At 71.8% G+C, this 57671-nt stretch carries 49 protein-coding genes (2 of these 49 running past the window's edge); 31 read left to right on the top strand and 18 right to left on the bottom strand.

What is annotated here, in order from left to right:
• A protein-coding gene (locus tag AB0H93_RS19590) for an amidase (RefSeq protein ID WP_358574272.1) crosses the window boundary here: on the top strand, window positions 1-465 show its 3' portion. Its footprint begins 921 nt before the window's first position; the window shows 465 of its 1386 coding nt (coding positions 922-1386); its start codon lies off the left edge, out of view; its stop codon occupies window positions 463-465.
• A gap of 24 nt (window positions 466-489) precedes the next feature.
• Complete coding sequence (locus AB0H93_RS19585; protein ID WP_358574271.1) at window positions 490-1176, top strand: GntR family transcriptional regulator; 687 nt, start codon at window positions 490-492, stop codon at window positions 1174-1176.
• 89 nt (window positions 1177-1265) lie between these two features.
• Here AB0H93_RS19585 and AB0H93_RS19580 read toward each other — a convergent pair whose 3' ends face one another.
• Window positions 1266-2270, bottom strand: a complete 1005-nt coding sequence (locus AB0H93_RS19580) for an RICIN domain-containing protein (protein WP_358574269.1) — start codon at window positions 2268-2270, stop codon at window positions 1266-1268.
• A gap of 124 nt (window positions 2271-2394) precedes the next feature.
• Here AB0H93_RS19580 and AB0H93_RS19575 point away from each other — a divergent pair, with 124 nt between their 5' ends.
• Window positions 2395-3216, top strand: a complete 822-nt coding sequence (locus AB0H93_RS19575; RefSeq protein WP_358574268.1) for a hypothetical protein — start codon at window positions 2395-2397, stop codon at window positions 3214-3216.
• Entirely contained in the window at window positions 3206-5026 is a 1821-nt protein-coding gene (locus AB0H93_RS19570) for a hypothetical protein (protein WP_358574266.1), read from the top strand. The genes AB0H93_RS19575 and AB0H93_RS19570 overlap by 11 nt, the downstream gene beginning before the upstream one ends.
• 127 nt (window positions 5027-5153) lie before the next feature.
• Here the strand turns inward: AB0H93_RS19570 and AB0H93_RS19565 are convergent, their stop codons facing one another.
• Window positions 5154-5858, bottom strand: a complete 705-nt coding sequence (locus AB0H93_RS19565; protein ID WP_358574264.1) for a TetR family transcriptional regulator — start codon at window positions 5856-5858, stop codon at window positions 5154-5156.
• A 175-nt stretch (window positions 5859-6033) separates the two neighbouring features.
• On the opposite strand from AB0H93_RS19565, the gene AB0H93_RS19560 reads away from it, so the two are divergent.
• Together AB0H93_RS19560 and AB0H93_RS19555 are read left to right on the top strand one after the other, a co-directional pair.
• A complete protein-coding gene (locus AB0H93_RS19560) occupies window positions 6034-8736 on the top strand; it encodes an MMPL family transporter (RefSeq protein WP_358574262.1) in 2703 nt (900 codons plus the stop codon).
• Window positions 8737-8754: 18 nt separating this feature from the next.
• Complete coding sequence (locus AB0H93_RS19555) at window positions 8755-10710, top strand: YhgE/Pip domain-containing protein (protein WP_358574261.1); 1956 nt, start codon at window positions 8755-8757, stop codon at window positions 10708-10710.
• A 168-nt stretch (window positions 10711-10878) separates the two neighbouring features.
• Here the strand turns inward: AB0H93_RS19555 and AB0H93_RS19550 are convergent, their stop codons facing one another.
• Both AB0H93_RS19550 and AB0H93_RS19545 read right to left on the bottom strand, forming a co-directional pair.
• Complete coding sequence (locus tag AB0H93_RS19550; RefSeq protein WP_358574259.1) at window positions 10879-11418, bottom strand: universal stress protein; 540 nt, start codon at window positions 11416-11418, stop codon at window positions 10879-10881.
• Window positions 11419-11523: 105 nt separating this feature from the next.
• Complete coding sequence (locus tag AB0H93_RS19545) at window positions 11524-12987, bottom strand: phosphatase PAP2 family protein (protein WP_358574257.1); 1464 nt, start codon at window positions 12985-12987, stop codon at window positions 11524-11526.
• A gap of 66 nt (window positions 12988-13053) precedes the next feature.
• On the opposite strand from AB0H93_RS19545, the gene AB0H93_RS19540 reads away from it, so the two are divergent.
• On the top strand, window positions 13054-16164 hold the full coding sequence (locus tag AB0H93_RS19540; RefSeq protein ID WP_358574255.1) for a BTAD domain-containing putative transcriptional regulator: 3111 nt from the start codon (window positions 13054-13056) through the stop codon (window positions 16162-16164).
• On the opposite strand, the gene AB0H93_RS19535 is transcribed toward AB0H93_RS19540, so the two are convergent.
• Window positions 16106-17266, bottom strand: a complete 1161-nt coding sequence (locus tag AB0H93_RS19535; protein WP_358574253.1) for an FAD-dependent monooxygenase — start codon at window positions 17264-17266, stop codon at window positions 16106-16108. The genes AB0H93_RS19540 and AB0H93_RS19535 overlap by 59 nt on opposite strands.
• Before the next feature lie 110 nt (window positions 17267-17376).
• Between AB0H93_RS19535 and AB0H93_RS19530 the strand changes: the two genes are divergently transcribed.
• Both AB0H93_RS19530 and AB0H93_RS19525 read left to right on the top strand, forming a co-directional pair.
• On the top strand, window positions 17377-17814 hold the full coding sequence (locus AB0H93_RS19530) for a MaoC/PaaZ C-terminal domain-containing protein (protein WP_358574252.1): 438 nt from the start codon (window positions 17377-17379) through the stop codon (window positions 17812-17814).
• A gap of 42 nt (window positions 17815-17856) precedes the next feature.
• Window positions 17857-18651 (top strand): MBL fold metallo-hydrolase, encoded by a 795-nt coding sequence (locus AB0H93_RS19525; protein WP_358574251.1) that lies wholly within the window; start codon window positions 17857-17859, stop codon window positions 18649-18651.
• A gap of 2 nt (window positions 18652-18653) precedes the next feature.
• On the opposite strand, the gene AB0H93_RS19520 is transcribed toward AB0H93_RS19525, so the two are convergent.
• Window positions 18654-19064 carry an archease gene (locus AB0H93_RS19520; RefSeq protein WP_358574250.1) on the bottom strand — a complete coding sequence of 137 codons (411 nt, stop codon included), beginning with the start codon at window positions 19062-19064 and terminating at the stop codon, window positions 18654-18656.
• Window positions 19061-20473 carry an RtcB family protein gene (locus AB0H93_RS19515; RefSeq protein WP_358574248.1) on the bottom strand — a complete coding sequence of 471 codons (1413 nt, stop codon included), beginning with the start codon at window positions 20471-20473 and terminating at the stop codon, window positions 19061-19063. The genes AB0H93_RS19520 and AB0H93_RS19515 overlap by 4 nt, the downstream gene beginning before the upstream one ends.
• A 77-nt stretch (window positions 20474-20550) precedes the next feature.
• Between AB0H93_RS19515 and AB0H93_RS19510 the strand changes: the two genes are divergently transcribed.
• From AB0H93_RS19510 to AB0H93_RS19495, 4 genes are all read left to right on the top strand, one after another.
• A complete protein-coding gene (locus AB0H93_RS19510) occupies window positions 20551-21204 on the top strand; it encodes a helix-turn-helix domain-containing protein (protein WP_358574247.1) in 654 nt (217 codons plus the stop codon).
• Window positions 21205-21322: 118 nt separating this feature from the next.
• Complete coding sequence (locus AB0H93_RS19505) at window positions 21323-22546, top strand: CaiB/BaiF CoA-transferase family protein (protein ID WP_358574246.1); 1224 nt, start codon at window positions 21323-21325, stop codon at window positions 22544-22546.
• A gap of 2 nt (window positions 22547-22548) precedes the next feature.
• Window positions 22549-23403 (top strand): hydroxymethylglutaryl-CoA lyase, encoded by an 855-nt coding sequence (locus AB0H93_RS19500; RefSeq protein WP_358574245.1) that lies wholly within the window; start codon window positions 22549-22551, stop codon window positions 23401-23403.
• An 80-nt stretch (window positions 23404-23483) separates the two neighbouring features.
• The gene (locus tag AB0H93_RS19495; RefSeq protein WP_358574243.1) at window positions 23484-24752 is read left to right on the top strand and encodes an SLC13 family permease; all 1269 of its coding nucleotides are present in this window, start codon (window positions 23484-23486) and stop codon (window positions 24750-24752) included.
• A 38-nt stretch (window positions 24753-24790) separates the two neighbouring features.
• Here the strand turns inward: AB0H93_RS19495 and dctA are convergent, their stop codons facing one another.
• On the bottom strand, window positions 24791-26128 hold the full coding sequence (gene dctA / locus AB0H93_RS19490; protein ID WP_358574241.1) for a C4-dicarboxylate transporter DctA: 1338 nt from the start codon (window positions 26126-26128) through the stop codon (window positions 24791-24793).
• Between the two features lie 313 nt (window positions 26129-26441).
• Here dctA and AB0H93_RS19485 point away from each other — a divergent pair, with 313 nt between their 5' ends.
• Window positions 26442-26930 (top strand): GtrA family protein, encoded by a 489-nt coding sequence (locus AB0H93_RS19485; protein WP_358574240.1) that lies wholly within the window; start codon window positions 26442-26444, stop codon window positions 26928-26930.
• Here the strand turns inward: AB0H93_RS19485 and AB0H93_RS19480 are convergent.
• Window positions 26909-27835 (bottom strand): TauD/TfdA family dioxygenase, encoded by a 927-nt coding sequence (locus AB0H93_RS19480; RefSeq protein WP_358574239.1) that lies wholly within the window; start codon window positions 27833-27835, stop codon window positions 26909-26911. The two genes, AB0H93_RS19485 and AB0H93_RS19480, sit on opposite strands and share 22 nt — an antisense overlap.
• Window positions 27836-28249: 414 nt before the next feature.
• Here AB0H93_RS19480 and AB0H93_RS19475 point away from each other — a divergent pair, with 414 nt between their 5' ends.
• The 6 genes from AB0H93_RS19475 to AB0H93_RS19450 are packed head-to-tail and all read left to right on the top strand — an operon-like array spanning window position 28250 to window position 36744.
• Window positions 28250-29452 carry an ROK family transcriptional regulator gene (locus AB0H93_RS19475; protein ID WP_358574238.1) on the top strand — a complete coding sequence of 401 codons (1203 nt, stop codon included), beginning with the start codon at window positions 28250-28252 and terminating at the stop codon, window positions 29450-29452.
• A complete protein-coding gene (locus AB0H93_RS19470) occupies window positions 29449-31014 on the top strand; it encodes an ABC transporter substrate-binding protein (protein WP_358574237.1) in 1566 nt (521 codons plus the stop codon). Before AB0H93_RS19475 ends, AB0H93_RS19470 begins: the two co-directional genes overlap by 4 nt.
• A 19-nt stretch (window positions 31015-31033) precedes the next feature.
• Complete coding sequence (locus AB0H93_RS19465; RefSeq protein ID WP_358574236.1) at window positions 31034-31993, top strand: ABC transporter permease; 960 nt, start codon at window positions 31034-31036, stop codon at window positions 31991-31993.
• Window positions 31990-32865, top strand: a complete 876-nt coding sequence (locus AB0H93_RS19460) for an ABC transporter permease (RefSeq protein ID WP_358574235.1) — start codon at window positions 31990-31992, stop codon at window positions 32863-32865. The genes AB0H93_RS19465 and AB0H93_RS19460 overlap by 4 nt, the downstream gene beginning before the upstream one ends.
• Complete coding sequence (locus AB0H93_RS19455) at window positions 32862-35165, top strand: arylsulfatase (protein ID WP_358574233.1); 2304 nt, start codon at window positions 32862-32864, stop codon at window positions 35163-35165. The genes AB0H93_RS19460 and AB0H93_RS19455 overlap by 4 nt, the downstream gene beginning before the upstream one ends.
• 10 nt (window positions 35166-35175) lie before the next feature.
• Window positions 35176-36744 carry an ABC transporter ATP-binding protein gene (locus AB0H93_RS19450; protein WP_358574232.1) on the top strand — a complete coding sequence of 523 codons (1569 nt, stop codon included), beginning with the start codon at window positions 35176-35178 and terminating at the stop codon, window positions 36742-36744.
• Window positions 36745-36772: 28 nt separating this feature from the next.
• On the opposite strand, the gene AB0H93_RS19445 is transcribed toward AB0H93_RS19450, so the two are convergent.
• From AB0H93_RS19445 to AB0H93_RS19430, 4 genes are all read right to left on the bottom strand, one after another.
• Window positions 36773-37579 carry an IclR family transcriptional regulator gene (locus AB0H93_RS19445; protein WP_358574230.1) on the bottom strand — a complete coding sequence of 269 codons (807 nt, stop codon included), beginning with the start codon at window positions 37577-37579 and terminating at the stop codon, window positions 36773-36775.
• Between the two features lie 64 nt (window positions 37580-37643).
• Complete coding sequence (locus AB0H93_RS19440) at window positions 37644-38927, bottom strand: MFS transporter (protein ID WP_358574228.1); 1284 nt, start codon at window positions 38925-38927, stop codon at window positions 37644-37646.
• 40 nt (window positions 38928-38967) lie between these two features.
• Window positions 38968-39735, bottom strand: coding sequence for an SDR family NAD(P)-dependent oxidoreductase (locus tag AB0H93_RS19435; RefSeq protein WP_358574227.1), 768 nt, complete (start codon window positions 39733-39735; stop codon window positions 38968-38970).
• A gap of 29 nt (window positions 39736-39764) precedes the next feature.
• On the bottom strand, window positions 39765-40598 hold the full coding sequence (locus AB0H93_RS19430; protein WP_358574226.1) for a sugar phosphate isomerase/epimerase family protein: 834 nt from the start codon (window positions 40596-40598) through the stop codon (window positions 39765-39767).
• Between the two features lie 136 nt (window positions 40599-40734).
• On the opposite strand from AB0H93_RS19430, the gene AB0H93_RS19425 reads away from it, so the two are divergent.
• On the top strand, window positions 40735-41607 hold the full coding sequence (locus AB0H93_RS19425) for a LysR family transcriptional regulator (protein ID WP_358574225.1): 873 nt from the start codon (window positions 40735-40737) through the stop codon (window positions 41605-41607).
• Here the strand turns inward: AB0H93_RS19425 and AB0H93_RS19420 are convergent, their stop codons facing one another.
• Complete coding sequence (locus AB0H93_RS19420; RefSeq protein ID WP_358574224.1) at window positions 41608-42483, bottom strand: nuclease; 876 nt, start codon at window positions 42481-42483, stop codon at window positions 41608-41610.
• A gap of 220 nt (window positions 42484-42703) precedes the next feature.
• On the opposite strand from AB0H93_RS19420, the gene AB0H93_RS19415 reads away from it, so the two are divergent.
• A complete protein-coding gene (locus AB0H93_RS19415; RefSeq protein ID WP_358574222.1) occupies window positions 42704-45880 on the top strand; it encodes an arabinosyltransferase domain-containing protein in 3177 nt (1058 codons plus the stop codon).
• Window positions 45881-46067: 187 nt separating this feature from the next.
• Complete coding sequence (locus AB0H93_RS19410; RefSeq protein WP_358574221.1) at window positions 46068-46988, top strand: AEC family transporter; 921 nt, start codon at window positions 46068-46070, stop codon at window positions 46986-46988.
• A 53-nt stretch (window positions 46989-47041) separates the two neighbouring features.
• Here AB0H93_RS19410 and AB0H93_RS19405 read toward each other — a convergent pair whose 3' ends face one another.
• Window positions 47042-47557: a lytic polysaccharide monooxygenase auxiliary activity family 9 protein gene (locus tag AB0H93_RS19405; RefSeq protein WP_358574220.1), complete on the bottom strand. Its 516-nt coding sequence runs from the start codon at window positions 47555-47557 to the stop codon at window positions 47042-47044.
• A gap of 328 nt (window positions 47558-47885) precedes the next feature.
• Between AB0H93_RS19405 and AB0H93_RS19400 the strand changes: the two genes are divergently transcribed.
• From AB0H93_RS19400 to AB0H93_RS19390, 3 genes are all read left to right on the top strand, one after another.
• Window positions 47886-48185, top strand: coding sequence for a hypothetical protein (locus tag AB0H93_RS19400; protein ID WP_358574219.1), 300 nt, complete (start codon window positions 47886-47888; stop codon window positions 48183-48185).
• Window positions 48182-49027: a PhzF family phenazine biosynthesis protein gene (locus tag AB0H93_RS19395; protein ID WP_358574218.1), complete on the top strand. Its 846-nt coding sequence runs from the start codon at window positions 48182-48184 to the stop codon at window positions 49025-49027. Before AB0H93_RS19400 ends, AB0H93_RS19395 begins: the two co-directional genes overlap by 4 nt.
• 111 nt (window positions 49028-49138) lie before the next feature.
• A complete protein-coding gene (locus AB0H93_RS19390) occupies window positions 49139-49570 on the top strand; it encodes a protein phosphatase (RefSeq protein ID WP_358574217.1) in 432 nt (143 codons plus the stop codon).
• Window positions 49571-49574: 4 nt separating this feature from the next.
• Here the strand turns inward: AB0H93_RS19390 and AB0H93_RS19385 are convergent, their stop codons facing one another.
• Together AB0H93_RS19385 and AB0H93_RS19380 are read right to left on the bottom strand one after the other, a co-directional pair.
• Window positions 49575-49850 (bottom strand): hypothetical protein, encoded by a 276-nt coding sequence (locus AB0H93_RS19385; protein WP_358574216.1) that lies wholly within the window; start codon window positions 49848-49850, stop codon window positions 49575-49577.
• Window positions 49851-49966: 116 nt separating this feature from the next.
• Complete coding sequence (locus AB0H93_RS19380; RefSeq protein ID WP_358574214.1) at window positions 49967-50812, bottom strand: hypothetical protein; 846 nt, start codon at window positions 50810-50812, stop codon at window positions 49967-49969.
• 263 nt (window positions 50813-51075) lie between these two features.
• Between AB0H93_RS19380 and AB0H93_RS19375 the strand changes: the two genes are divergently transcribed.
• From AB0H93_RS19375 to AB0H93_RS19365, 3 genes are all read left to right on the top strand, one after another.
• On the top strand, window positions 51076-52275 hold the full coding sequence (locus AB0H93_RS19375; protein ID WP_358574213.1) for an MmgE/PrpD family protein: 1200 nt from the start codon (window positions 51076-51078) through the stop codon (window positions 52273-52275).
• Between the two features lie 37 nt (window positions 52276-52312).
• On the top strand, window positions 52313-53470 hold the full coding sequence (locus AB0H93_RS19370) for an acyl-CoA dehydrogenase family protein (RefSeq protein WP_358574356.1): 1158 nt from the start codon (window positions 52313-52315) through the stop codon (window positions 53468-53470).
• A 103-nt stretch (window positions 53471-53573) separates the two neighbouring features.
• Window positions 53574-54323 (top strand): GntR family transcriptional regulator, encoded by a 750-nt coding sequence (locus AB0H93_RS19365; protein WP_358574212.1) that lies wholly within the window; start codon window positions 53574-53576, stop codon window positions 54321-54323.
• A gap of 38 nt (window positions 54324-54361) precedes the next feature.
• On the opposite strand, the gene AB0H93_RS19360 is transcribed toward AB0H93_RS19365, so the two are convergent.
• Window positions 54362-55324: a LysR substrate-binding domain-containing protein gene (locus AB0H93_RS19360; RefSeq protein ID WP_358574211.1), complete on the bottom strand. Its 963-nt coding sequence runs from the start codon at window positions 55322-55324 to the stop codon at window positions 54362-54364.
• 142 nt (window positions 55325-55466) lie between these two features.
• Here AB0H93_RS19360 and AB0H93_RS19355 point away from each other — a divergent pair, with 142 nt between their 5' ends.
• Both AB0H93_RS19355 and AB0H93_RS19350 read left to right on the top strand, forming a co-directional pair.
• Window positions 55467-56585 carry a PrpF domain-containing protein gene (locus tag AB0H93_RS19355; RefSeq protein WP_358574210.1) on the top strand — a complete coding sequence of 373 codons (1119 nt, stop codon included), beginning with the start codon at window positions 55467-55469 and terminating at the stop codon, window positions 56583-56585.
• A 33-nt stretch (window positions 56586-56618) separates the two neighbouring features.
• Window positions 56619-57671, top strand: partial view of an SLC13 family permease gene (locus AB0H93_RS19350; protein WP_358574209.1) — the 5' portion only. The gene runs 204 nt beyond the window's last position; only the first 1053 of its 1257 coding nucleotides appear in the window; its start codon is at window positions 56619-56621; the stop codon falls past the right edge of the window.

The raw sequence follows: 57671 nt of genomic DNA, 5'->3' as shown, positions 1-57671 counted from the left end.
GCGCGACTCCACCGGGAGTGGATGGACGCGTGCCCGCAGCGGTACCACCCGGCGAGCCTGCGCGCCCTGCAGGCCGGGTCGCGGGTCGCGGACGCGGACCTGCAGTGGGCCCGCGACCAGCGGCGCCGGGTGCGGATCGCGATCGACGACGCGATGGACGAGCACGACCTGGATGCGCTGTGCACTCCCACGCTCGCACTCGCGCCGGTCCCGATGGCGGAGATGGATCCGGAGCGGCTGCTGCCGGAGTACTGCCGGCTCACCCTGCCGTTCAACCTCAGCGGGCATCCCGCGGCGAGCGTCAACTGCGGCACGAGCCCGCTCGGGCTGCCGGTGGGGCTGCAGATCGTGGGGCGCCGGTACTGCGAGCCGACCGTCCTGCGGCTGGCGGCGATGACCGAGCTCCCGGCCATGCGGCCGCAGCCGTTGCCCGGGGTGGCCGAGGACCAGGCCGCTATTGTCTGAACCGGACGGAGAGGAGCCGGCAGAGTGGCCAAGCCGCGGACACCCCGAGTGATCGGCGCGCAGGACTACCCGCTGCGCGAGCAGGTTCGCGACGAGCTGCGCGCGCGCATCGCGGACGGGCGGATCAGCCCGGGCGACCGCATGGTCGAGCAGGCGCTGGCCGACGAGTTCGGGGTGTCCCGGATCCCGGTCCGCGAGGCGCTGCGCATGCTCGAGACCGAAGGCCTGGTCCACAACGTGCCGCGGCGGGGCGTCATCGTCTCCGAGCTCACCCGGCTCGACATCGAGCACCTCTTCGACATCCGGGAGGCGTTGGAGGTCCTGGTGTTCCGGCTGGCGGCCGAACGCGCGACCCCGCGCGACGTGCGGCGCCTGGAGAAGCTGCTGGAGCGTGCCAAGGCCGCGATGGCGAAGGAGCGCCACAGCGACGTCACGCAGATCAACGCGGATTTCCACGACGCCGTCACGGACCTGGCCGGAAACCCGTTCCTGCACGGCATGCTCGAACCGCTCACCGGCCGCCTGCGGGTGCTGATCGGCCGGAGCCACGAGTACGAACGCCAGGCCGCGGAGCACGCGGGCCTCGTCGAGGCCCTGGCCGATCGCGATCCCGACCGGGCGGCGGCGCTGGCGCTGGCGCACATCCGGACCAGCCGGGCCCACGCCCTGACGCAGTACGACGCCACGCACGCGCAGGATGGCTCGGCCTAGCTCCCGGCCGGGCTCGCCCGCGATGCATCCGCTGCGGCATGGCGCTCAAGAGGTGATCGACCTCGCGCTGCAATTCGGCGCGCAGCCGGTCACTCCACGAGGAAGACCTGCGCGCGACTGCCGTCGCAGCGGTCCTGGATGAGCTGCACGCCCGGCTCGATGCGGTGCTGGAAGACGCCGATGCACCACTTGGACCCCGGCACCGAGTGCATCCGGTAGCCGTTGGCCGGAGTACCGACCGGTTCGAAGGTGAACCGCTGGTCCGGGCGGCCGTCCTCGCATTCGTCCCCCGAGAGCAGCACCTCGGCGTGCTCGCCGCCGTAATCGGTGGTCACGCAACCAAGCCCGTTCTCCGAGGAGTTCAGCAGCAGGCGAAAACTCCCGTCCGGGGCCGCCTCCACACCGATCGGGGGGCCGGCCGACGCGCAGTCGTGCTGGCCGAGCACGTCTCGACCGGAAGCGGTGAACTTCTCCGGTCCTTCGCCCAGGCACAGCCCGGAGTGCGCGAGGCGGATCCGCTGGACCGAGGCGAGCGGGCCGGCCGCCTTCTCGTCGAGCGGCAGCGGTGGCGTGATGGGCGGTGCCTGCCGTTGCGCAGGTGGTGCAGGCGTTTCCGGCTGTCCGAAGGCCAGGCTCAACGCGATGATCGCGGCCGCCGCGCCGACGGCCGCGACCGCGACGACCGCCGCCCGTCGCCAGGTGGCTCGACTGGTCGGGGCCGGCACGAACTCGGCTTCGACCGCCGGTTCCACCTCGTCCCCGCCTGCTGATCCGGGTGGGCCCTCGGCCCTGGCTGCCAGCTCGTTGCGGGCCGCGACCCAGGTCTCGACGGTCGGCTCGTCGCCGCCGCAGGCTCGGACGAACGCGGCGACGAGATCGGCGCGAGGCAGTTTGTCGCGGGACAGCGCCGCGTTGATGGTCGAACTTGGCAGCACGTCACCGGCCCGCTCCGCGCGGCGTTCCAGCGCGCGGAAGCTGAGGTCGGCCCGCACGCGCATTTGCCGCAATGCGGCGACGAAAGCGGCGGTGTCGTCGATGTTCTTCGGATCGGGCCGGTCCTGAGATATCGGAGCTTCCTCCCCAGCGGAACTCATGCGTCCACCTTATTGCGTCCCGGGCGGTGTCCGGGACTGTTCCGGACAGCCCAGAACCTTGTTCCCCCAGGTGGCAGCGGATTGCCTCGGTGGTGCATCCACAGCGATCGACAGGGAGTTCGCAATGCCGATTCGACGAATGAGCCGCCGCCGGCGGCGGAGCCGGGGAACGTTGGTCTGCGCGGGGTTCGCCGGGGGAGTGACGATGGGGGCGCTCGCGGTCGGGCTGGTGACCGTCGGGTACGGGAGCCGGATGGTCGCGAGCGAGGTGCCGGAGCCGGCGGCCGCGGTGCTCCCCGCGGATCTCGGCCGTCTCATCGACGAGTACCTCGAGCGGAAGGGATACGTCCCGGAGGCGGATCTGCTGCTGCCGGAGCTCACCGAGGTTCCCGCCCCGCCGGAACCGGCCGAGCCGGCGAACGTCCCGCTCTCGCAAGCGGTGCCGGTCCCGCTCCGCTCCCGGGCGGAGCAGATCGAGGTCGCCGACATCCCCGCGCAGGTGGACGTCGCGATCGGGGACGCCGTGCCGGAGGTGGTCGGTGCGATCGAGGAAACCGCGCCGGAGGCGGTCGACGAGGTGGCCGCCGAGCTCATCGACGCAGCAGAACCACCCCCGGTCGTTCTCCTGGGATCTCCGGCAGAGGAGGGCCAGGAGGCGGAGGAACTCATGACGGCTCCGCAACCGGTGTCCGTCGAGCCGGAATCCGTTCCGGTGGAGGAAGAACCCGTGACCGCGTTGGTCGTGTCGGAGCCGCGGCACGAGTCGCGGGAATGCGCTGCGGCGGATTGCGGAGGTGCGGAGGACCGGCCGGCGGAGGTGTGGGGCGAGCCGTCGGGCGAGATCGCCGAACCGGAGGCCTTGATCGAGTCGAGCGCGGCGGAGTACGAGCCCGCGCCGATGCGAGTGGAGCCCTACGCGGTGGCGGGGGTGGCCGGTGAGTACTGATCAGGACAAGCTGGAGGAGGCGCGTCGACGGTTGCGCAAGCTGGGTGTCCAGGTGCTGGTGGGCGCGACGATGGCGACCGGCGTGGCGCTGGTCGGGCCGGCGGCGGTCGCTTCGGCGGAACCGCCGCCGGCGAGCGCGACGCCGAATCCCGGCCAGGGGCAGCCGGGCGGTGCCCGGAAGGTGATCCAGAAGATCAAGGGCGTCATCTACGAAATCCGCTTCCCCGACACGCTGGATCCCAGCGACCCGCGCTTCCGCGAGAAGGTCATTGCCAGCGTCGTGGTGCGGCGCCTGGAAAAGGGGCTGAGCACGGGAAAGACCTCGGTGTCCATCGCCGACGCGCCGGATCTGGCCGACGACGTCGCGGAGGCCATCAGGCGGACGGGCCAGACCACCGAAAGGCTCAAGAAACGGCTCAACGGAGCCGAGGAACGCATCACGAAGCGCAAGGACCAGTTGGCCAACGCCAAGACGCCGAGGGCCAGGGCGACGGCCGCACGGAAGCTGGAGCAGGCGCGCAACAGTTACAACAGCGTCTTCAGCGAGTACATGAAGGCGAAGAAGGCGGCGGAGCCCTTCGACTGGGACAAGGAGGTCAACCGCCTCACCAACCGGCTCAAGGATTTCGAACGGGCGGCCAAGAGCCCCCGGCTGACCGCGCACGGCCGTCAGCAGGCCAAGAAGCAGGTTGACGAGGCGCGTGCGGAATTGGAGCAGGCGCAGGAAGACCGTGATCGGGTCCGCTCCGCCGGCCGGGACGACGACGAAGGCGGGGACACCACAGGAACCGGTGCCAAGCCGAAGAAACCCGACAACGGTGGCACCGACGGCACCACCGCCAAGCAGCCGAGCACCGGCAAGGTGCGGACGCAGGGCCGCCTGGGCAGGCTCGGCACCATCCGGATGCCGCGTGGCTACCGGGGCGGAGGCACCGGCCTGAGCCAGGTCTACGGCGAGCTGCTCGGGCAGGCGTACGCCGACCACGTGGCCGCGGAGCACCAGGAAACGCTGCGGAAGGCGATGCGGGATCCCGCGCTGCGCAAGCGCATCATCGATGACTACAACGACATCAAGGACAACAACCACCTGGAGACCTTCGGCCGCGCTTTCGACACGTCCAAGGGGTTCACCCAGGGCACCACCCGGGACATCGGCCCGAAGCTGGTCGAGTACCAGAAACAGCTCGATACGACGAGGAAGAACGCGGACGAGTCCAACGCCGACCCGCTCTACCGGCAGGCGAGGCACGAGTGCGGCGGTTACGACACGTGCGTGACAGAGCGGACGAAGAGGCTGCGGGACCGCAACGCACGCGAGGTGGCTGATTCGACGAAGAAGGCGCGCACGTCGAATGCGGATCCGAGCTATCAGCAGGCGCGGCGGGAGTGCGGCGGTTACGACACCTGCGTGACGGAGCGGACGAAGCGGCTGCGGAAGGAGGAAGAACGGAAGGCGCGGGTCGTCGCACCTGTCACGAAGAAGGCGCGCACGTCGAATGCCGATCCGAGCTACCAGCAGGCGCGGAGGGAGTGCGGTGGCTACGACACGTGCGTGACCGACCGGACGAAGAGGCTGCGCCAGCAGGAGAGGAGCAACGACCGGGCTGTCGCGGATGCCACGAAGCAGGCCCGCCGCTCGGCCAACGACCCTCTCTACCAGCAGGCGCAGCGGGAGTGCGGCGGCTACGACACCTGCGTCCAGAGTCGGGTGAAGAAATTGCGGTCCGAGAAGACTGCCCGCACCGACACCAAGACGCCGAAGACCAAGGCGCAGAGCAAGAAGTCGAGCCGGGTGAAGGTCGCCAGCTGATCCGTGCTCCGAGGGCCTCTGCTGGCCGGAGTCGCACCGCACGCGGGATCGCCCCTCGACGTCGAGGGGCGATCTTTCGCCGTGCCCGCGTGTCTCTCCACTGAGGACGGTCAGGCTCGGTGGCGGGTCACTGCTCCGCGGGTTCGCGGACCTCGGCGAGGGTGTGCACCAGGCGTGGCAGGGTGAGCATGATGTAGTCGCGGACCGTTCGCACCGGGTCGTCGTCGCCGGAGAGGATCGCGTCCTGCATCGCCGATTCGAACTGGGCGAGCAGCAGCCTCGTCAGGTGCATCGAGTCGATCGCGAAGCGCAGTCCCACCGATTCCAGCGCGGCGTCGATCATGTCGGACAGCTGCTGCTGGAACGCGCGCGTGGACTCCAGGAAGCGCGGCGCGATCTGCGGTTCGCGCATCGCGAGCAGCCGGAACTCGCTGTTGAGCAGGCACCACTGCCGCTCCTCCGGCAGGAACGCCAGCAGGTCCGCGAGCGCCTCCTCGATCAGCTCCGGGCCGGGCTTGCCCTCGGTTCGGCCGAGCGGGGCGACCGCGTCGTCGAACCTCTCCCGCAGCGCCTCCAGCCGCAGGCGGTTCTCCCGCTCGGCCAGCGCCACGAACAGCTCTTCCTTGCTGGCGAAGTTGGAGTGGAAGGCGCCGCGCGTGAACCCGGCCGCGTCCGCGATGGCCTCGATGGAGATGCCGTTGATGCCGTGCTCGCAGAACTGCTCGTACGCGGCGTCCATCAGTCGTTCCCGGGTCTTGGCCCGCCGGGCCGTCTCCCGAGTGCCGGGCCCGGTTGCGCCGCCCGCCGTCGCGGCCGGCCTGGTCTTGCTCACGCGAACTTTCCCTCCCCGCAAATGGTTCCGTGATCTTTCGCACGCGCCCGGAACCTACCCCATCGTAGTCGATACGGACTGGTATCGGATACCGTGACGTATCCGATACGGCGCGGTATCGGTTCTCGTCCGGTGACATCGACATCGTCCGGCCAGACCGGCGACAGGAGTCTGCGTGTCCTCCTTCCTCTACTCCGTCGGCCGCAGAGCGTTCGCGGCCCGCAAGGCAGTGCTGGCGCTGTGGCTGCTGGTCCTAGCCGTCGCAGGTGGTGCGGCGGGCCTGTTGAACAAGGGCCTGGACAACTCCATCAGCATTCCCGGCACCGAGTCGCAGGAGGCGCTCGACCGGCTGTCGGTGACCTTCCCGCAGACCAGCGGCGCCTCCGCGCAGATCGTGGTGGTGGCACCGGGCGGCATGCGGGATCCGGCCGTGCAGCGCGAGGTGGAGCGGGCGGTCGACGAGCTGAACGACGTGCCGCAGCGGTCCCAGGTCGTCTCGCCCTACCAGACGGAGTTCGGCGGGGCGATCAGCGAGAACGGCCAGGCCGGGCTGATCATGGTCCAGCTCGACGGCGAGATCTTCGCGATCGGCGAGCCAGCCAAGGACCGCATCGTCCAGATCACCCACGAGTTGCAGGAGCGCCTGCCTGCGGGATCGCAGGCCTCCTACGGCGGCCAGCTGTTCTCGCAGAAGCTCCCCGGCGTGACCGTCACCGAGGCGCTCGGCCTGGTGATCGCGATCGTGGTCCTGATGATCACCCTGGGTTCGTTCCTCGCGGCCGGGATGCCGCTGATCAACGCGCTGGTGGGCGTCGGCATCTCCATGACGCTGATCTTCATCGCGACCGCGTTCGGGCCGATCACCGCGACCACGCCGCTGCTCTCGCTGATGCTGGGCCTCGCGGTCGGCATCGACTACGCCTTGTTCATCGTGTCGCGCCACCAGCAGGAACTCGCCGGGGGCGCGTCGGCGCAGGAGGCCGCCGCGCGCGCCAACGCGACCGCGGGCTCGGCGGTGATCTTCGCCGGGCTGACGGTGATGATCGCGCTGGTCGGGCTCGGCGTCGCGGGCATCCCGTTCCTGACCACGATGGGCGTCGCGGCGGCCGTCGGCGTCGGCGTCGCGGTGCTCGTCTCGGTCACCCTGATGCCCGCGCTGCTGGGCTTCGCCGGCGACCGGATGCGCCCGCGCCCGCGCAAGCGGCGCACCAAGCCCGCCTTCGGGGAGCGGTTCTTCGGCGGCTGGGTGCGCGTGGTGACCCGCTTCCCGATCGTCACAGTGCTCGCCGTGATCGCGGTGCTCGGCCTCGCCACGGTGCCCGCCGCCGGGCTGCGGCTCGCGCTGCCCGACGCCGGCGCGCTGCCGAAGGACGAGCCCGCCCGCGTGACCTACGACCTGATCGACGAGCACTTCCCGAAGGGCTTCAACGGCCCGCTGATCGTGACCGCCAACATCGTCACCAGCACCGACCCGCTCGGGCTGATGGCCGACCTCAAGGCGGAGATCGAGCGGCTGCCCGGCGTGGCCGACGTGCCGCTGGCCACCCCGAACCCCACCGCCGACACCGGGATCGTGCAGGTGGTCCCGGAAGGCGAGCCGGACTCGCCGGAGACCAAGCAGCTGGTGGACGACATCCGGTCGCTGCGCGGGCACTTCAAGGACACCTACGGCATCGACATCGCCGTCACCGGCTTCACCGCGGTGGGCATCGACGTGTCGGCCAAGCTGGGCTCGGCGCTGCTGCCGTTCGGCGTGGTCGTCGTCGGGCTCTCGCTGGTGCTGCTGACGATGGTGTTCCGGTCCATCGCGGTGCCGATCAAGGCGACGCTGGGCTACCTGCTGAGCATCGGCGCCTCCCTGGGCGTGGTGAAGCTGGTGTTCCAGGACGGCTGGCTGGCCGGCGCGTTCAACGTCGAGAACACCGGGCCGGTCATCAGCTTCATGCCGATCGTGCTGATGGGTGTCCTGTTCGGACTGGCCATGGACTACGAGGTGTTCCTGGTCGCCCGCATGCGCGAGGAGTTCGTGCACACCGGTGACGCGCGCGGCTCGATCAACTCCGGGTTCGTCTCCTCGGCGCGGGTCGTGACGGCCGCGGCGGTGATCATGTTCGCGGTGTTCATCGCGTTCGTCCCGGAGGGCGACGCGAACATCAAGCCCATCGCGCTCGGGCTCGCGGTCGGCGTGTTCGTCGACGCCTTCATCGTGCGCATGACGCTGGTCCCCGCCGTGCTCGCACTGATGGGCGACAAGGCGTGGTGGATGCCGCGGCGGCTGAACCGGGTGCTGCCGTCCTTCGACGTGGAAGGCGAGAACCTCCGCGAGGAGCTGGCGCTGGCGGACTGGCCGCGGCCCGGCGCCGACGACGCGATCGCCTGCGACGGCCTGCGGCTGGCCGACCCGTCCTCGGGGCGCTCGATCTACGCGGGCGTCGGTTTCTTCCTGCCCCGTCGAGGAGTGCACGTCGTCCGCGGCGGTGCGGAGCCGGCGGTGACGGCGTTGCTGCTGACCCTGTCCGGACGGCTGAAGCCGGACGCGGGCAAGTTGAAGGTGCTCGGCCACGTCCTGCCCGCGCGGGCCGCGACGGTGCGCTCGCAGGTCGCCTACGTCGACGCGGGCGAAGGCGGCGCGGAGGCGGTTCGGTTGGCGCTCCGCGAAGAACCGGCCGTGCTCGTGCTCGACCGCACCGACCGGGTTTCCGACCCCGGCGAGCGGCGAACGATCCGGGGCCTGCTCGCCGGAACCGGCATCACCGTGGTCGCGGGCACCACCGGCCTGGCCGAGGTGGGCGACGTCCTGCCGGAGTCGCCGTGGGTCACCGCCTCCGACCTCCGCCCGGCCGGGCAAACCCGCACCCTCTCCGGCGCGATCCGCTAGAAAGCAGAGGTAATCGCAGTGCGTTCGTGGAAAAACGGCCGGTCCCGCTTCCGGCTCCCAGTGCTGGCCGTGGTCGGCCTGCTGCTGGTGCCGCTGGCCGTCGCGGGGCTGCTGACGTGGTCGCTGGGCAAGCCCGAGGACCGGCTGAGCGGCGTCAAGGCCGCCATCGTCAACAACGACGAGCCGGTGGAGATCAACGGGCAGCTCACCCCGCTGGGGCGGCAGTTGTCGGCGAAGCTCGTCGGCGACGAGATCGAGAGCAACTACACCTGGGAGTTCGCCACCGAGCAGACCGCGGCCGACGGCCTGCGGGACGGCACCTACGCGGCCGTGGTGACCATCCCGAAGAACTTCTCCGCGGCCGCCACCTCCTTCTCCGGTGACCCGGCGAACGCCACGCGGGCGACGATCGACGTCACCACCGGCGACCGCGGCCGCCTCGTGGACGAGACGATCAGCCGCGCGGTGACCACCACCGCGGCGAACCTGCTCGGGCAGCAGCTGACCACGACCTACCTGGACAACGTCTACGTCGGGTTCAACACGCTGGGCGACAAGCTCGGCGAGGCCGCGGACGGCGCGACGTCGCTGGCCGACGGCGCCAAGCAGCTCGCCGGCGGGACCGACCAGCTCGCCGGCGGCGCCGACCAGCTGGCGAGCGGTTCGAAGGCGCTCGCCGACGGCCTCGGCAAGCTCGACGACGGTGCGGCGCAACTGACCCAGGGCACCGGCGGCCTGTCCGACGGGCTCGCCGCGATGCGCGACCAGACCAAGAACCTTCCGCAGCAGGCCGCGACCCTGGCCGACGTCTCGGCGAAGGAGGCGCAGGGCGTGCAGCAGCTCAACACCGGCCTGGACGGCCTCGCGCAGAGCCTGGAGGAGTCGGCGAAGGAATGCGGGGTCGCCGTGCTGCCGAGTTGCCAGAAGCTCGCGGGGCAGGCCGCGGCGGCGCGGGCGCTCAGCGACGGCGCCGGGCAGCTGCAGCAGGCGAGCCAGGGCGTGGCCGGCGGCCTCGACGCGCTCGCCGGGCGCACGCCGGCGTCCGGTGGCGGACTTCCCGCGCTGTCCCGGGGAATCGACCAGCTGGCGGGCGGCGCGGCCCAGCTCGACGACGGCGCGACGAAGCTCGCGGACGGGCTTTCGCAGACCCGCGGCGGCGCCGACCAGCTCGCCACCGGTGCCGAGCAGCTCGCCGGCGGGGTGCGGCAGCTCGGTGACGGCGCCCGGCAGCTCGGCGACGGCTCCGGGCAGCTGTCCTCGGGCCTGGGCCAGGCCGTGGACCAGTTGCCCAGCTACCCGGACGGCGACCGGGACAAGCTCGCGCAGGCGGTCGCGAACCCGGTCACGACCGCGAACGGCACGACCCTCGGCTTCGGCTCCTCGGGGCCGTCGCTGTACGCGGTGCTGGCGCTGTGGATCGGCGCGATCGCGACGTTCCTGGTGCTGCGGCCCTTGCCCGAGCGGGTGCTGGGCTCGACCCGGTCGTCGTTGCGGCTCACGGCGCGGCAGTTCGCCCTCCCCGCCGGGATCGCGGCGGTGCAGGGGCTGCTGGTGACCGCGGTGTTCGGGATCGCGCAGGACCTGTCGGTCGGGCAGTGGTTCGGCGCCGCCGCGCTGCTGGTGCTGATCGCGGTGGCGTTCGCCGCGATCAACCACGCGCTCGCGGCGTTCGGCGGAGCCGGGCGGTTCGGCGCGATGCTGGTGGCCGTGCTGATGCTGGCAAGTGGATTCGTCGCCGCCGTACCGGAAGCACTGCGCGCGGTCTCGGGGGTGTTGCCGACGGCGACCGCGCAGGACGCGTTGCGCGCGGTCGTGGAAGGGGCCGCCCCGAGCGGCGGGCTGATCGCGGCGCTGGTGGCCTGGGCGCTGTGCGGTCTCGTGGTCACCTTCCTGGCCATCGAGCGCGGGCGCACGGCCCGTGCCACCCGGCTGCGCCCGGCCCACGCGCTGCGCGGCGACTTCGGGACGGCGTGATCCCAGGGCCGGCCGGTCGTGAACGGCCCGGCCGGCCCTTTTCCCGCCGATCAGCCCGAATTGCCCCGAACGCCGCCGGTCGCACCGTCGGTGTCTGCAACGGTTCGACTTTCGGATGCCGTCTTCGTAAGCCGCTGGGCCTGGCGCACCGCGGTCCAGTAGCGCGCGTCAGGACTTCCGCTCCTCGGGCTGCCGGACCACGACCACGGGGCAGCGCGCGTGGTGCACGACGTGCTGGGTCACCGAGCCCAGCAGCGCCCCGGTGAATCCGCCGTGCCCGCGATTGCCGACGACGATCAGATCGGCGGCGGCGTCCTTGGCCGAGTCCAAGAGGGCACCCGCGGGATGCCCTTGCGCCACTTCCATGCGCACCTCGGCAGCCGCGTCGCCGAGGGCTTCGTTGATCACGCGGTGCAATTCCGTCGCGGTCTGGCGCGCGAAGTTCTGATCACCGGGCGGTTCCCAGTTGTAGATCATCGGCATGTCCCAGACCATGACCGCGGTGACGCTCCCACCGACCAGGCCCGCGTGCCAGACGGCCCAGCGCAACGCGGCATCCGAGGACGGCGATCCGTCCACCCCGACGACGACTGCGTACTGGTGTTCGCTGTTCATGACGGCCTCCCCAGCTGTGCCCGCCCCCAGGATGTGCCGCGCCCGGACGGCGCGCACGGTCAGCGGGCGCCGGCGTGCGAACTGCCACATCATCCGCATGACCTCCCTCGATCGGTTTCTCGTCGAGGGTTTCTCCGCCCGCTGTCAAACCGCGCGCAAAGCGCTGTCATGCGCTCGTGACCGGGGCCGAGCACTGGGTCAGTCAGCGGCAGGCGCTTTCGCGGGGCGGTAGACGTGCAGGGCCGCGTCGTGGACGGAGAAGTCGAAGCTGCGCCCGGTGGCCATGACCTCGCCATCGCAGGCGAGGGCCAGCGGCTCGCTGAGCACTTCGAGGTGCAGCGCGGTCCGCTCCTCCTGGACGTAGGTGTGGCTGTTGAACAGCGCTCCGGACAGCGCCGCGAAGGCGAACCGGATGCGGGACAGCGACACGTCGGCCCGGATGTAGCGGACGTCCAGCACGCCGTCGTGCAGGCACGGGCGCCACGCCGGCGCGAAACCCTTCGGCTGGTAGCCGCTGTTGCCGACGAACAGCAGCCAGATCTTGCGGGTCCGGCCGTCGATGCGGACCGTGATCGGCTCGGCCTCGGCCAGGACCCGGACGAGCGCGGCGGCGGCCGCGGGCCACTTTCCCCAGCGGTGTTCCCACTTCTCGCGCAGCCGGACCATGTCGGGATAGCCGCCGAGGCTGGCGGTGTTGATGAACCACCGGACCGGCCGGCCGTCGAGGCGCACCGCGCCGAGGCCGACCTGGACCGCGGACCCGGACGCCACCGCCCGCGCGGCGTCCTGCGGATCCTCCACGCCGAGATCGCGGGCGAAGTGGTTCAGCGTGCCGGCGGGGACGACGGCGAGCGGGAGCTCGCGGATGGCGGCCACGGATGCCGCGGCAGCGACCGTGCCGTCGCCGCCCGCGACGGCCAGCGCGCGCACTCCGGCGCCGGCCGCGTCGAGTTCGCGGTGGAGCTCCGTGACCAGATTGCCTTCCGGATCCGGGTGCAGGCGCTTGGCGGCCGGCCACAGCGCGGCCAGCTCGGCGGACGGGTCGTGGTCGGTGTCGCCGGACGCGGAGTTGACCAGCAGCGCCAAGCCGTCTCCCGAGGTCATCTCGGCGACGTGCTCGCTCGGCCGCGCCAGCGCCGGGGTGGACGGGCGCACCGGCCACCACCGCCGGGTGGCCAGGCCGACCCCGACGCCGATGGCCGCTCCGACGGCGACGTCGGTCGGCCAGTGCACCCCGGTGTGGACGCGGGAGTAGGCGACCGCCGCGGCGACGGGGGCGAGGATCGCGCCGGCAGCGGGGGATTCCATGCAGACGGCGGTGGTGAACGCCGCGGCGGAGGCTGTGTGTCCCGACGGGAACGACGAGGATTCCGGTGGTGCCGCGAGGCGCCGGTGCCTCGGCAGGAGATCCGTCGCCGGGCGGCGGCGTGGCAGCAGCGGCTTGGCGACGACGTTCGTGACGGCGCTCGACGCGGCGATGGCCGCGAGGCCGCGAAGCGCCGCCCGGCGGGTGGGGCCCTTCTTCGCCGCCAGCACCGCCGCGACCGCGAACCACAGCCTGCTGTGGTCGGCGGACATGGTGAGCGCCTTCAGCGCGGGATCCGCGGCTGTCCGGGGAAACCTGGCGGACCACTCGACGAACTTCCGATCAGCGTTCTTCATTCCCCTGCCTTCGCGTGTGCTGCCCCGGATTGTCCACGACCGCCCGCGCGAACGCTGGCATTCCGGGTGAGCGAGAATCCTCGGGTGCTGTTCGGCATCCTGGGCTCGGTCGAGATGCGCGGCCCGGACGGGGTGGCCCGGGGTGTGGACGCGCCGCGAACGCGCGCCCTCCTGACGTTGCTGCTGCTTGACGCGGGCCGGATCGTCCCGTCGGAACGGCTGGTCGACGGCCTCTACGGGCAGCGGCCGCCGAGCGACGCGGGCAACGCGCTGCAGGCGCAGGTGTCGCGGCTGCGCCGCAAGCTCCGCGAGTCCGGTTCGATGGCGGCGGTCGAGTTCCACCCGGCGGGATACCGGCTGGTGGTCGACCCGGACGAGGTCGACGCGCACCGCTTCGCCCGCCTCACCGACGCCGCGCGGCGGGCCGCCGCGCCCGGCGAGCGGGTGGCGCTGCTGGACGACGCCCTCACGCTCTGGCGCGGCCCGGCACTGGCGGACGTCGCCGAGGAACCATTCGCCGCGCAGCAGATCGCGCGGCTGGACGAAGCACGGCTGACCGCGATCGAGGACCGGGCCGAGGCGCGGCTGGAGCTCGGCACCACCGACGTGGCGGAGTTGCGAGTCGAGGCGGACGCGCATCCGTTGCGCGAGCGGCTGCGCGGGCTGCTGATGCGCGCACTGCACGCGGAGGGCCGCAACGCCGAGGCGCTGGCGGAGTTCGCCGCCGTCCGGCAGGTCCTCGCCGACGAGCTCGGCGCCGACCCTTCGGCGGAACTGGCCGAGCTGCACCTCGCACTGTTGCGCGCCGACGAACCCCCGGCCGCGCGGGTTCCGGTGCCGCTGACCGGTTTCGTCGGGCGCGGCGCGGAACTCGACCGGATCGGCCGGCTGCTCGCGTCGGCCAGGCTGGTGACCGTGCTCGGGCCGGGCGGTGCGGGCAAGACCCGGATCGCCCTGGAGGCCGCCGCCCGGCATACCTGCGAGGTCGCGTTCGCCGACCTGAGCCAGCTGCGCGACGGAAGCCAGCTGCCGCGGGCGGTCCTGACCTCCCTCGGCCTGCGCGAGACCCTGCCGGTGGCGCCGTTGCAGCGGCTGCTCGAAGCGCTCGCCGGCCGCGATGTGCTGCTGTTCCTGGACAACTGCGAACACCTCGTCGCCGATGTCGTCGACCTGGTGCACCGGTTGCTGACCGGCTGCCCCGGCCTGCGGGTCCTGGCGACCAGCCGGGAGGCGCTGGGCATCACCGGCGAAGCGCTGTGCCCGCTGGGCCCGCTGCCGGTTCCGGAACCGGCAGTCGAGCCGGGCGAGGCGTTGGCGTTCCCGGCGGTGCGCCTGTTCACCGACCGCGCGAGGGCGGTCGACGCCGAGTTCCGGCTCACCGAGGACACCGCCGGCCAGGTGATCCGCATCTGCGCCGCGCTGGACGGGTTGCCGCTGGCGATCGAGCTCGCCGCCGCCCGGCTGCGCTCGTTGCGCCTCGACGACATCGAGGCACGCCTGTCCGACACCGGATTCTCCTTGCTGTCACGCGGGAATCGCGCCGCCGCCCCGAGGCACCGGAGCCTGCGGGCGGTCGTGCAGTGGAGCTGGGACCTCCTCGACGCGGACGAGCAACGCCTGGCCCGCCGCCTGACGGTGTTCGCCGGCGGCGCGACCGCGCGGTCCGCGGCCGAGGTCTGCGGGCTCCCGCCGGACGCCGCCGACGACCTGTTGGCCGGACTTGTCGACAAGTCGCTGATCAGCGGGCGCGGGCGCTACCGGATGCTGGACACGATCCGCGCGTTCGGCGCCGAGCGGCTCGACGAGGCCGGGGAGCGTGCGCAGATCTCCCGTGCCCACGCGGAATACTTCCTGGAGCTGGCCCGCGCCGCCGACCCGCACCTGCGGCGCGGCGAGCAGCTCGAATGGCTGGAGGCGCTGCGCGACGAGCACGCCAACACGACCGCGGCGCTGCAGTGGGCCGTCCGCAACGACCCCGAGCTGGCCCTGCGGCTGATCGGCGCGCTGTCCGGCTACTGGTACCTGCACGGGGTGCGCAGCGACATCGCCCCGCTGGCCGTGGAACTGCTGGAGGTGGTCGGCACCGATCCGCCGCAGCTGGCCGAGGAATACGTCCTCTGCGTGCTGCACGCGGTGTCCACCGGCGCCGCACCGCAGTTGGAGCGGCACGTCCGGCGTGCGGAGGAGATCATGAACGGCCTGGCCGCGCCGGTGCGGCAGCCGTTCGTGCTGTCGGCCTGGGCGGTGTTCGCCGGGCCACCGGGACGGGGCGCGCCGAGCCATCCGGGGGAGGAGCAGATCCGCGCGGCGACCGACCCGTGGGTGCGGGCGATCATCGGGTTCGGCGACGGCTTCTCCCGCTGGCTGGTGCACGGCGACCTGGCCGCGGCCGAACGCGAGGTCGCTGGGGCGCTCGCGACGTTCCGCGAGCTGGGCGAGCGGTGGGGGATGGCGCAGGCGCTCGACGGGCTGGCGATGCTGGCGGACGCGCGCGGAGCGTCGGCGGAGGCGCTGGCGCTGACCGATGAGGCGCTGGACCTCGTCGACCAGCTCGGCGCTCGCGAGGACTCGGCCGATCTCCGCTGCCGGCGGGCCGACCGCCTGCTGGGCACCGGTGACCTCGCGGCGGCGGAGGCCGACTACGAGCGGGCGACGGCGCTGGCCCGCGCCACCGGCCTCCCGTCGGTGCTGGCGGCGGCGCGGCTCGGCCTCGGCGAGATCGCCCGGCTGCGCGGCGAGTTCGCCACGGCCCGCGAATGGTGCGACCAGGCGTTGGAGGCCTGCGCGCGGGATTGGACCAACGCCGCCGTCCGCGCGACCGTGCACACCGCGCTGGGCAGGCTCGCGGAGGTCGACGGCGACCTGGCGCGGGCGGCGGAGCACCACCGCACCGCCGTGGCGGCGGCGCTGGCCAACCGGACGATGCCGGTCCTGGCAACTGCGGTGGAGGGGCTCGCCGGGCTCGCGGCGCTCGACGGCGACGGCGAGCGCGCCGCGCTGCTGCTCGGGATCGCGACGGCCCTCCGGGGCCGCGCCTCGGACCACGCCCCGGATGAGGAGTTCGACGCGGCGTTCGACCGGGGCGCGGCGCTCGGCTACGAGCAGGCGATCGAGCTGCTCACCGGAGAAACCGCGAGTAGTCCGCGAGGCGGATCGCATTCGCCGCCTTCGTGGTGATCTTGTTGAACGGCTTCGCCATGCCCGGCAGCGACAACACCCGGTACATGAGGTTGCGCTGCCGGATCTTCGCCGGCGTGGCCGGCGCCATGAACGGCCCGGCATTGCCCGCGATCTTCTGGCAGCCGCGCGCGAAGTCCTTGATCTGGTGCTCGTAGCGGGCGTAAGCGGCCCGGTGATCGCCGCCCGCCGCGGCCAGTTCTCCGGCGAGCACGTAGGCGGTGACCAGCGCCTGGCCCGCGCCCAGCCCACCGAGGGTGGCGCCGTAGCCGGCGTCGCCGAGCAGCGCGATGCGGCCCGCGCTGAAGCGGTCGAGGTGGATCTGGGCGATCGGGTCGAAGAAGAAGTCGGGCGCTGCCCACATCGCCTCGAGGATCTCCGGCGCCCGCCAGCCCATCCCGTGGCAGGCGTCGGCGACCAGCTTCTTCTGCTGCGCGATGTCGTGGCGGTCGTAGTCCAGCTCGGGGGAGGCGAACACCACCAGGCCCGGGCTGACCATCCGTCCCGGCTCGCTGTACATCCGCACCTCGCCCGGCGTTCGCAGCTCGTCGGGCACGCTGAACCCGGCGACGTAGTGGTCCAGGAACCGCCGGAACCCGGTTTCGGGGCCGAAGGCCAGCGCCCGCACGCCGGAGTGCAGGCCGTCGGCGCCCACGACGAGGTCGAAGGTGCGCGGCGGCGCGTCGTTGAACGTCACCCGCACTCCGTCGGCGGTCTCGGTCAGCGAGGTGATCCAGTCGCCGAAGACGTATTCGGTGTCGTCGCGGGTCAGGTCGTAGAGCATGGCGGCGAGGTCGCCGCGCAGGATCTCGACCTCGCCGCCGGCGAACTCCGCGGGCAGCGTCGCCCGCGGCCGCCCGGCGGCGTCGATCACCACCATCTTGGTGCGTTCGGTCTGCCTGCGGCGCACCTCGTCGAGGATGCCCATGCGCCGCAGGACCGTCAGGTGCGCGGTGCCGCGGAAATCGACGGCCTGCCCGCCTTCGCGCAGCGCCGGGGCGCGTTCGACGATGGTCGGCCGGAAACCGTAGCGACGCAGCCAGTGCGCCAGCGCCGGCCCGGCGATACCCGCCCCGGAGATGAGGATGTTCTCGTTGTGCATCGTCGCTCCCTGCTCGGTCGTGGTTGACGGAGCAGAGCTTCGGCGGCGGCGCTGACCGCACGCTGACCGGAGGCTGACGGCCCGGTGCGCGGTGGCGGATGATGGGCGGCATGGCCGAGGAAACGACCGTCGAGCTGCCGCCCCTGAGCCTGCCGCCCATCAGCCGCGCCACGCTCGCGCTGTTCGCGGGGGCCTCCGGCGACCACAACCCGATCCACATCGACCTGGACAACGCGCGCAGCGCGGGCTTCGACGACGTCTTCGCCCACGGCATGCTGTCCATGGCCTACCTGGGGAGGCTGCTGACCGGCTGGGTGCCGCAGTCGGCGCTGCGGTCGTTCTCGGTGCGCTTCGTCGCGATCACCCCGGTGCACGGTCGGCCGATCTGCACGGGCAAGGTCACCGGGTTCGAGGACGTCGACGGCGAGCGTCGCGCGCACCTGGACTTGGCGGTCGTGCTGGCCGACGGGACGGTGACCCTGCGGGGCGACGCGGTGGTGGCGGTGCCGCCGGATTTTCCGGCCCGCGCGGCGGATACCGCGCGGTAACCTGACTGTTCGCACGTCAGAGGACGAAGGGACCGCAAGAACATGACCGCGATGCCGATCTGCGCCACCTGCGGCACGCAGTACGCCCGGCCCCGGCCGGACTGCCCGATCTGCGAGGACGAACGCCAGTACGTGCCGGCGGGCGGTCAGCAGTGGACGGACCTCGCGGGCGTGCGCTCGGACGGCCGCACCGCGCTGATCCGCGAGCAGGGCGAGGTGCTCGGGATCGGCTGCGAGCCGACGTTCGCCATCGGCCAGCGGGCGCTGTTGCTGCGCACCGAAGCGGGCAACGTGCTCTGGGACTGCGTGTCCTATCTGGATGACGAGATCATCGGCACCATCAACGACCTCGGCGGCCTGATCGGCATCGCGATCAGCCACCCGCACTACTACACCACGATGGTCGAGTGGGCCCGCACCTTCGACGTGCCGGTGCACCTGCACGCCAACGACCAGCAGTGGATCGGCCGCCCGGACCCGGCGATCCGGCTGTGGGAGGGCACCACCAGCGAGCTCGCCCCCGGGCTCACCCTGATCAACCTCGGCGTGCACTTCGCCGGCGGCACGGTGCTGCACTGGGACCACGGCGACGGGAAGCTGTTCACCGGCGACATCGTGCAAGTCATCCCGGACCGCGAGCACGTGGCCTTCATGTACAGCTACCCCAACCTGATCCCGGAACGCCCGAACGTCGTCCGCCGCGCCGCGAAGATGCTCGAGCCCTACCGCTTCGACGCGCTCTACGGCGCGTGGTGGGACACGGTGATCCCCACTGGTGCGCACGAGATCGTCCAGCGCTCCGCCGCCCGCTACCTCCGCTTCGTCTCCGAGGACTGAGCTCAGACGTCGACCGTCGCGGCGCAACGCCAGCCCTGGTCGCCGTGGCCGATGTGCAGGCCGTGCAGCGCAACGGCTTTGGGTGTCGCGCCGACGATCTCCGCCCGAGCCACGGCGACAACGCCCAGTTCCAGCGCGATTCCGGCGGGCCGCGGCGCGACGCCGATGTCCAGCGGCACCACGCCCTCGGCGTCCAGCAGGTAGATGATCTCGTCGAGCACCGCGAGCAGGAGCTGCTCGTCGGTGCCGGCGAGCTCGGCGGTCCTGGTGCTTTCCGGCGCGCCCGCGGGGAATTCGGCGAAGGAGGCCACCAAGGCGCGGGCTGCGGCGGCCAGGCAGTCGTCCCGCGTCGAGCCCCACGCCTCGAACCGGATGTCGGCGGTGTGCGGCAGGAAGCGGAAGCCGCCGGTCACCCCTTCACCACGCCCAGCGGCACGAGCCTGGCGATCCGGCGGCACAACCCGGCTCCCTCGGCGACGGCGACGACCGCGTCGACGTCCTTGTAAGCGGTCGGCGCCTCCTCGGCCAGCCCGCGAGCGGAGCTGCCGCGCACGACGATGCCGTCGTGCTCCAGCTCGCGGCGCAGCTGGTGGGCATCGATGGTGCGGACCGCCTGGTGGCGGCTCTGCGTGCGCCCCGCGCCGTGGCACGTCGAGAAGAACGCGTCGCCGGTCGGCACGCCCGCGAGCACGTACGACGCGGTGCCCATCGAGCCGGGGATCAGCACCGGCTGCCCCGCCTCCCGCAGGCCCGGCGGCAGTTCCGGGTGCCCGGGCGGCAGCGCCCGCGTGGCTCCCTTGCGGTGGACGCACAGCGTTCGCCGTCGGCCCCCCACCTCGTGCTCCTCGATCTTGGCGAGGTTGTGCGAGATGTCGTAGACGAGGTCGAGACCGCAGCCGGTCACCTTCTCCAGCACCTCGCCGGCGGCCACGCCGAGCACGTGCCGGTTCGCGCGGGCGTAGTTCGCCGCGGCCGCCATCGCGCCGAGGTAGGCGCGGCCGGCCGGCGATTCGACCGGCGTGCAGGCCAGCTGCCGATCGGGCACGACCAGGCCGTGGTCGGCCATGCTCTCGTCCATGCTCCGCAGGTGGTCGGTGCAGATCTGGTGGCCCAGCCCGCGCGAACCGCAGTGGATCATCACGCACAGCTGGTCGAGGCGGAGCCCGAACACCCCGGCGACGCCCTCGTCGTAGATCTCGGCGACGGCCTGGACCTCCAGGAAGTGGTTGCCGGAACCCAGGCTGCCGAGCTGCCCCAGGCCGCGGTCCCGCGCCCGCGCGCTCACCCGCCCCGGCTCCGCGTCGGCCATCACGCCGCCGTCCTCGCAGCGCTCCAGGTCGCGCGGCGTGCCGCGCCCGCGCGCGACGGCGTAGTGGCAACCCTCTTCCAGCACTCGTTCGAGAGCCTCGCGGGGCAGTTCCCACACCGCGCCGCGACCCGCCCCGCGAGGCGTCGCCCGGCTGAGCCCGTTCATGATCCGCTCCGCCACCCGGCGGAAGTCCGACCGGTCGAGTTCGGCGGCCAGCAGCCGCACCCCGCAGGAGATGTCGAAGCCGACGCCGCCGGGCGAGACGACGCCGCCGGCGCGGACATCGGTGGCGGCGACGCCGCCGATCGGGAACCCGTAGCCCCAGTGCATGTCCGGCATGGCGTAGGACGCGCCGACGATGCCGGGCAGCGTAGCGACGTTCACGACCTGGTCGAGCGCGCCGTCGCCCTTCGGCGGCAACAGCCGCCGCGAGGCGAAGACGACCCCCGGCACGCGCATCTCGCCGTGCCGTTCGATCCGGAACCGGTACGGCGTCTCCTCGACGAGTTCCACCCGGACCTCCCGCGTCGCTCGCCCCGGCAATACCCACCGGAGCCCACCCCGACACGCGCCCGGCTACTGTGTCTGCCGTGGGCGAGGACGGCAGCGGCAAGGCACTCCGATCGGCAGGCGTCGGGGTGCTCGATCGCGTGGTCGCGATTCTCGACGCGGTCGAGACGCGCCCGATGGGCGCCAGCGAACTCGCCCGGCACCTCGGTCTCTCGGTGCCCACGGCGCACCGGCTGGCGCAGGCCATGGTCGGCCACGGCCTGCTGCTGCGCGACGCCGAAGGCCGCCACCACATCGGGCACCGGTTCGCCTCCACCGCGCTGGCCACCGCCGCGATCCCGGTGCTCGACGAGCTGCGGGACCAGACCGGAGAGACCGCGCAGATCTGGGTGCGGCGCGGTGAGTTGAGGCTTTGCCTGGCGTGCGCGGAATCGCCGTCCGAGCTTCGTGCGTCGTTGCCGGTGGGAACGCTGCTTCCGCTGTCGGACAAGGGATCCGCAGCCGAGGTGCTGACCGCCGAGCGCTCCGCGGACCGTTGGTTCGAGAGCGTTTCCGTGCGCACGCCCGGGTTGTGCTCGGTCAGCGCTGGGGTGCGCTACGGGGCCGAGGTCGTGGCCGCGGTGTGCGTGGCGGGCCCGGTTTCGCGGGTGGCTCCCGAGGGGCCCGGCGCGCAGTGGGGAGAGCTCGTCGCCGCCGCCGCGCGACGCCTCGAAGAGGTTCTCCAGTACCGCTGAGCGGATTTCCCGTCGCTTTCGTCGACCCCTTGCTATCCGGTGGACCGACGCCGTAGCTTCTTTCTCGCATAACGAGGATTGGTTCTCATTATTTGATAACTGACCGAGGGAGCTGACCATGCCCGCTGCCGAACCGCAGCCTCCGCTGCACGGCATCCGCGTCCTGGAACTGGGAAACTTCATCGCCGCGCCGTTCGCGACCCGGCTGTTCGCCGACTTCGGCGCCGAGATCGTCAAGATCGAGAAACCCGAGGTGGGCGACGAGCTGCGGGGCTGGCGGCGGCCGCGCGGCAGCACATCGATGATGTTCCGGACCATCGCCCGCAACAAGAAATCGGTGAGCCTGGACCTGCGCACCGCCGAAGGCCGCTCGATCGTGCTCGACCTCGCCGAGCACTGCGACGTCGTGGTCGAGAACTTCCGGCCCGGCACCTTGGAGCGCTGGGGGCTCGGCCCGGACGAGCTCACCGCCGTCAACCCGGAGATCGTGCTGGTGCGCATCTCCGGGTACGGGCAGACCGGGCCGTACCGGGACCGCGCCGGTTTCGGCGGCGTCGCCGAGGCGTTCGGCGGGCTCCGGCAGGTCACCGGCTACCCGGACCGGCCTCCGGTGCGACCCGCCGCGCCGGTCGGCGACGCGCTCGCCGGGCTCTACGGCGCGCTCGGTGCGTTGATGTTGTTGCTGGCCAAGGAGAAAGGCCATTCGCATCCGGGGCCGAGGGTCGCCGACGTCGCCCTGTACGAGTCGGTGTTCATGGTGCTGGAGTCGCTGGTCCCCGACTACGACGCCTACGGCATGGTGCGCGAGCGCACCGCGGGAAACCTGCCCGGTGTCACGCCGAGCGGGGTCTACCCGACGGCGGACGGCCAGTCGGTGATGATCTCCGGGAACTCCAGCGGTGCGTTCGGCCGGCTGATGGCGGCGATCGGCCGACCGGACCTCGCCGCCGATCCGACGCTGGCCGACGGGGACGCCCGCTACGCGCGGGAGGCGGAGCTCGACGCGGCGATCACCGAGTGGACCTCCCGGCACAAGGCCGCCGACGCGGTCGCGGTGCTCAGCGACACCGGGGTTCCCGCCGGTCCGGTCTACGACGCGCGGGCGATCACCGAAGACGAGCACTACCAGGCGCGCGACATGCTGTGCCCGGTGCCCATCGCGATAGACGGGAAGCCGGAGCAGATCCGGTTGCCCGGTGTGGTGCCGCGGCTGCCCGGCGCTCCCGGATCGGTCCGGTGGGCCGGGCCGGAGCTCGGCGAGCACACGGACGAGGTACTGGGCGGCCTGCTCGGCATTCCGGCCGCGGACCTCGACGACCTCCGCGCGCGGAAGGTGGTGTGACGATGGCGGTCACCATCACCGACGTCGTGCTGCGCGATGGGCTGCAGGACGAGCCGGTCGTGGTCCCGGTCGCCGACCGGATCGCGATCGCGCGGGCGCTGGTCGCGGCGGGGTTGCGCGACATCGAGGCGGGCTCGTTCGTGAACCCGAAGCGGGTGCCCCAGATGGCAGGCGCCGAGCAGCTGTTCCCGCTGCTGCCGAATCCAGGAACGGTCCGCTACAGCGCGCTGGCGCTCAACGCGCGCGGCGTGGCGCGGGCGGTCGCCGCCGGTGTCGAGGACATCACCGTGGTCGCCTCGGCGAGCCAGGGGCACAGCCGGGCCAACGCCGGTCGTGACGTGGAGGCTGCGGTGCACGACGTTTCCCTTGCGGTGACGGCGAATCCGTCGGTGAACTTCGCCGCGGGCATCGCGACGGCGTTCGTGTGCCCGTTCGACGGAGCGATCGATCCGGAGGCTCTGCTGGGCGTCGTCCGGCGATTCGTGGACATGGGCATCACCCGGATCGGCCTGGCCGACACCCTCGGCACGGCCACCCCCGAGCAGGTCGCGCATTCCCTCCGCGTCGTCCGCGAAGCGCTACCCGCGGTCGAACTGTCCCTGCACCTGCACAACGCGCATGGGCAAGCACTGGACACAGTGGACGCCGCGCTGGAACTGGGCGTGACCCGGTTCGACAGCGCGGCGGGCGGCTACGGCGGCTGCCCGTTCGCCCCCGGCGCGCACGGCAACATCGCCACCGAGGACCTGGTGGCACATCTGCACTCCCGAGGCGAGCCGACCGGCATCGACGAGGGCGCGCTCGCCGAAGCGGTGGCCACCGTGAGAACCGCGCTGGCCCACGCCGAACCGGTCTGAGCAGACCCGGCAGAACTGATCCCGACGTCAAAGGTGACGTGGCCCGGGGATCGGGTCGGCGTGACCGGAACAGGTCCTCGATGATCCAAGCGCTATCGCTCATCGCGCTCGTCGCGGTATTCGTCACGGCCACCACCACGCCGGTGAACATGGGTCTCCTGGCGTTCGTGGCGGCCTTCCTGATCGGCGCGTTGTCCGGGGTGAGCCTCGACGACGTGCTCGGCTTCTTCCCGGGCGACGTGTTCGTCCTGGTGGTGGGCATCACGCTGCTGTTCGGCGTGGCCCGCGTCAACGGCACGATCGACCTAGTCGTGGCGGCATCGCTGAAACTGGTCCGGGGTCGCCGCTGGGCGATCGTCTGGCTGATGTTCGCCCTGGCAGCCGTGTTGATGGCGCTCGGCTCGGTGCTCGCGGTCGGCATGCTCGCGCCGATCGCGATGCCGATCGCCGCTCGCTACCGCATCAACCCGCTGCTGATGGGGATGATGCTCAGCCACGGCGCGTTGTCCGCGGCGTTCTCGCCGATCACCGTGTACGGCGCGTTCACGTCGGGGATGGTTGCGAAGGCAGGTCTGGACGTCGGCCCGTTCGTGCTGTTCGCGGTGCCGTTCGTGCTGAACGTGGCGTTCGCGGTGGTGCTTTTCCTCGTGCTGGGGCGGAGTTTGCTCCGGCGCGACGACGAGCAGGTCAGCGCGCTCGACGAGATCGACGCCGGGGAAGGGAGTGGAACGCAGGTGCTGCGGAAGGTCGAGGTGACCCCGCGGCGCGTGCTGACCCTCGGTGGGATGGCAGTGCTGTTGACCGCAACGGGCGTTCTCGGTGTCGACGTCGGGGTGACCGCGTTCGTCGTCGGCGCAGCGCTGCTGCTGATCTCCCCGCATCGGCACCAGGATTCGATGCGCGACGTCTCCTGGTCGGCGGTGCTGCTGGTCTGCGGCATGCTCACCTACATGGCCGTGCTGAAGGAGAACGGCACGCTGGCGCTGCTCGGCGAAGCCGCGGCGGCGTTGGGATCGCCGCTGCTGGCGGCGCTGCTGCTGTGCTTCGCGGTGGCGATCTTGTCCGCCTTCGGCTCGTCGATCGGCACGCTGGGCATCGCCTTGCCGCTGGCCATCCCGCTGCTGGAGATGGGCGACATCGGGGCGGTGGGTTTCATCGTCGCGCTCGGGTTCTGCTCCACAGTGGTCGATGTCAGTCCGTTCTCCACCAACGGCGTCATCGTGCTCGCGCAGGCGCAGGTGCCGGACAAATCGCGCTTCCAGCGCCAGATGCTCGCCTACGGCGGCCTGGTCGTGGTGGCGGCGCCGCTGCTGGTGTGGTCGGCGGTGATCCTTCCGGCTTCGCTGTGACGATCGGGGCCCGCGTCCGGGACGCGGGCCCCGGCAGGTCAGGCCTTGGCGGGTTCGTCCTCCTCGCGGGGGAGCGGGGGAGCGGACGCCGGGTCGGCGAGGGTGGCGACGGCCCGGTCGCGATCGAGCGCTCCGTCCCACTTGGACACGATGAACGTCGCCACGCAGTTGCCCAGCAGGTTGGTCACCACCCGCATGGTGTCCATGATCCGGTCCGCGCCGAGCATCAGGGCGACCGCGGCCACCGGGATGACGCCGACCGCCGAGGCCGTCGCGGACAGCGCGATGAACGCCGAGCCGGGGATGCCGGCCATGCCCTTGGAGGTGAGGATCAGCACCAGCACCACGGTGATCTGCTGCCCGATGGTCAGGTCCACGCCGACGGCCTGGGCCATGAACAGCGTCGCCAGCGACAGGTAGATGGACGCGCCGTCGAGGTTGAACGAGTACCCGGTCGGGATGACCAGTCCGACCGCTTCCTTGCGGCAGCCCGCGCGTTCGAGCTTCTCCATGATCCGCGGCATCACGACCTCGCTGGACGCGGTGCCGATCGCCAGCGCGAATTCCTCCCGCGTGTAGCGCAGGAACTTCAGGATGCTCAACCCAGTGAACGCCTTGAGCAGCGCGCCGAGCACGACGCAGAACAGCAGTGCCGCGCCGTAGCAGGCGCCGATCAGGGTGGCGTAGGTGCTCAGCGAGGACAGCCCGTACTGGCCGATGAGGTAGGCCATCGAACCGAACACCGCGATCGGGGCCAGCCGCATCACGTAGCCGATGATCTTGAAGATGATCTCGCCGGTCTGCTCGATGAAGGCGAACACCTGCGGCGCGCGCCCGATCCCGATGTGCAGCAGCCCGGCGGCGAACAGCACCGCCAGCAGCAGGACCTGCAGCAGCTCGTTGTCGGCGAAGGCCGCCACCGCGCTCTCCGGGATCATGTGCAGCACGAACTCGGCCGGACCGGGCATCTGCTCGCCGTGCGTCTTGGCGGTCACGCCGGAGGTGTCCAGCGTCGCCGGGTCGATGTCCAGCCCCGCGCCGGGCTGGACGAGGTTCCCGGCGACGAGGCCGAGGGCGAGGGCGGCGGTGGTGACCACCTCGAAGTAGATCAGCGCCTTGAGCCCGATCCGCCCGACCGAACGCATGTCGCCGGCCTTGGCGATGCCGACCACGACCACGCAGAAGATCAGCGGCGCGATCACCATCTTGATCAGCCGGATGAACCCGTCGCCGATCGGTTTGAGGGCGCCGCCGAACTCGGGCCAGAAGTGGCCGACGGCGATGCCGATGACGGCTGCGATGAGCACCTGGACGAACAGCGAGGAAAGAACCCTCGACACGCGGCCGCGCCGGACCGGCGACGCTGGCTGAGCCACGTCGGCCTCCCAATTCCCCAATGTGGAAGTATACTTCGCAAATTTCTGGGAGTGTGCGTGCCCGGTCGGCCGGAGTCAAGGGGCGGAGCGCGATCGGTCCGCTGCTGAACGGCGTCCTCGCTCGTCGGCCCCAAGATCACCAGATCGGTCGAATCATGATCCGTGACTGTTCGATCACAATGGGTCACATGCACCGGTGGGCCCGGGAGGGCGGCCGCCGTTCCCAGCGTTCTCCCAGGTTGTTCATGCGGCCCTCCCGCACGGCCGAACTAGCTTGACCGCAGATCTGAACCGTCGCGTTGGAGTGGGGTCGATGAAGGGCGTGGCTGCGCGCGAACCGAAGGCGGTCACCCCCGATGCGGTCGACCGGGTTCGCCCGGCCGAGCGCGACGACGTCGTCGGCCAGGCCGTGCTGTTCACCGTCGTCGGCGTGCTCGCCACCGCGACGAACGCGGTGCTCTACGTGCTGCTGCGGGGCATCTTCCCGGTCGGTGCCTCGAACTTCTGCTCGCTGCTGATCACGACCGTGGCCAGCAGCGCGGCGCACCGGCACTTCGCGTTCGCCGCCCGCGACGAGCACCGGGCCAGGATGCACCTGCAGACCCTCGCGGTGTTCGCCTTCTACTGCGTGTCGAACAACATCGCGCTGGGCCTGCTGGGGCTGGCCGTCGAAGATCCCTCCAGCGTCGCGGAGGCCGCCGCTGTCGCCGCGTTGAGCGTCATCGGCGGCACCACCCGCTTCGCCGTGATGCGGCTGTGGGTGTTCAGCCGCTCAGCCGGTCACCGCGCCAGCTGGGAGTAGTGCGAGGCGTCGCCGCTGCGGGTGGTGCTGCGGACGCCGTCGATGCTCACCGGGACGTCGCCGGCGAGCGTGACCCGGTGCAGCCGGCGCGGCTGGTCGTCGTAGTCGGCGATCGCGTAGTGCTGCGTCGCCCGGTTGTCCCAGATCGCCAGGTCGCCGTCCGACCAGTCCCAGCGCACCGTGTTCTCCAACTGGATCACCCGGGCCTGCAGCAGCTGGAACACGGTGTGCGACTCGGCGCTGGTGAGCCCGACGAGGCGCTTGACGAAATGCCCCAGCAGCAAGGCGCGCTCGCCGGTTTCCGGGTGCACCCGGACCACCGGGTGCTCGGTCTCGTACACGTCGGAGATGAATTCCTTGCGGTACTGCTGGAATTTCACGTCCACCCCGCCGAGGCGCGTCTCGTCGATGCTCGCCGCGTAGTCGTAGGCGTTGGTGTGCACCGCCCACAGCGAATCCACCAGCGCCCGCAGCGAATCGGGCAGCTTCTCGTACGCCGCAACGGTGCTGGCCCAGGTGGTGGTGCCGCCGTAGGACGGGAGCCGGATCGCGCGCAGCAGGCTGATGGCCGGGATCCGGTCGACGAACGTGACGTCCGTGTGCCAGCTGTTGGCCTTGGAGTAGTCGGAGTCGATGGGCAGGATGCTCGCGTGGTCGGTGCCCTTGACCGTGGGGTGGGCCAGGGTCGGCTCGCCCAGCAGCTCGGCGAAGGCGAGCTGGCCGGCGTCGTCGAGGTGGTGCTGGCCGCGGAAGAAGATCACCTTGTGCGCGAGCAGCGCGGCCCGGATCTCGGCCACCGTCGCGGCGCCGAGGTCGCCGCCGAGGCGCACCCCGTCGATGCGGGCGCCGATGTGCGCACCGAGCTTGACGACCTGGACGGCGGTGCGTTCGAGCTGGCTGGTCATGGCGCGGTCCTTTCGGGAATGCAGTGGTTCGAAACTGCGATTGCGGGATTGTTTCCGGCGGGGAAAAGGGAATTCGGCTCGCCGAACCGCACGCTAGGTAGGAATCGCGCGGCCCGGCAAGGCATGTCGTGGCACTGAAATTAATTCGGCGGGTTCGTCCCGCATCGCGGGCGGCTTTGACATCGGCGATCCCGCAACGGATTCTCTCGGCATGGCTCAGTTCACCGCGTTCCGGCACCGGGGTTTTCGGGCGGCGGCCCGCGAATTCGCCGTGCCGTGCTGTCGTCGCGGCTGACCGGTTCTTCGTAGGCCGCGTCCGGCCGATTCCCGATATTTCCCCGCCCGCCGAGCGGAACCCGATCTCGGCGGGGCGACCGTGCACGCCGATTTCCCGAGACGACAAGGCAGCATCTCGTGACGACCATCCTGTCCCCTGGGGGACGAGCAGACCCGCGCCCGGCCGGGATCCGCGAGACGAACGCGGCCGCCGTGCTCGGCGCGATCCGGCAGGCCGGGCCGCTTTCCCGGGCGGCCATCGAGCGCCGGATCGCGCTGAGCACGCCCACGGTCAGCCGGCAGGTCACCACCCTCATCGACCTCGGCATCGTCCGCGAGGTCCCGGAACTCACCCGGTTCGGCGCGGTCGGCCGCCCCCGGGTGCCGGTGGACATCGACGAAACGGTGCTCGCCGCGTGCGGGGTGCACGTCGGGGTCAGCACCACCACCATCGGGCTGGCGGACCTGCGCGGCCGGTTGCTGGCAGGGGAGACCATTCCCACGCCCGCCGGCGTGCCCGAGGACGCGCTGGACTTCCTCGCCGACCGGATCCGGGCGTTCCTGCGCCGCCGCCCGGAACGCGGCGCCGTCGGCATCGGCCTGGTGACCGGCGGGCACGTCGATCCCGAGCGCGGTGTGGTCGACCACGAACGGCTCGGCTGGCACCGGGTCCGCGCCCGCGACCTGCTAGAACGCGCCACCGGACGGCCGGTGCACCTCGACGGGCACCTGCCCGCTATGGCCACTGCGGAACTCCTCTTCGGACTCCGCCAGGCACCCCGGAGCGTGCTCTACTTCTACGCGCGCCAAGTCGTCGGCGTGGCGCTGGTGACCGGCGGCCGGCTGCACCGCGGCCCGGGGCGAGCCGGGGACATCGCGCACCTCGCGGCCGGCACCGACGTCCCGTGCCCGTGCGGCCGGACCGGCTGCCTGGAGGCCTCGGTGTCCGAGCAGGCCGTCGTCCGGCGGGCGGTCGACGCGGGCGTGATCGCGCAGCCCGACATCCGGCTGCTGCACGCCGCGGCTGCCGCGGGCGATCCCGGCGCGGACCGGATCCTGGCGGCGCGGGCCCGCACGATCGGCCGGGCGGTGGCGGTCCTGCGCGACATCATCGACCCCGACCTGGTCGTGCTCGGTGGCCAGGCGATCACCGACTCGCTGGAGCACCTCGACGACCTGCGGCACGGCTTCGCCGACCACACCGCGCTGCCCGGCGCGGACCCGCCCGCCGTCACCCGCTTCGGCCCCGACGTGCAGGCCGTCGCGGCCTGCACCAGCGTCCTCGCGCACCTCTACGACCGCCCGCTCACCCTGCTCTCCGGCCTGCGAAGGAAGTCATGACGCACGACATCAGCCGGCGCCGACTGCTGCACGGCATCGGCCTCGCCGCGCTGCTGGCCACCGGCTGCGAATCCGCCGTCGACCGCCAGGAACGCGCGGCCGCCACGGTGGCCGTCCCGAAGCCCGGCGGCGTCGCCAAGCTGGGCCTGACGCTCGACCTGATCCCGAAGAACCTGTTCACCAACACCGGCCCGGCGATCACCGCGCTGATCGGCCTGGTCTACGACCGGCTGGTCCGCTACGGGCCCGCGGGCGTGCAGCCACAACCCGCGCTCGCCACGTCGTGGACGTTGTCCCCGGACGGCACCGCGCTGACCCTCCGGCTGCGCGACGACGTCAGGTTCCACACCGGACGCCCGTTCACCTCAGCGGACGTGGCGTTCTCGCTGCGCAGCTACGCGGATCCGCAGTGGAACGGGCAGCTGCGCAGCACGGCGGCGGCGATCACCGGCATCGACGCCTCGAAACCGCACGAGGTGGTGCTGCGCTTCGCCCACCCGCTGGGCAACATCTTCGACCTGCTCGACACCGTGCCGATCATCGACTCGGAGACCGCCGCCGACATCCGCACCGGCAAGCGGTTCGTGGGCACCGGGCCGTTCCGGTTCGCGGGCCGCCGCCCGAACACCGACCTGCGGTTCACCCGGAACCCCGACTACTACGTGCCCGGCCGCCCCTACCTGGACGAGGTGCAGGCGCGGATCATCCCGGAGAAGTCGTCGCTGCTGTCCGCGCTGAAGGCGGGCCAGGTGCACTTCGCGGACTCCCTGAGCCAACGCGACGTCGAATCGGCGCTGAGCCTGGGCTCGCTGAAGGCGATCACGCTGACCGGCGCGGAATTGCAGTCCTACGTCGGGGCCAACGTCACCGCGCCGCCGCTGGACGACCCGCGGATCCGCCAGGCGATCGCGTACGCGCTGGACCGGGACCGGATCATCGCCGAGGTGTTCCGGGGCCAGGGGTTCGCGTCCTCGCTGCCGTGGCCGCAGGACAGCCCCGCCCACGACCAGGCGCGCTCCGCCCGCTACGCGCGGGACCTGCCCCGCGCGCGGTCGCTGGTCGGGCAGCACGGCCCGTTGCCGGTGATCCCGCTGGTGTACCCGGCGAAGGACACGTCGCTGTCCGCGATCGCGCAGATCGTGCAGCACGACCTGGCGGAGGCCGGGATCGAGGTCCGCCTCGAACCGGTGGACTACTCGCGGTTCACCCAGCAGCTGATCGAAGGCGCCTTCCAGGGCCTGTGGACCACGAACCACTCCTGGGCGCAGCTGACGCCCTCGACGCTGGCCGTCAGCGCCTATCCCTTCAACGCCCGCAAGAACGCCTCGCACTTCTCCTCGCCGGCCTACACGGCGGCGGCCGAAGCGGCGTGGCACCTGCCGGAGCCGACCGGGGACCGCGCCACCGCGGCCTACGGCGAGCTGTCCGACCAGCTGCTCGACGAGCTGTTCTTGATCGAGATCGGCGTCTACTCGCAGCGCTGGGCGCATTCCGCCGCGCTGCACGGCATCCGCTACAGCCGGCGCCGCGAACTCGACCTGACCGAAGCGTTCCTCGCCTGACCTCGAAAGGTTCTCCCCGATGCTGATGTACCTGCTGCGCCGGGTGCCTTCGGCGCTGCTGGTCCTGCTGCTCGCCTCGGTGCTGATATTCCTGGTGATCCGGCTGATCCCGGGCGATCCGGCGGCCACCCTGGCGGGCTCGGACGCCGCCCCGGAAGCCGTTGCCGCGATCCGCCACGAGCTCGGCCTCGACCAGCCGGTGCACGTCCAGTACCTGCAGTGGCTGGGCGGTGTGCTCACCGGCGACCTCGGCAGCTCCTACCTGATCGGCGGCCGGATCGCCGACCTGCTGGCCGACGGCGCCGCCAACACGGTGGTGCTCGCGGCGACCGCGCTGGCCATCGCGGTGCTGAGCGCCGCGCTGATCGGTCCGCTGTGGGCGGTTCGGCGGGGCCGCTGGCTGGACCGGTTGCTGACCGGCTTCACCACGGCCGCCGTGGCGCTGCCGCCGTACGTCACCGGCGTGCTGCTGGTGCTGTTGTTCGGCGTGGCGGTGCGGTTGCTGCCGGCCGGCGGGGTGCCGCCGGACGGGCTGTCGGACCGCCTGGACATCACCGCCCAGTACCTCGTGATGCCCGCGCTCTGCCTGGCGCTTCCGGTGGCGGCGGTGCTGATCCGGTTCTTCGCCGAATCGCTGCGGACCGAACTCGGTCGCGCGCACGTCACCACGGCCGCGGCGGCGGGTGTGGCCCGTCGGCGGATCGTGCTGCGGCACGCGATGCGCAACGCCGTCCCCGCGTCGGTGACGGTGCTCGGCCTGCAGGTCGGCAACCTGCTCGGCGGCGCGGTGCTGGTCGAGGCGGTGTTCTCGTGGCCGGGCCTGGGCATGCTCATCGAGCAGGGCATCGACCGCCGCGATTACCCCGTCGTGCAGGTCCTCCTGCTGCTGTCCGTCGCGGTGTTCGTGCTCATCCAGCTGCTGACCGACATCGTGCACGCATACCTGGACCCGCGGATCAGGCTCGGGAGCCCGTCATGACCCTCACCGAACAAGTCACCGAAGCACCGGTAGCCCCGCCCGAACGACCGGCGAAACGGCGAAAGTCCGCACGGGGCAAGGGAGTCGCCGGGGTCCTGGTGGTGGGCCTGGTGTTCGCCGCCGGGCTGGCCGCGCCGCTGCTCGCGCCGCACGCGCCGGACGCGCAGTTGGAGGGCGCGAACCTGGTCGGGCCCAGCGCCGCGCACTGGTTCGGCACCGACGCGCTCAACCGCGACGTGCTGTCCCGGGTGCTTCACGGCATCCGGGTCGACCTGCTGATCAGCTTCGTCGCCGTGCCGCTCGGGGCGGTGCTCGGCGGCCTCGTCGGCGCGGTGTCGACCGCGCACCGGGCGCTCGACGTCGTGGTCCAGCGCGCGCTGGACGTGCTCCTGGCCTTCCCACACCTGATCCTGGCGATCGGCCTCACCGCGGTCATCGGGCCCGGGCTCCGGACGATCCTGATCGCGGTGGTCCTGGTGGAGATCCCGGTGTTCGCGCGGCTGATCCGCGCCGAGGTGCTGCGGGTGCGCGAGCTGCAGTTCGTCGTGGCCGCCGAGGCGATCGGCGCGAGCCGCGGCCGGATCCTGCGCGCCCACGTGGTGCCGAACTCGGTGGGGCCGCTGATCGTGCAGCTGGCGCTGTCGATGTCCGTCGCGGTGTTCCTGGAGGGCGCGATGAGCTTCCTCGGGCTGGGCGTCCGCCCGCCGGAGCCGTCGCTGGGCAGCATCCTCAACGCGGCGCTGAACTACCTGGATGCCAATCCGATGTTCGCGGTCGGGCCACTGCTGGTGATCACGTTGCTGGTGCTCGGTTTCCAGCTGATCGCCCAGGCGGCGAGCACCGCGACGAGAACAGGGGAGCGAACGTGGTGAGCATTCCGGACGACGCGCGCGGCTACGACGGCTTCGGCGGCGAGATCGGCCGCACGTTCGCTGAATCCAAGCCGTGGTGGCCGCCAGCGGCCCGCGCCGGAGGCGCGCCGAACATCGTGGTGGTGATCGTCGACGACCTCGGCTACAGCGACATCGGCCCGTACGGGTCCGAAGTGGACACGCCGAACCTGGACCGGCTGGCCGCCGACGGGGTGCAGCTGGCGAACTACCACACCACGCCGCTGTGCTCACCCTCGCGCGCGGCGCTGCTGACCGGCCTCAACCCGCACCGGGCCGGCTTCGCGGTGCCGGCCAACTCCGATCCCGGCTACCCGGCGTACTTCTTCGAGCTGCCCGACGACGCGCCGACGCTGGCGGAATCGCTGCGCGCGGGCGGCTACGCCACCTTCGCGGTGGGGAAGTGGCACCTGACCAGGGACGCGCTCAGCCACGACGCGGCGGACCGCTCCTCCTGGCCGCTGCAGCGCGGCTTCGACCGGTACTTCGGCAGCCTGGAGGGCCTGACCAACCTGCACCACCCGCACCGGCTGGTGTGGGACAACAGCCCCTACGACGTCGGCGAGCACCCCGATGGCTACTTCCTGACCGACGAGCTCACCGACCGCGCGATCGGCATGATCGACACGCTGCGGGCCAACGATCCCGACAAGCCGTTCTTCCTGTACTTCGCCCACCACGCGGTGCACGGCCCGATCGCCGCCAAGGAACCCGACCTGGCCAAGTACCGCGGCCGGTACAAGGAGGGCTGGGACGCGATCCGGGAGCAGCGGTTCCGGCGGCAGCTCGCGGCGGGCCTGTTCCCGCCGGGAACCGCGCTGCCGCCCCGCAACAGCGAGCCGGGCAAGGGCGTGCAGCCCTGGGACGAGCTGACGACCGAGCAGCAGGAGCTCTTCGCCCGGTACATGGAGGTCTACGCCGCGTCCGTGGACAGCGTCGACCAGAGCCTGGGGCGGCTGCTCGCGGCGCTGGAGCGGCACGGCGAGCTGGACTCCACGATCATCGTGTTCACCTCGGACAACGGCGCGACCGCCGAAGGCGGGGAGGAAGGCACGCGCAGTTACTTCAGCCAGTTCGCGCACGTCCCGGGCCTGCCCGCCGAATGGGAGCGGGACGTGCCCCGGGACCAGGAACTCATCGGCGGCCCGCAGACCACCGTGCACTACCCGCGCGGCTGGGCGCAGGCGTCGAACACGCCGTTCCGGCTGTACAAGTTCGACACGTTCGCCGGCGGCGTCCGCACGCCGTTCCTGCTGCACTGGCCGGGCGGCCTCACCGAAACCGGGCTGCGGCACCAGTACGTCTACGTGAACGACGTCGCGCCGACGCTGCTGGAACTGGCGGGAGTGCCACGAGCGGCGCACCGCAACGGCGTCGCGGCGGCGGAGCCGGACGGCGTGAGCGCGGTGGACGTGCTGCGCAGCCCGCACCGGCCGAGCCGGCACACCCGGCAGTACACCGAGACCGGCGGGAACCGGGGCTATTACGCCGACGGCTGGAAGATCGTCACCCGGCACGTGCCCGGCGCGGAGTTCTCCGACGACGAATGGGAACTCTACGACCTGGCGACCGATCCGACCGAAACCCGCAACGTCGCCGCGGCGCATCCCGGCAAGCTGAAGGAACTCGCGGCGGAGTGGGAGCGGACGGCGTGGCGCAACGCGGTCTTCCCGCTCAACGACGGCAGCCCCGGGGCGCGACTGCGCAGAGCCGACGAGGAGCAGCTGCGCGGCGCGGTGACGCTGTTCCCGGGTACGCCGACGCTGGAGCGCTACCGCTCCGCCCGCCTGATCCAGTTCCGCGATTTCACCGTCACAGCAAGCGCTTTGCACACGCCGGTCGAGCGGGGCGTGCTGTTCGCGCACGGAGATCAGGGCGGCGGGTACCTCGTTCACCTCGACGCCGACGGGGCGCATCTCGTCTACAACGCCTACGGCCGGGTCCACCGGGCGGGCCCGGTCCCGGTCGGCGTCGGCCGCGTGACGGTGCGGTTGGTGGCCGAGGCGCTGCCGGAGTTCCGCTGGCGGCTGGCGCTGCAGGTCGGGGCGCGCCAAGCCGAATTGCCCGCGGTGCCGCAACTGCTGGGGCTGGCGCCGTTCACCGGCATCAGCATCGGCCTGGACCGCGGCGGACCGGTGGACTGGGAACTGCACCGGCGCGAGCGGACCTTCCCCTACACCGGGCGGCTTTCGTGGGTCCGCTACGAACCCGGCCGCCCGGCGGACTACGACCCGGAGCAGGTCGCCCGGCTGTGGGCCGAAGCCCAACGCGTCTACGACTGAGGAGATCATCTTGGCAACGCAGCCCCTGTTGGCGTTCGACGGGCTGACGATCGGCTTCGACGCCGGTCCGGTCGTGCGCGACGTGAGCTTCGACGTGGCGGCGGGCGAAATCGTCGCTGTCGTCGGCGAATCCGGTTCGGGGAAGTCGGTCAGCGCCCGCGCGGCGCTGGGCCTGCTGCCCCCGAGCGCCTCGGTGTCCGGCAGCATCCGGCTGGGCGGGCACGAGCTCGTGGGCGCGGATCGCCGGCGGTGGCAGGAGATCCGCGGCAACCGCATCGCGATGGTCTTCCAGGAACCGTCGACGGCCCTCAACCCGGTGTTCACCGTCGGCTGGCAGCTCACCGAGGCGCTGCGCGCGCACCGGGAGCTCAGCCGCGCGCAGGCCTTCGCCGAGGCGGTGGAACTGCTCGACGCGGTCGGCATCCCCGAACCGGCGCGGCGCGCGAAGCAGTACCCGCACCAGCTCTCCGGCGGCCAGCAGCAGCGCGTGGTGATCGCGATGGCGCTGGCAGGCGATCCGGAGGTGCTGATCGCCGACGAGCCGACCACGGCCTTGGACGTCACGGTCCAGGCCGAGATTCTGGACCTGCTGCGGCAGCTCCGCGACCGGCGCGGCACGTCGATCGTGCTGATCACGCACAATATGGGCGTGGTGGCCGACATCGCGGACCGCGTAGTGGTGATGCGCCACGGAGAAGTGGTGGAGGACGGGTCGGCGCGCTCGCTGTTCGCGCGCCCGTCGCACGCCTACACGCGCGAGCTGTTGGCCGCCGTGCCGCGATTCGGCCAGGAGCCCGTGCGGACCACCGCCGAGGACCGGGCCGCGCTGGAGCTGACCGGCGTCGTGGTCGACTACCGCGGATTCCGGGCCGTCGATGGCGTGGACCTGCGCGTCGGCCGCGGCGAGGTGCAGGCGCTGGTCGGCGAATCGGGCTCGGGCAAGTCCACGCTGGGCCGGGTGGCGGCCGGCCTGCTGCGGCCCAGCGCAGGCATCGCGACGGTGCTCGGAACCGACCCGGCGGCGCTGACGGCCCGCCAGCGCCGCAGGTTGCGCCGCCGGATCGGCTTCGTGTTCCAGGATCCGGCGGGCTCGCTCAATCCACGGTGGACGGTCCGGGACTGCATCGGCGAGCCGATGCTGGTGCACCGGACGGCGACCGGCCCGGCGGCCGGCCGGCGGGTCGAGGAACTCCTCGACGCGGTCCGCCTGCCGGCCGCGACGGCGGCACGCCACCCGCACGAGCTCTCCGGCGGCCAACGCCAGCGGGTGGGCCTCGCGCGAGCGCTCGCCCTGGGCCCGGAACTGCTGATCGCCGACGAACCGACCAGCGCCCTGGACGTCTCGGTCCAAGCCGCCGTCCTGGACCTGCTGAAATCCCTGCAGGCGGAGCTGGGCTTCGCCTGCCTGTTCATCACCCACGACCTGGCGGTGGCGGACAACCTGGCCCACCGGATCACGGTCCTCCACCGCGGCCGGGTGGACGAACAAGGCCCGACCCGCCAGGTCCTGCACAACCCGGAGGCGACCTACACGCGTCGGCTGGTCGCGGCGGTCCCGAAGGCGGACCTGCTGCGGTAGCGCTAGTCCTCCGGACCGTGGCGGGGGCTCACGGCCCGGAGCGTTCGTGGGTGGCCGTCGGCGGCAGGGCTGCGGCTCGGGGAGAGCCGAGGGCCCGGGAGAGGCCGCGGGCGGCCGCCCGGACCGCCGGGACCAGCGCCATCGGGTCGCTGGTCCCGGCCGGGACCACGAGGGACAGCGCCGCGATCACGTTGTCCGCATCGCCGCGGACCGGGGCCGCGACCGAAAGGGTGGACAGCTCGATCTGCCGGTCGCTGATCGCGAAGCCGTTCTTGCGGACGTCGGCCAGCACCCCGCGCAGCCGTCGCGGGTCGGCGAGAGTCAGATCCGTGAACCGCTTCAGCGGCCCCTCCAGGACCGCCTCCTGCATCTCGCGGTCGGCGTGCGCGAGCAGGACGAGGCCGACGCCGGTGGCGTGCAGCGGCAGCCTGCCACCCGGCCGGGACACCACCGGCACGGCATCCCGGCCGGAAATGCGCTCCAGGTAGACGACCTCGTGGCCGTCGAGGACGCCGAGCTGCGCGTTCTGCCGGGTGGCCTCGTAGAGGTCGCCGAGGAACGGCATGGCGACCTCGCGCAGGAACGTGCCGCGCGGCGTCAGCGCGGCGAGCTCGTAGATCCGCAGTCCGATGCGGTAGCAGCCGTCGTCGTCGCGCTCCAGCGCGCCCCACCCGGCGAGCTCGCCGACCAGGCGGTGCGTCGTGGTCAGCGACAGGCCGCTCTGGCGGCTGATCGCCGACAGCGTCAGGGACGGCCGCTCCGGCGAGAACGTCTCCAGGATCCGGAACAGCCTGGACGCCACGCTCGGCGCTCCCGCCCCGCTGCGCTCGCCCACGACATCCCCCCTGGCGCTCCGACCGGCCCATTCTCACCCGGCCGGAGACACGAGGCGAAACCCCCTACCGGGCGATGCGCCGCACGTCGCGCTCCGGGTTCACCAGCAGCGCGAAGCACAGCCCGCCGAAGGCGACGAGACCGCCGAACACCAGGAACGCGAGCGTGTAGCCCGCCTGCGGGGTTTCGGCCACGTCGAGCAGCTTGCCGGTGAAGATCGGGCTCAGCACGCCCGCGCTCGTGCCCAGCGCGGTCAGCACGCCGAGGGCCCCGGCGCGCTGACCGGGCGGCACGATCTCGGCGACCACCGGGTTGCTGACCGTCTGCACGGTGGTCGACACGCCGTAGCCGATCATCAGCGTGATCACGGCCAGCACCGGGCTGTGGACCCACGGCAGCAGGCACAGCACCAGTCCGGCGAGCACCAGGCACGCCCCGCCGAACAAACCGCGCGCGACGCGGGAGCGCACACCCCGGCGCAGCATCCGGTCGCTGACCGCGCCCACCGCCAGCAGCGCCACGATCGCCATCGCGCTCGGCAGGCCGAACAGCGAACCGGAGACCGCCGCGGAGAACCCGAGCCCGTGCTGGAAGTACGACGGCAACCAGGTGAAGATCACCGCGGCCAGCGCGCCCTGCGTGAAGTAGGCGAGCAGCGCGCCGATGAACGTGCCGCTGAACAGGAAACGACGCCACGGAACGCGTTCGGCGGGCGCCGCGGCGGCGATTTCCGAGGCGGTGGAGTACGGCCCCATCTTGCCGACGGCCAGCCAGGCCGCGCTCCACACCAGCGCGAGCAGCCCGACCGTGACGAACCCGGCGCGCCAGCCGAAGGCGACGATGATCAGCGTGACCACCGGGGCGAAGGCGATCTTGGCGATGGCCGCGCCGCTGGTGATCAGCGACGCGGGCAGGCCGCGCCGGTGGTTGGGGAACCAGGAGTACGCCGTGACGTGCGACATCGGCTGGGCCGGCCCTTCCGCCGCGCCGACCGCCAGCCGGCTCGCGAACAGCACGCCGCCGGTGACCGCGAACAGGGCGGGCACCTGGCCGAGCGCCCACATCAGCCCGCACGCGAGCAGCACCCAGCGCGGCGAGATGCGGTCGGCGAGGAAGCCGACCACCAGGCAGGTGATGCCGAACAGCAGGTAGGACGCGCCGCTGATGGAGCCGAACTCGGCCGAGGACAGGTGCAGCTCCTGCTTCAGCGGCTGCGCCACCAGTCCGAGCAGGGCCTTGTCCAGGAACACGACCACCGAGCAGGCCACCACCACGGACAGCACGGTCCAGGCGCGCCGCCTGCTCGGTTCGGCGACCGCGGCCGGCCGCTGGTCTTGGGTTGTCGTCACGGATGTTCCTCCACGTTGAGGGTTCGGGTACTGGATCCGCTCAGGGGGCGGGGGCGAGCTGGGCGCCGCCGCAGACGTGCAGCACCTCGCCGGTGATGAAGCCCGCCTGCGGAGAGGCGAGGAAGGCGACCGCGCCGGCCACGTCCTCGGGCGTGGCCAACCGCCGGATCGGCGTCATCTTCTGGTGGCGCGCGAGGAATTCCGCGAATTCCTCGTCGCTGCGGCCCTGCCTGGTGAACGGGGTGACGACCATGCTCGGGGCGACCGCGTTCACGGTGACGTCCAGCGGCGCCAGCTCCAGCGCGAGCGCGCGGGTCAGGCCGACCACGCCCGCCTTGGACGCGGTGTAGGCCAGCGGCCCGCCGGAGAGCCAGGTGCGCGAGGAGATGTTCACGACGCGACCGGCCCCGGCGGCCCGCCACAGCGGAACGGCGGCCTGGCACAGCGCCGTCGGGCCCCAGAGGTTGACCCGCATCACCGGATCCCAGTCCCGCGGGCCGACCGAAGCCAGATCGGCGCGCCGGTTGACCGCGGCGTTGTTGACCAGCTGGTCCAGCCGGCCGAACTCGTCCCGCAGCCGCGCCATCGTGCGCTCTACAGAGTCCACATCGGACACATCGGCGGCCCAGCCCTCGACGCGGCGGTCGGTGCCGGACCGCAGCCGGGCGGCCTCGCGCGCGACGCCATCGGCGTCCACGTCGAGCAGCACCACGTCGGAGCCGTCGGCGGCCAGGCGGGCGGCGATCGCGGCGCCGAGCGCGCCGGCGCCACCGGTCACCAGCGCAACGCGCCGGTCAGCAGCATTCATCTCTTCCTAGTCCTTCGGATCGAACTGGATCAGTGCGCGAATTCGCCGTGGCGGCGCAGGAATTCGGCGTTGTGCCGGAGTGCCTCGACCGGTGCCCGGTCGGTGCTGAAGTCCTCGACGGATACCCAGCCGTCGTAGCCCGCATCGGCGAGCACCCGCAGGAGCGCGGGTACGTCGAGCACGCCGTCGTCGATCGGTGTCCACCGCGGCCGCCAGACCCCGCCGCCGCCGGGGCGGGTGAACGCGGCGTTCTTCACGTGCACGTGCGCGAGGTGCGGGCCAAGCAGCTCCACGGCCATCCGGTGGTCCTCGTAGCCTTCGAGGACCAGGTTCCCGGCGTCGTAGATGACACCCACGCAGTCCGGGTCGAAGCGCGACACCAGCCGTTCGGCCAGCGAAGCGCTCGGCGCGATGCTGCGCTGGTGGATCTCCAGCAGCCCGCGGACCCCGGTCCGCCGGGAAAGCCGCTCGACACCCGAGAAGAACTCGACGGCGCGGGCGAACAGGCCGCTGAACGGCTCGTCGTTGCGCCACGGCGCGCGAAGGCGGATCCACGGCGCGCCGCAAGCCCGGGCCAGCGACATCCCGTGCGCCACGCCGTCGAGGTCGCCGGTGTCCACATAGGTGCCCAGCCCGATGACGTGCAGCTGAGCGGCTTCGCACAGCGCAGCCGCGCGGGCGACGGCGTCGTGCGTCGGTGCGACAGTGCACCGGTTGTTGGTGAAGAAGTCCGGCACCTCGGCGTCGCCGGGCGGAGTGCCGATGCGCCATTCGATTCCCGAATAGGTGGCGGCCTCCGCCTCGTTCACCGCCTGCTCCGGGGTCAGGTCGGGCAGGCAGATCGAGTACACGCCGAGCTTCATCGAAATTCCTCGTCTTGCGCTTGTTCGTGCGGCGCCGGAGGGGCGCGCCGACTCATTAGAAGCCATCCCGCTCCGCCCGGTCCAAGTCCTAGTCCGTATCCCCAGTTATGCTCCAGCGCTATAACCGGGAGGCGACATGGATTTTCGGCAGCTGCGCTACTTCCTCGCGATCGCCGAGCAGGGCTCGTTCAACAAGGCCGCCGCCCACCTCCTGGTCTCGCAGCCTTCGCTGACCCGGCAGATGGCGGCGCTCGAACGGCAGCTCGGGCAGGCGCTGTTCGAGCGGACGCCGCGCGGCGTGACGCTCACCGCGGCGGGTTCGGCGCTGCTCGGGCACGCCCGGCAGCTGCTCGCGCTGGAGCGGTCCACCCGGGACGTCGTCGCCGGGGCGCAGCCGCCGCGCGAGATCGTGGTGATCGGCGTGCCGCCGGGCGTCCCGGACGACTGGCTGGTGCGGCTCGTCGGCGAGCTCCAGCGGGGGGTGCCGCGCTGCGACCTGAACTACCGCGAAGCGGGCAGCACCGAGCAGCTCCTGCTGCTGCGGCAGGGGCGGCTCGACATCGGCATCGTGCACCAGGCGCCGCCGGCCGAGTACTACTCGAAACTCCTGTGGCAGGAACCGCTCGGGGTCGCGGTCCGGCCGACGCACCCACTGGCCGGCAACGACGACTGGCGGCTCGCCGACCTCGACGGGCTGCGGGTGCTGGTGCACTCCCGCGAGCAGGTGCCGACCCAGCAGGACAGCCTGACGGCCGCGGCCACCGCCGCGGACGTGCGCCCGCAGTGGATGTTCCAGCACTTCGTCGCGCACGCGCGGGCCTGCGCCGAGGCGGCGCGGGCCGACGCGGTGCTGGTCGGCAGGCACACCGCGGCGCAGCAGCTGCCCGACTGGCCGTGGCGGCGGTTGCGGGACCTGTCGCTGGCGATGACCACCTGGCTCGCGCGACCGGTGAACACCCGAACCGTCGTGCAGGACGTCGCCGACGCGTTGATCGGGATGGGCCGGTGATCAGGCCTCGGTGAAGACGATCCGCTCCGGCTCGACCGTCAGGCGGATGTTCTGGCGGCGGACCTCGACGAGGGTCTCCAGCTCGGTGGCGTGGCCGTCCGGGACCGTGAACAGCCGGTCGTCGCGGGTGTCGAGGTACTCGGCGAAGCCGCCCAGCGACGCCCCGCCGGACTCCTCCAGTTCGAGGTAGTCGGCCAGCCGCCGGAACAGCTTCGGCAGCAGGACCGCCTCGTCCTGGAGCTGCTCGCGGGAGCGCACCCGCAGCCCTTCCAGCGTCGCGTCCGCCGCCCACACGCCCTGCTTCGCGTTCCGGGCGGCGATCGCGGCCTCGGCCATGCTCTGGCGCAGGTCGGGGAACAGCTTGGAGTAGAAGGTCGGGTACACCAGGCCCGCGGTCAGCAGCGCGTGGTTCGCCGACGCCTGCAGCCCCTTCGGGTCGAGGTGGACGTCGCCGCCATCGGTGGAGCGGCCCGGTCGCCGGCCGGGGAAGGCGAAGGCCACCGCCCTGCCGTACTTGTCCGCGAACCGGGTCAGGATGTGGCCGGGCGCCTCTTCGGGGGTGCTCGCCGTGACCGCGCCGTCGTCGTTGCGCTCGAAAGCGGTGAAACCCAGGTGCCGCAGCAGCGCCTCCGAGGCGGCGTTCGCCAGTTCGGCCGGCTGGTGCCACATCTCGCTGCCGCGCGCCTGCGGCCGGTAGTGCGTCTCCAGCGCGTCGATGCCCTCTAATCGGAGCTGGGCGCCGCCGCGCGAGTTCAGCCGCACGGACAGGCCCGCCTTGGCGAACGCCTTCGGGTCGGTGGGGTAGAAGCGGATCGAGTCGCCGTCGGGCGAGGCGCCGATGATCCGGAAAGTGCCCTTGATCAACGTGAAAGTCATGCTGATCACGGTAGTGAAGGGGTCGTCCGCAGTGGACCGCTTCCACCCGGACAGCCCAGCCCCGAGAGTCGCCTCACAGCCACCGGCGCCGGCGGGAAGATCGCGCTGCGTGCCGGTCCGGGTGCGTAGCGCGATGAGGTTCCGCCGGTTGTCGGTTCGTCGGCGCGCCTCTCTAAGCTCTTCGGGTTGGGACTTTTCGGGAAGCAGAGGTGGCGGTCGCGTGACTGAGCGGTCCGTGCAGGTCACGCGTCGTGGACCGGCGTCGAAATCGGCGCGCCGCTGGGCGGCTGTGCTGGGCCTGTTCTCCGCGCTGCTGGCGCTCGCGGTGCCGTTCCTGCCCGTCGAGCACGAAATCACGACGCTGCGGTGGCCGACCGCGCGGGGCACGGAACCGGTGTCGGCGCCGCTGGTCGGGCACGCGCCGCTGTGGCTCGCGGCGGAGGTGCCGTGCGCGGCGGCGCGCAGCCTGGACGCGCGCATCGACGGCCCCGGCGTGCTGGTCGCCACCAACGCGCCGTCGTCGGAGTACGGCGGGCTGACCGGGCTCACGCTGCAGGTCGACGGTGGGCAGGTCGCGCTGTGGTCCAGGGGGCATCAGGCCGGCACCGCCGCGCTGCCCGCTGGCGACTGCTCGATCTCGGTGCGCTCGGACGCCAACGGCATGCAGGCCGCGGTGGGCGCCGTCGCGCTGGCCACCGTGCCCGGCGACACCCGGCCCCAGCTGACCGGCATCTACTCGCAGCTCGACGCGGCGGCCGACGACGTCCGCGGCCTGTCCTTCGAGGCGCGGGTGGACAACCGCTTCGCGACCCAGGCGACGCCGCTGAAGGTCGCCGTGATGGTGCTGGCCGTCCTGGCGTTCCTCGGCTCGATGGTGGCGTTGCGGCGCATGGAGGTCCGCCGCGCGCCGCGCTGGGCGCCCGAGCGGTGGTGGCGGCCGAAGGTCCGCGACGTGGTCGTCCTCGGCGCGCTGGGCGTGTGGTGGTTGATCGGCGCGATGACCGCCGACGACGGCTACATCCTGACCATGCTGCGCGCCTCCGACAGCGCCGGGTACGTCACCAACTACTTCCGCTGGTTCGGCAACCCGGAATCGCCGTTCGGGTGGTTCTACGAGCTCTACGCGCTGTGGGTGCAGATCTCGCCCGCGACGCCGTGGGTGCGGTTGCCCGCGTTGTTCCTCGGCGTCGTCAGCTGGCTGCTCGTCAGCCGCGGCGTGCTGCCGCGGCTCGGGCAGCAGGTGCGCCGCAGCGAGTCCGCGGGCTGGGCCGCCGCCGCGGTGTTCCTGGCCTTCTGGCTGCCGTACAACAACGGCCTCCGCCCGGAACCGGTCGTCGTGGCGTTCTTCCTGCTCGCGCTGTGCGCGGTCGAACGTGCCGTGGCCACCCGGCGGCTGACGCCCGCCGCGCTCGGGCTGCTCGCGGCGGCGCTGGGCTTGGGGGCGAACCCGCACGGCATGGTCGCGATCCTGCCGTTCGTCGTGGCCGCCAAGCCGCTGCTCCGGATGCTGTGGCAGCGGGTGCGGGAACGCGGCGCGCTGCCGGTGCTGGCTCCCGTCGCGGCGGCCGGGCTGGTGATCCTGGTCGGCGTCTTCTTCGACCAGACGCTGCAGTCCGTGCTGGATTCGGTGGCGCTGAAGACCAAGTTCGGGCCGAACGAGCAGTGGTTCGAGGAACTCAGCCGCTACGACCGGCTGTTCGGGCCGTGGCCGGACGGGTCGCTGACGCGTCGGTTCCCCGTGCTGCTGCTCATCCTGTGCATCGTGGCCAGCGGCGTCGTGCTGCTGCGCCGGCACAAGATCCGGGGTGCCGCGCTCGGCCCGAGCCGCCGCGTGCTGGCGGTCGCCGCGCTGAGCTTCGTGGTGCTGGCCATGACCCCGACGAAGCACACGCACCACTTCGGGATGCTCGCCGGGATCGGCGCGGTGGTGGCCGCGCTGACGGCACTGGCGACGAGCGAGGCGGTGCTGCGGTCCCGGCGCAACAGGGCCGGGTTCTTCGCCGGCCTCATGGTCATCTGCGCGTTCTCGGTCACCGGCACGAACTCCTGGTGGTACGTCTCCGGCTGGGGCGTGCCGTGGTTCGACCGGGCGCCGAGCCTCGACGGGCGCAGCGCGAGCACGTACTTCCTGGCGGCCGCGGCGATCGCCGGCATCGTCGCCATGGTCGAACACCTGCGGCACGACGAACTGCCGGTGATCACGCCGGAGGCGCGGCGGCGGGTGCTCAGCCTCGGCGCCGCCCCGCTGACGTTCACCTGCGCGGTCCTGCTGGTCGGCGAGGTGGCGCTGTTCGCGGCGGGCATGCAGCGGCAGCGCGACGGCTACAGCCTCGGCGCGGACAACGTCAAGCAGCTCGCCGGTTCCAGCTGCGGGCTCTCCGACTACGTCGGCGTCGAGACCGATCCGCGCAGCGGCGTGCTGGCGCAGTCGCACATCCAGCCGCGGACCGAGAGCGCGGTGTCGGCGAGCCGCCGCACCGAGCGGAAGTCCGGCGACTACCTCGCCGCCACCGCAACGGGTTTCCACCGCTTCGGCTACCCGGAGGGCAAGCACTGGACCCCGCCGTTCGGGTTCGGCGGCGACGACGCGCCGGTGTGGGGCACCTACGCCGCCGACGGGCCGCTCACCGGCGAGCTGCGCACCCCGTGGTTCGACCTGCCCCCGCAGGCCACCAGCGGCGAGGCCCCGGTGGTGCTGTCGTTCGGCGGCGACGCGACGGGCGTGAACGCGCTCGGCGTCGAATGGGGCCGGGACACCCCGGAGGGCTTCGAGATCCTGGGCCGCGTCGACGTCGCCCAGCTCAGCGGCATGTGGTTCGACCGCCGGTTCGTCGTGAGCGACGCGACCAAGGTCCGGGTGGTGGCCGTGGACCGCAAGATCGATTCCGGCGGCTGGATCGCCGTCAGCGCGCCGCGCGTCCCGCGGCTGACCAGCATGACGCAGGTGGTCGGCGACGCGCCGACCTTCGTGGAGTGGACCGCCGCGCTGGTGCACCCCTGCCTGAACCTGGCGCGCCTGCACAACGGGGTCGCCGAGCTGCCGCGGTTCCGGGTGGCCGGCGGCGGGATCATGCGCGACATGGGCCAGAGCTGGTCGGCGCCGGGCGCCGGTGGCCCGTTCGGCTGGCTCAACGTGGCGGGCAGCGTGCGGACGATGCCGACCTACCTCAAGGGCGACCTGCACCGCGACTGGGGCACGCTGTACCTGGTGGACGCCTACGAGGCGGACGCGCTGCCGGCGGAGGCCGCGATGGAGGTCCACCGCGAAACGCATTGGGGGCTTTGGAGTCCGGGCCCGCTGACGAAGGCGGTGAAGCTGCCCGGCGGCGCGCCCAGCTCGACCGGGCGCACCGACATCCGCCCGCTCGAGGAGATTCCGGCCGGCGACGCCACGTGATCGGCTGTGAGCATCGCCATTCCGGCGGGGTAGCGGCGACCTAGATCGCTTAGGATCGCTAAACAACCAGTCGGAACCAGCCCGGGGGACGAAGCATGCCTCGCGCTCGAGAGCGGGTGGCCCGGCGCCGCCCGGCCGCCATCATCGTCCACTGTGGAATTCGCGCGCACCGGGGAGCGGAGGCGTCGTGTCCGGCGTGATCCAGGGCTTCGGCGTCATCGCCGCCATCGTGCTGATCGGCTACCTGCTGGGCCGCGGCGAGCTGCTCGGCGAGAACGCGCGCGAGGCGCTGACCCGGTTGTCGTTCTACGTCGGAACTCCCGCGCTGCTGCTGCAAATGCTCTCGGAATCCGACGTCTCGATCATCTTCTCCACCCCGCTGCTGGTCAGCGCGCTGAGCACGTTCGCCGCGGCGGGCCTGTTCGTGCTGGTCGGCCTGCTGCGCAGGTGGAACATCCGGCGCACGACCATCGGCGCGCTGTGCTCCAGCTACGTCAACGCCGGCAACCTCGGCATCCCGATCGCCGTCTACGTGCTCGGCGACGCGAGCCTGATCGCGCCGGTGATGCTGTTCCAGCTGCTGGTCATGACGCCGATCGGGCTGACCGTGATCGACTTCTCGCAGGGCGGGGAGCGTTCCTCGGCCTGGCTGCGGATCCTCGCGCCGTTCCGCAACCCGATCGTCATCTGCTCGCTGATCGGCGTCGCGATCTCGTTGAGCGGCTGGCGGATTCCGGCCCCGGTGCTGGAGCCGATCACCCTGCTCGGGCACCTGTCCGTGCCGACGGTGCTGCTGGCGTTCGGCATCTCGTTGCGCGGCAGCTCGCTGCCCGCAGGCGGCGCGGAGCGCTGGCCGGTTCTGCTGTCCGTGGGCCTGAAATCGGTGGTGCACCCGGTGATCGCCTGGGCGATCGGCGCGGGCCTGTTCGGGCTGGAGGGCGCGACGCTGTTCGCGGCGGTGGTGATCTCCGCGCTCCCGGCGGCGCAGAACCTCTTCGTCTACGCCTCGCGCTACAACGTGGGCGTTCGGCTGGCGCGCGAATCGATCCTGCTGTCCACGATCCTTTCGGTGCCGGTGCTTTTCGCCGTCACGGCACTGCTGGGCTGACGTGCCCGTGCGCCTCCGAGCGGCACCCCGGAGGCGCAGGGCCCCCTAGCCGGTCAGCCCACGTTGAGGTCGACGCAGGCGTAGAAGGCGTTGGCGGTGTCGGCGATGTTCCAGACGGCGAGCAGCTTCTGGCGGCCGCTCACCCCGCCGAGGTCGACGGTGTGGGAGAAGCGGTCCGGCGGCTGGGCGCCGTGGTCGTCGAACACCGCGACCCGGTTGCCGCCGATGAAGTACTCCCACGTCGTGGTGGAGTGGTTGGCGGTGATCGTCCAGTTGAAGTTCACCGTGTTGCCGACCTGCGTGGCCTTCCAGCCCTTGCCGTCGTCGTCGAGGTCGGAGAACCGGCCGTTCCCGCCGCTGCAGCTGGTCAGGCCCTTCGGGCCCTCGACGCTCTGCGGCTCCCACTTGATCTCGCCGCAGGGCACCGTCCCGGCGGCGCACTGGGCCTGGCGGCTCGGCGGCGAGTCGATGTAGCCGTGCGCGCCGGCGGTGCTGGTGGGTATCGCCACCAGGAAGGGCGCGATCGCCGCGCCGACGGCAGCGGCGGCGAGCTTTCGCTTCGAATTCATCTCAGCTCCTTGTCGGTGCGGCCGGTGTTCCCGGCCGGCGTCCCCCCGAAATCCGGATCGGCGGTCGGCGGAGCGGCGCTCGGCGCCGGAGGAGCGGGAGGAGACCGGCCTGTCGACGACCGCCCATCGACTGGGCCTTCCCCGAGTGCAGTGTGGTCTGGACCATACTGAGGCGGCGGAATCCGGTCAACGCCTGCGAAAACAGTCACCGCGATGGACCAGGACCACTCCGAGAAGTGGTCCGCCATCGGGAATCGCGAAAATTGTCGGGGGTGCGCGGGAACATTCGGGTGTTCGCCGAAGTCGGGCCGTCGAGGGGGCGACCGGCATGAACCCGCAGCAGCACATCGCCAACGCCCGCACCGCGCTGGGCGCCGCCGATCTCGGCGCGGCCGGTGATCCGGTCGTCGTCCTCGCAGACCTGGCGGCGATCGCCGAACTCCTCGGCCGCCTGGCCGAACAGGCCCGCCGGGACCTGGCGAGCTGGGCGACCGTCGGCCCGCACCTGGCGCAGGCCGGAGATCACGCCGCCGCGCTGGCGCGCAGCCTGCAGCACGCGGGCGGCACCCTCGCCTACAACACGGCGCCGCCGCGCGCGGCGGCGCTCCTGCGAGGATGGGAGGCGTGACAACTTCTGGCGCTACAGCGCGGCGTTTCGCCCAGGTCGACGTGTTCGCAGGCCCCGCCTACACCGGCAACCCGCTCGCGGTCGTACTGGACGCGGAAGGCCTGAGCGACGACCTGATGCAGCGGTTCGCCAGGTGGACGAACCTTTCCGAGACGACGTTCCTCCTGCCGCCGACCGAGTCCGGCGCCGACTACCGGGTGCGGATCTTCACGCCGTCCGGTGAGCTGCCCTTCGCCGGGCACCCCACCCTGGGCAGCTGCCACGCCTGGGCGAGCAGCCGGCCGGGACCCGTTCCGGACCGGATCGTCCAGGAGTGCGCCGCGGGGCTCGTCGAGGTCCGCAGGACCGATGCCGGATACGCGTTCGCCGCCCCGCCGCTGCTGCGCTCCGGCCCGGTCGGCGAGCGGCTTCGGGACGAGCTGGCGGATGCGCTGAGCCTTGCGCCCGAGGCGATTCGCGATGCGCAGTGGGTCGACAACGGGCCGGGATGGGTTGCCGTCCTGCTCGAGAGCGCGCAGGCGGTCCTGGACGTTCCACTGCCCTCGGGAACGCACAAGATCGGCGTTGTCGGGCCGCATCCGCCGGGTGCGCCCTACGACTTCGAGGTGCGCGCCTTCTTCCCGACGCCGAGCGGGGTGATCGAAGATCCCGTCACCGGCAGCCTGAACGCGGGGATCGCGCAGTGGCTGATCGGCACCGGGCAGGCCCCCGAGCACTACACCGCCCACCAGGGCACCGCGGTGGGTGCGGACGGCCGCGTCGTGATCGATCGCGACCCGGACGGCACCATCTGGGTCGGCGGCGTGGCGGTCACCCGGATCCAGGGCGAAGTGCGGCTCTGATCCCGCTGCGGCAACGGAAACCCCGATTGGCCACTGTGGACATCTATGTGCTCGAGGGGTGAATCCGGATGGCTCACCACGAGTAGTTCGCTCGCCGCGTAGGGTGGCCGGGTGGCTGATTTGTGGGATCCCGCCGGGGCCGGAGTGCTCCGGTTGCCGTCCGGCCGCCTCGTCAGGGGGCGCGGCCTGCGAAATCCGCTGCCTTCCGGGGCGGCGCCGTCCTTCGGCGTCTACCTGCTCGGCAAGCCGCCGCCGGAGGTCGAGTGGGAGAGCCGCTGGCTGCGCTGGCCGGACTTCCGCCTGCCCGGCGACCGGGCGCAGGCGCGCGAGGTCCTGCGCGAAGCGTGGGAACGCGCCGATGCCGAGCGGGTGGAGCTCGCGTGTGCCGGCGGGCGGGGCCGGACCGGCACGGCGCTGGCCTGCCTAGCCGTCATCGACGGCGTCCCGGCGGGCGAGGCGGTCGCCTACGTCCGGGAGCACTACGACTCCCACGCGGTCGAGACGCCCTGGCAGAAGCGCTACGTGGCCCGCTTCCCCGCCTGATCGATCAGCCGGGGTCCTCCTGCTGCGTTTCCGCGATGAGCTTCTCGCACAGTTCGAGGCCGACCCTGAGGACGTCGGCAGGCAGCTGGCCGCGGCCGGCGGCGAGCGCCAGCTCGTCCAGGAAGCCGACCAGCACGTACCTGTCTGCGGGCACGATCGGCGCGCGGCCGACCGCGCTCTCGGCCTGCTGCCTGCGGGCGTGGCGGCGGACCGACTCGGCGGCCCGCGCGATGCGGTCGTGGTCAGCGCGGCGCTGGTAGAGCTGTCGTTGCGTGGTCACCGCCTTCGGCCCCGCCCGGACGAAGGTGATTGCGCAAGCAAGTACTCGAACACGCGTTCTAGTCTGGCAGGGTCGCCCCTTGATCGCATCTCGCCGCTGACCTGCGGCGAAGCAGGTCAGCGGAAGGTCACCGACGCCTCGGCCATCACCTCGTCCGGCTCGGTCCGCACGGTCATGTTCCCGTCCGGCCCGCCGCAGGCCAGCACCGGATCGCCGGCGAACACCGGGCGCCGCAGCCGGTAGGCGATGCTCGCGATCTCGCGTTCCGGTTCCCGCTGCCGGGCCAGCTCGCTCATCAGCAGCACCAGGATCGGGCCGTGCACGACCAGGCCCGGGTACGCCTCGACGTCGCGCGCGTACGGCGCGTCGTAGTGGATGCGGTGCGAGTTCGCGGTCAGCGCGCTGAACCGGAACAGCCGCACCGGGTCGCCGGTGAAGGGCTGCTGCCATGCGGCGTCCGAGGCGGGCAGCGAGGTGGGGCGCGGCGCGTCCGGGCTCTTGGCGGCGCCTTCGCCGCTGCGGTAGACGAAATCCTGCTCCTCGACGAACCGGACCTCGCCGTCCTGCTGGTACTCGCCGCGCACCGTCACGAACGCCATCTCGCCGGAACGGCCCTGCTTGACCACCACGTCGGACAACGACGACGTGCGCTCGGCCGGGACGCCCAGCCGTAGCGGGCCGGTGATCGTCAGGCGGCCGCCGGCGAACATCCGGCGCCGGTCGGGGATGGGCGGCAGGAAGTGGCCACTTGCCGGATGCCCGTCCTGGCCGAGCTCGTCGTGCCGCGGCCAGCTCAGGAAGTGCACCCAATGCCAGAGCGGCGGCAGCGCCTCGGCATCGGCGAACTCCGCCGGCGTCTCCAGCACCGCGGCCAGCGCCCGCGACGGCTCGGGGGACAGCGCGTCCGCCTCCACCAGCGGCTCGGGTCGCCAGCCCTGCAGGTAGGTGTCGAGACCGGGCACGGGTCCTCCTTCCGGTCCGGGCCTGCGTCGGCCCGGCCGCTGCGCTGATTGGGCCGTACAAACTGTGGGCAAGTCTGTGCCCACCGCCGCGCGGCGTCAACGACGAGGTTGCGGAGTCGGCGGTGATTCCGCCAACAGGTCGCGGTTTCCGGCGAATGGCGGTAGGTCTTGACCGGGCGATGCATTTGGCCGTACAAAGGTTGACGTCCGGCTGATCGACGTGGCGACGCCGCAGGGCGTGGCGCGCTGGCGGAAAGGTCCCAATGGCATCCATCGCTGAGTCCCTCGCGCAGTGGGCGGCCGAGCTCGAACCGGGCGCGGAGGATCTCGCGCTCGCCCAGCGCTCCCTCGTCGACACCGCCGCGGTCACCCTGGCCGCCCGGAACCACCCGCTGACCGGGATCGCGGCCGGGCTGCCGGACGCGGCGCGCTGGGCGGCCATCGGTCACGTGCTGGACTTCGACGACCTGCACATCGAGTCGACCACGCACATCAGCGTCGTGACCGTCCCGGTCGTGCTCGCCACCGGCGGCGACGCCCGGGCGTACCTGGCGGGGGCGGGCGTGATGGCGCGCCTGGGCAGCGCACTGGGCTGGTCGCACTACTCGGCCGGCTGGCACGCCACCTGCACGGCCGGCGCACCGGCCGCCGCGGTCGCGGCCGGAATCGCGCTGGGCCTGTCCACCGAGCAGCTGGCGACCGCGATGGCGCTGGCCGTCCCGGCCGCGGGCGGCGTGCAGAACGCCTTCGGCACCCACGGGAAGTCGCTGCAGGTCGGGTTCGCCGCGCAGGCCGGGGTCCGCGCGGCCGAGCTCGCGCGGGCGGGCGCGACGGCGGACCCGAGCGCGCTGGACGCCTGGCTGGAGCTGGTCGGCGGCACCGGCCGGCTGGACCTGGCGGACCCGGCGGTGCCCGGCGGCCTGGCCATCAAGGTCTACCCCTGCTGCTACGCGATGCAGCGGCCGATCGCCGCGCTGCGCGACATCCGCCACGACATCCGGGGAGCGGTGCGCGGCGTGCGCGTCAAGACGCCGGAACCGACGGTCAAACCGCTGATCCACGACCGGCCCGGCACCGGCCTGGAGGGCAAGTTCAGCCTGCCCTACGCGGTGGCCACCGCGCTGCTCGACCACTACCCGGGCTTCGCCGCGTTCACCGACGACGCCGTCAACCGGGAGAGCGCCCAGAGCCTGCTGAGGCAGGTCGAGGTGTCCTACACGCCGGGCGAGGAAGGCCTGCTCACCGGCGAGGTGGACATCGAGGTCGAACACGACGGACCGGCCCTGCGGGTGAGCCTGGCGCAGCCGCCGGGCGCGCCGTCGCGGCCGCCGACCGAAGCGGAACTGCGCGAGAAGTTCACCGCCTGCGGCGAGGACGTGCCCGGGCTGCTGGCGGCGGCGGACTGGAAATCCGTCCGCGAGCTGCTGCAGCGGACGTTCCCGCGCACCGGAGCGGTCGAGTGAGGATCGAGCACGGCAAGGGAGCGATGCATTGAGCACATTGGACATCCTCAGCGCCGACGAGAAGCTCGCCGTGGAAACGGTGCGCGACTTCGTCGACAAGTCCGTCAAGCCCGTGGTGCAGGAGCTGGAGCACTCCAACACCTACCCGGAGGCCCTCATCGAGAAGATGAAGGAACTGGGCATCTTCGGGCTGGCGATCCCCGAGGAGTACGGCGGTACACCGGTTTCCACGCCCTGCTACGTGCTGATCGTCGAGGAGCTGGCCCGCGGCTGGATGAGCCTGGCCGGCGCGATGGGCGGTCACACGGTGGTGTCCAAGCTGCTGCTGAACTTCGGCACCGAGGAGCAGAAGCGCAAGTACCTGCCGAAGATGGCCACCGGCGAGATCCGCGCGACGATGGCGCTGACCGAGCCCGGCGGCGGCTCCGACCTGCAGGCGATGACCACCAACGCCCGCAAGGACGGCGATGACTACGTGGTCAACGGCGCCAAGACGTGGATCACCAACTCGCGCCGGTCCAAGCTGATCGCGCTGATGTGCAAGACCGACCCGGCCGCGAAACCCGGCCACAAGGGCATTTCGATCCTGCTCGTCGAGCACGGCCCGGGCCTGACCGTCTCCCGCGACCTGCCCAAGCTCGGCTACAAGGGCGTGGAGAGCTGCGAACTGTCCTTCGAGGACTACCGCGCACCGGCCTCGGCGCTGCTGGGCACCGAGGAGGGCCGGGGCTTCGCGCAGATGATGAAGGGCCTGGAGACCGGCCGCATCCAGGTCGCCTCCCGCGCGCTGGGCGTGGGCAAGGCGGCCCTGGAGGACGCGCTGCGCTACGCCCAGGAGCGGGAGAGCTTCGGCAAGCCGATCTGGCAGCACCAGTCGGTGGGCAACTACCTGGCGGACATGGCCACCAAGCTCACCGCCGCCCGCCAGCTCACCCTGCACGCCGCCCGGGAGTACGACGCGGGCCGCCGGGTGGACATGGAGGCGGGCATGGCCAAGCTGTTCGCCTCGGAGGTGGCCATGGAGATCGCGCTGAACGCGGTGCGCATCCACGGCGGCTACGGCTATTCCACGGAATTCGACGTGGAGCGGTACTTCCGCGACGCGCCGCTGATGATCGTCGGCGAGGGCACCAACGAGATCCAGCGCAACGTCATCGCGGCGCAGCTGGTCAAACGCGGCGGCCTCGACGCCTGACGCCGGCGCCCCGCGGGGCTCGTGAGTGCTCGCTCCGGTAAGAACCGGAACGAGCACTCACGAGCTTCCGCTACGGTCAAGGGCGACAAGCCGGGAGGTGAAGGTGGCACAGCGGACCGATGGCCGGGAGAGCGCGTACCTGCGCCTAGCGCGGGAGCTGCGGGCGGCGATCCTGCAGCACGACTACCCCGAGGGCAAACGGCTGCCCACCGAGGCGGAGCTCGCCGAGACGCACCGCGTCAGCAGGCAGACGGTCCGCCGCGCCTTCCAGGACCTCGTCGCCGAGGGCATGGTCTACCGGATCCCGGGGCGCGGCACCTTCGCGGCGCCGCGGGAAGAGCAGTACCTGCGCCAGTTCGGCTCCATCGACGACCTGATGGGCCTGTCGATCGACACCACGATGGAGCTGATCACCCCGCTGCGCCAGCAGGTCGACCTGGACGCCGCGGGCCGCCTGCGGCTGCAGTCCGACCGGGTGCACACACTGGAGTTCCGGCGGCTGCACGACGACGTGCCGTTCTGCCTGACGACGGTGTTCCTGCCGCCGGCGGTGGGCAAGCTCGTCGAATCGGTGCCGGAGCTGACCGAGCCCGGCGCGCGCAGCGGCGTGACGATCATCGGGCTGCTCGACGACCGGCTGACCGATCCGATCGCGGAGGCGGAGCAGAGCATCACGGTGGGCATGGCAACCCCGGAGATCGCCGAACACCTGGATTGCGAGCCGCAACGCCCGCTGCTGCGCATCGACCGCATGTACCAGTCGACGACGGGCGAACCCGTGGAGCTGGCGGTCAGCTACTTCCTCCCGGAGCACTACTCCTACCGGGTCCGCCTCCGCCGCAACGTCCGCTGAGCCTGGCTGCTCCCGTGCGCGGGCATCCATTGTGGACTTCATGACGTGCTCCTCGCCCGGACGGTGCCGAGCTGGGCGAGGTGCAGGTTGGTGTCGGTGAACTTCTGCGACACCGCGTGCAGGATCTCCGTCATCGCCACCGTCGCCGGGGTCGGCGTTCGGTTCGCCAGCCGTGCCAACAGGATTCGTCTCGTCGGCGCCGGGACGTCGGTGGCGAAGTTGACCAGCCGCACGTCGTGGCGACGGTTGGTCAGGGCCAGCCGTGGCGCGATCGCGATGCCGAGACCGGCCGCGACCATCGCCTGCGCCTCCTGGTAGTCATGCGATTCGTAGGAGATCATCGGCTCGAACCCCGCAAGCCGGCAGCTGCGCCGCAGCACCTCGGCCACCGGGTGGTTGTCCGCGCGGATGATCCACTTGTGCTCGGCCAGGTCCGCCAGCCCGATGGCGGGTTCGTCGAGCAGTTCCGAGTTCGCCGGCACCACCAGCACCGTCGGGTCGTCCAGCAGGTGGTCGACTTCCAGCGACGTGTCGTCGATGCGGCCCCACTCGTAGTCCCACAGCATCGCGAGCTCGATTTCGCCGGTGTGCAACAACTCCATCAGCTCGGCGAACAGCGCCGAGCGGACGCTGGTGCGCATTCCGGGGTGCTTGCGGGAGAAGCGCGTCAACGCCAGCGGCAGCAGCGAGGCGCTGGCCGTCGGGAACGAGCCCAGCCGCAACGTGCCCTGGTCCAACCTGGCCAGTGAATCCAGATCCGCCTGCGCGCCGCGCAGTTCGCGGCGGATCGCGCGGCCGCGCTCGGCGAGCGCCCGGCCCGCGTCGGTGAGCTGCACGCCGCGGGGCAGCCGGTACAGCAGCGGTTGGCCGACCTCCGCTTCCAGCCGGGACATCTGCTGGGAGGCCGCGGAGGGCGTGATCATCAACGACTCGGCGGCCGCCGTGAGGGAGCCGCGATCGGCGGCCTCGACCAGCAACAACACGCGCCGAACGTCCAGCATGGGGCTCCCTCCCGCCGACCCGGGCCGCCGGGCCAGCTGTTAGCGCTGCTTAAGCCAGCGTAAGGACTTGAACATTGTACTGAATGCTCGGTCTTGTCAGGGTGAACGCCGACGAACCCACCTGAGTAGGAAGAACGTTCCAGTGCACGTATCCGCAACGCTGGTGCGCGGCGGCACCAGCAAGTGCTGGCTCTTCGACGAGTCGGCACTCCCTGCCACTGTTTACTCCACTGTGGACAGTCTTGAGGGCTTGCTCGTCAACGCCTACGGGGCCGCCGATCCGGTGCAGTTGGACGGCGTGGGCGGCGCGACCCCCACCACGTCGAAGGCGGCCATCGTCCGCGCCTCCGACGCCCCCGGAGTCGACGTCGAGTACTTGTTCGGCCAGGTCGGCATCGGGATCGGGCGGGTGGAATGGGGCAGCAACTGCGGCAACTGCGCCACCGCGATCGCGCTGTGGGCCGTGGCCCGCGGCTTCGTGCCCGTGACCGGTGATCTCACCCGCGTGGTGCTGCGCAACACCAACACCGGCGCCGTCCTGGAGGCCGAAGTGGACACCGCCGGCGGCCGCGTCCACGAGTTCGGCACCCAGACGGTCCCGGGCACCCGGGCCGGGGGAGTCGCGGTCGGCCTGACCTTCCTCGATCCGGCCGGGCGCACCACCGGATCGGTCACCCCGACCGGCGAAGTCGCCGGCCAGCTGACCTGGGGCAGGCTTCCCGCGACGGTCAGCATGATCGACGCCGGGGCGCCGATGGTGCTGCTCGACGCTGCCGGAATCGGCCGCACCGCGGTGGAATCGCTCACCGAGATGCGCGAGCTCGTCGAACCCCTGCGCGCGGTCCGGCACGAGGCGGCGCGGCGCATGGGCCTGGCCGAACCCGGTGCCGAGCCGAACGACGCCGTGCCGAAGGTCGGCATCGTCGGCAAACCCGCGGCCTACCGGACGACCATGGGCGACGTGATCGCCGCCGAGGATTACGACGTGGCCGTGCGGATGCTGTCCATGAACGCGCCGCACCCCGCCATCGGGCTCACCTCCGCCGTCGGCATCGCCGTGGCGAACCTCCTCGGCGGAACCGTCGTGCGCGGCGCGTCGGCGAGCACCGGTCCGACGCTGCGAATCGGAACTCCGGCCGGTGTCGTCGCCGTCACCTGCGGTGATCTCGCCGGGTCAACGCCCCGCCGGGTCACCGTTCGGCGAGCCGCTCGCATCCTCTGCGACGCCGACATCTTGGTTCCGGACCTCATCCCGGCCTAACATCCGCCCGATCCCCAACCGCATAGGACAACGATGTCTGCCGAAATGATCTCCATCGGTGCGCTCGGCGTCATGTTCGTCGTGGCCACCGTGCTGCCCATCAACATCGGGATCCTCGCCTTCATCGGCGCGTTCGTCGTCGGCACCGCCTCGCTGGGGCTGTCCGAGGACGAGATCTTCGAAGGTTTCCCCGTCTCGCTGTTCGTGACGATCGTCGGTGTCACCTACCTGTTCTCGGTCGCCCAGCGCAACGGCACGATCGACGTGCTGGTGCGCGCCGGGATCAAACTCGTGCGCGGCAAGGCCGCGCTGATTCCCTGGGTGCTGTTCGTGGTGGCCGCCGTGCTCACCGCGTTCGGCACGTTCACCCCGGCCGCGGTGGCGCTCCTGGCGCCGGTCGGCATGAACTTCGCCTACCGCTTCGGCATCAGCCAGTTGATGGTCGGCATGCTGGTGATCAGCGGTGCGCACGCAGGTGCGTTCTCGCCGATCGCCGTCTCCGGCGCCCTGGTGCTGGGCATGGTCGACGAGACGCCGCTGCACGTGGCGCCGCACCTGTTGTTCCTGGCCAGCTTCGGCTTCAACTTCCTGCTGTCGCTGATCACCTTCTTCCTGCTGGGCGGATTCGCCAAGCGGCGGGTCCAGGAAGTCGCGCCCGATGAGCCCGACGAGCCGGAGCTGTCGTTCGGCGAGCTCACCTGGCGGCAGGGGGTCACGCTGGTCGCGTTGGCCGGGCTGGTCGTCGGTGCCCTGGTGTTCCACCTGGAGATCGGGTTCCTCGCGCTGCTGGCGGCCACCGTACTGACGCTGGTCGACATCAAGAACCAGTCCAAGGCGGTCGAGGGCATCAGCTGGTCCACGATCCTGCTGGTCGCGGGCATGGTCACCTATGTGGAGATCCTGGAGAAGGCGGGCACCATCGAGGCCGTCTCGCACGGTGCGGCGGGCATGGGCGCGCCGCTGTTCGTGGCCCTGCTGCTGTGCTTCGTGGTCGCGATCGTCTCGGCGTTCGCCTCTTCGACGGCGATCCTCACCGCGATCATCCCGATCGCCGTGCCCCTGCTGCTGGCCAGCCACATCAGCGCG

Origin of the sequence: Saccharopolyspora sp. NPDC050642 (genome assembly GCF_040654735.1) — a bacterium.
GTDB lineage: Bacteria > Actinomycetota > Actinomycetes > Mycobacteriales > Pseudonocardiaceae > Saccharopolyspora > Saccharopolyspora elongata.
The sequence above is the reverse complement of the archived record's forward strand: the minus strand, read 5'-3'. Positions and strand labels throughout refer to the sequence as shown.

What these genes read in the sequence shown, in the direction of transcription:
- AB0H93_RS19500 (WP_358574245.1), top strand. Translation starts at nt 22,549, where the DNA reads ATGGCGGTCACCATCACCGACGTCGTGCTGCGCGATGGGCTGCAGGAC.
- AB0H93_RS19495 (WP_358574243.1), top strand. Translation starts at nt 23,484, where the DNA reads ATGATCCAAGCGCTATCGCTCATCGCGCTCGTCGCGGTATTCGTCACG.
- AB0H93_RS19430 (WP_358574226.1), bottom strand. Translation starts at nt 40,598, where the DNA reads ATGAAGCTCGGCGTGTACTCGATCTGCCTGCCCGACCTGACCCCGGAG.
- AB0H93_RS19580 (WP_358574269.1), bottom strand. Translation starts at nt 2,270, where the DNA reads ATGAGTTCCGCTGGGGAGGAAGCTCCGATATCTCAGGACCGGCCCGAT.
- AB0H93_RS19400 (WP_358574219.1), top strand. Translation starts at nt 47,886, where the DNA reads ATGAACCCGCAGCAGCACATCGCCAACGCCCGCACCGCGCTGGGCGCC.
- AB0H93_RS19405 (WP_358574220.1), bottom strand. Translation starts at nt 47,557, where the DNA reads ATGAATTCGAAGCGAAAGCTCGCCGCCGCTGCCGTCGGCGCGGCGATC.
- AB0H93_RS19530 (WP_358574252.1), top strand. Translation starts at nt 17,377, where the DNA reads ATGGCCGAGGAAACGACCGTCGAGCTGCCGCCCCTGAGCCTGCCGCCC.
- AB0H93_RS19435 (WP_358574227.1), bottom strand. Translation starts at nt 39,735, where the DNA reads ATGAATGCTGCTGACCGGCGCGTTGCGCTGGTGACCGGTGGCGCCGGC.
- AB0H93_RS19505 (WP_358574246.1), top strand. Translation starts at nt 21,323, where the DNA reads ATGCCCGCTGCCGAACCGCAGCCTCCGCTGCACGGCATCCGCGTCCTG.
- AB0H93_RS19550 (WP_358574259.1), bottom strand. Translation starts at nt 11,418, where the DNA reads ATGATGTGGCAGTTCGCACGCCGGCGCCCGCTGACCGTGCGCGCCGTC.
- AB0H93_RS19360 (WP_358574211.1), bottom strand. Translation starts at nt 55,324, where the DNA reads ATGCTGGACGTTCGGCGCGTGTTGTTGCTGGTCGAGGCCGCCGATCGC.
- AB0H93_RS19480 (WP_358574239.1), bottom strand. Translation starts at nt 27,835, where the DNA reads ATGACCAGCCAGCTCGAACGCACCGCCGTCCAGGTCGTCAAGCTCGGT.
- AB0H93_RS19525 (WP_358574251.1), top strand. Translation starts at nt 17,857, where the DNA reads ATGACCGCGATGCCGATCTGCGCCACCTGCGGCACGCAGTACGCCCGG.
- AB0H93_RS19535 (WP_358574253.1), bottom strand. Translation starts at nt 17,266, where the DNA reads ATGCACAACGAGAACATCCTCATCTCCGGGGCGGGTATCGCCGGGCCG.
- AB0H93_RS19460 (WP_358574235.1), top strand. Translation starts at nt 31,990, where the DNA reads ATGACCCTCACCGAACAAGTCACCGAAGCACCGGTAGCCCCGCCCGAA.
- AB0H93_RS19470 (WP_358574237.1), top strand. Translation starts at nt 29,449, where the DNA reads ATGACGCACGACATCAGCCGGCGCCGACTGCTGCACGGCATCGGCCTC.
- AB0H93_RS19485 (WP_358574240.1), top strand. Translation starts at nt 26,442, where the DNA reads ATGAAGGGCGTGGCTGCGCGCGAACCGAAGGCGGTCACCCCCGATGCG.
- AB0H93_RS19420 (WP_358574224.1), bottom strand. Translation starts at nt 42,483, where the DNA reads ATGACTTTCACGTTGATCAAGGGCACTTTCCGGATCATCGGCGCCTCG.
- AB0H93_RS19465 (WP_358574236.1), top strand. Translation starts at nt 31,034, where the DNA reads ATGCTGATGTACCTGCTGCGCCGGGTGCCTTCGGCGCTGCTGGTCCTG.
- AB0H93_RS19575 (WP_358574268.1), top strand. Translation starts at nt 2,395, where the DNA reads ATGCCGATTCGACGAATGAGCCGCCGCCGGCGGCGGAGCCGGGGAACG.
- AB0H93_RS19375 (WP_358574213.1), top strand. Translation starts at nt 51,076, where the DNA reads ATGGCATCCATCGCTGAGTCCCTCGCGCAGTGGGCGGCCGAGCTCGAA.
- AB0H93_RS19425 (WP_358574225.1), top strand. Translation starts at nt 40,735, where the DNA reads ATGGATTTTCGGCAGCTGCGCTACTTCCTCGCGATCGCCGAGCAGGGC.
- AB0H93_RS19545 (WP_358574257.1), bottom strand. Translation starts at nt 12,987, where the DNA reads ATGAAGAACGCTGATCGGAAGTTCGTCGAGTGGTCCGCCAGGTTTCCC.